50 protein-coding genes (2 of these 50 only partly in view) are annotated in these 57671 nt (G+C 48.6%); 31 read left to right on the top strand and 19 right to left on the bottom strand.

The annotated features are described in order from the left end of the window. The 3 genes from FH974_RS21065 to FH974_RS21055 all read right to left on the bottom strand — a co-directional run. On the bottom strand, nt 1-321 hold the beginning of the coding sequence (locus FH974_RS21065; RefSeq protein ID WP_373689512.1) for a carboxyl transferase domain-containing protein. Its footprint begins 1311 nt before the window's first position; 321 of the gene's 1632 nt are visible here — the first part of the coding sequence; the start codon lies at nt 319-321; its stop codon lies beyond the left edge, outside the window. A 72-nt stretch (nt 322-393) separates the two neighbouring features. After that, the gene (locus tag FH974_RS21060; RefSeq protein ID WP_047885798.1) at nt 394-1563 is read right to left on the bottom strand and encodes an isovaleryl-CoA dehydrogenase; all 1170 of its coding nucleotides are present in this window, start codon (nt 1561-1563) and stop codon (nt 394-396) included. Nucleotides 1564-1694: 131 nt separating this feature from the next. Continuing rightward, a complete protein-coding gene (locus tag FH974_RS21055; protein ID WP_047885797.1) occupies nt 1695-2081 on the bottom strand; it encodes a MerR family transcriptional regulator in 387 nt (128 codons plus the stop codon). A gap of 272 nt (nt 2082-2353) precedes the next feature. Here FH974_RS21055 and FH974_RS21050 point away from each other — a divergent pair, with 272 nt between their 5' ends. The 7 genes from FH974_RS21050 (at nt 2354) to FH974_RS21020 (ending at nt 10456) form a co-directional block, all read left to right on the top strand. Then, nucleotides 2354-3562: a thiolase family protein gene (locus FH974_RS21050; RefSeq protein WP_047885796.1), complete on the top strand. Its 1209-nt coding sequence runs from the start codon at nt 2354-2356 to the stop codon at nt 3560-3562. 112 nt (nt 3563-3674) lie between these two features. Continuing rightward, nucleotides 3675-5177, top strand: coding sequence for a CoA-acylating methylmalonate-semialdehyde dehydrogenase (locus FH974_RS21045; protein ID WP_047885795.1), 1503 nt, complete (start codon nt 3675-3677; stop codon nt 5175-5177). 148 nt (nt 5178-5325) lie between these two features. Then, nucleotides 5326-6486, top strand: a complete 1161-nt coding sequence (locus tag FH974_RS21040; protein ID WP_047885794.1) for an acyl-CoA dehydrogenase family protein — start codon at nt 5326-5328, stop codon at nt 6484-6486. Between the two features lie 150 nt (nt 6487-6636). Further along, complete coding sequence (locus FH974_RS21035) at nt 6637-7419, top strand: enoyl-CoA hydratase (protein WP_047885793.1); 783 nt, start codon at nt 6637-6639, stop codon at nt 7417-7419. Nucleotides 7420-7452: 33 nt separating this feature from the next. Next, nucleotides 7453-8751 carry an enoyl-CoA hydratase/isomerase family protein gene (locus FH974_RS21030; protein ID WP_047885792.1) on the top strand — a complete coding sequence of 433 codons (1299 nt, stop codon included), beginning with the start codon at nt 7453-7455 and terminating at the stop codon, nt 8749-8751. Nucleotides 8752-8762: 11 nt separating this feature from the next. Further along, nucleotides 8763-9665, top strand: coding sequence for a 3-hydroxyisobutyrate dehydrogenase (gene mmsB, locus FH974_RS21025; protein WP_047885791.1), 903 nt, complete (start codon nt 8763-8765; stop codon nt 9663-9665). Between the two features lie 32 nt (nt 9666-9697). Continuing rightward, nucleotides 9698-10456, top strand: coding sequence for an SDR family oxidoreductase (locus tag FH974_RS21020; RefSeq protein WP_047885790.1), 759 nt, complete (start codon nt 9698-9700; stop codon nt 10454-10456). A gap of 26 nt (nt 10457-10482) precedes the next feature. Here FH974_RS21020 and FH974_RS21015 read toward each other — a convergent pair whose 3' ends face one another. The 3 genes from FH974_RS21015 to FH974_RS21005 all read right to left on the bottom strand — a co-directional run bounded on the left by FH974_RS21015 (nt 10483) and on the right by FH974_RS21005 (nt 12393). After that, the gene (locus FH974_RS21015; protein WP_047885789.1) at nt 10483-10590 is read right to left on the bottom strand and encodes a hypothetical protein; all 108 of its coding nucleotides are present in this window, start codon (nt 10588-10590) and stop codon (nt 10483-10485) included. A gap of 303 nt (nt 10591-10893) precedes the next feature. Beyond that, nucleotides 10894-11409, bottom strand: coding sequence for an NUDIX hydrolase (locus tag FH974_RS21010; protein WP_047885788.1), 516 nt, complete (start codon nt 11407-11409; stop codon nt 10894-10896). 57 nt (nt 11410-11466) lie between these two features. Next, entirely contained in the window at nt 11467-12393 is a 927-nt protein-coding gene (locus FH974_RS21005; protein WP_047885787.1) for an alpha/beta fold hydrolase, read from the bottom strand. 202 nt (nt 12394-12595) lie between these two features. On the opposite strand from FH974_RS21005, the gene galE reads away from it, so the two are divergent. Next, complete coding sequence (gene galE / locus FH974_RS21000) at nt 12596-13612, top strand: UDP-glucose 4-epimerase GalE (protein ID WP_047885786.1); 1017 nt, start codon at nt 12596-12598, stop codon at nt 13610-13612. A 194-nt stretch (nt 13613-13806) separates the two neighbouring features. Here galE and FH974_RS20995 read toward each other — a convergent pair whose 3' ends face one another. Continuing rightward, complete coding sequence (locus FH974_RS20995) at nt 13807-14418, bottom strand: DUF2238 domain-containing protein (protein WP_242551902.1); 612 nt, start codon at nt 14416-14418, stop codon at nt 13807-13809. Nucleotides 14419-14893: 475 nt separating this feature from the next. Between FH974_RS20995 and FH974_RS20990 the strand changes: the two genes are divergently transcribed. After that, nucleotides 14894-16240 (top strand): DEAD/DEAH box helicase, encoded by a 1347-nt coding sequence (locus FH974_RS20990; protein ID WP_047885785.1) that lies wholly within the window; start codon nt 14894-14896, stop codon nt 16238-16240. 82 nt (nt 16241-16322) lie between these two features. Here the strand turns inward: FH974_RS20990 and FH974_RS20985 are convergent, their stop codons facing one another. Genes FH974_RS20985 through pdhA form a run of 3 tightly spaced genes read right to left on the bottom strand, consistent with a single transcriptional unit; the run spans nt 16323 to nt 19556 of the window. Then, complete coding sequence (locus tag FH974_RS20985) at nt 16323-17495, bottom strand: dihydrolipoamide acetyltransferase family protein (RefSeq protein WP_047885784.1); 1173 nt, start codon at nt 17493-17495, stop codon at nt 16323-16325. Continuing rightward, complete coding sequence (locus FH974_RS20980; protein WP_047885783.1) at nt 17492-18475, bottom strand: alpha-ketoacid dehydrogenase subunit beta; 984 nt, start codon at nt 18473-18475, stop codon at nt 17492-17494. Before FH974_RS20980 ends, FH974_RS20985 begins: the two co-directional genes overlap by 4 nt. After that, nucleotides 18468-19556, bottom strand: coding sequence for a pyruvate dehydrogenase (acetyl-transferring) E1 component subunit alpha (pdhA, locus tag FH974_RS20975; RefSeq protein WP_047885782.1), 1089 nt, complete (start codon nt 19554-19556; stop codon nt 18468-18470). The genes FH974_RS20980 and pdhA overlap by 8 nt, the downstream gene beginning before the upstream one ends. A gap of 397 nt (nt 19557-19953) precedes the next feature. Between pdhA and FH974_RS20970 the strand changes: the two genes are divergently transcribed. From FH974_RS20970 to FH974_RS20960, 3 genes are all read left to right on the top strand, one after another. Beyond that, nucleotides 19954-20412, top strand: a complete 459-nt coding sequence (locus tag FH974_RS20970; RefSeq protein WP_047885781.1) for a hypothetical protein — start codon at nt 19954-19956, stop codon at nt 20410-20412. 372 nt (nt 20413-20784) lie between these two features. Further along, nucleotides 20785-21219: a thioredoxin TrxC gene (gene trxC, locus FH974_RS20965; protein WP_047885780.1), complete on the top strand. Its 435-nt coding sequence runs from the start codon at nt 20785-20787 to the stop codon at nt 21217-21219. 71 nt (nt 21220-21290) lie between these two features. After that, entirely contained in the window at nt 21291-22268 is a 978-nt protein-coding gene (locus tag FH974_RS20960) for a cation diffusion facilitator family transporter (protein WP_242551900.1), read from the top strand. A gap of 178 nt (nt 22269-22446) precedes the next feature. On the opposite strand, the gene FH974_RS20955 is transcribed toward FH974_RS20960, so the two are convergent. Next, the gene (locus FH974_RS20955; RefSeq protein WP_047885778.1) at nt 22447-22722 is read right to left on the bottom strand and encodes a nitrogenase-stabilizing/protective protein NifW; all 276 of its coding nucleotides are present in this window, start codon (nt 22720-22722) and stop codon (nt 22447-22449) included. Between the two features lie 1152 nt (nt 22723-23874). Here FH974_RS20955 and FH974_RS20950 point away from each other — a divergent pair. Next, nucleotides 23875-25482, top strand: coding sequence for an EAL domain-containing protein (locus FH974_RS20950; RefSeq protein ID WP_242551899.1), 1608 nt, complete (start codon nt 23875-23877; stop codon nt 25480-25482). 186 nt (nt 25483-25668) lie between these two features. On the opposite strand, the gene nagZ is transcribed toward FH974_RS20950, so the two are convergent. Continuing rightward, nucleotides 25669-26673 (bottom strand): beta-N-acetylhexosaminidase, encoded by a 1005-nt coding sequence (gene nagZ / locus FH974_RS20945; RefSeq protein WP_207103732.1) that lies wholly within the window; start codon nt 26671-26673, stop codon nt 25669-25671. Nucleotides 26674-26904: 231 nt separating this feature from the next. Here nagZ and FH974_RS20940 point away from each other — a divergent pair, with 231 nt between their 5' ends. Beyond that, nucleotides 26905-27387 (top strand): DUF1097 domain-containing protein, encoded by a 483-nt coding sequence (locus FH974_RS20940; RefSeq protein ID WP_207103731.1) that lies wholly within the window; start codon nt 26905-26907, stop codon nt 27385-27387. Between the two features lie 128 nt (nt 27388-27515). Here FH974_RS20940 and FH974_RS20935 read toward each other — a convergent pair whose 3' ends face one another. Further along, a complete protein-coding gene (locus FH974_RS20935; RefSeq protein WP_047885775.1) occupies nt 27516-28451 on the bottom strand; it encodes a precorrin-2 dehydrogenase/sirohydrochlorin ferrochelatase family protein in 936 nt (311 codons plus the stop codon). Between the two features lie 298 nt (nt 28452-28749). Here FH974_RS20935 and FH974_RS20930 point away from each other — a divergent pair, with 298 nt between their 5' ends. The 4 genes from FH974_RS20930 to FH974_RS20915 all read left to right on the top strand — a co-directional run bounded on the left by FH974_RS20930 (nt 28750) and on the right by FH974_RS20915 (nt 35800). Further along, nucleotides 28750-29871: an efflux RND transporter periplasmic adaptor subunit gene (locus FH974_RS20930; protein WP_047886310.1), complete on the top strand. Its 1122-nt coding sequence runs from the start codon at nt 28750-28752 to the stop codon at nt 29869-29871. 2 nt (nt 29872-29873) lie between these two features. Further along, nucleotides 29874-33026, top strand: coding sequence for an efflux RND transporter permease subunit (locus FH974_RS20925; protein ID WP_207103730.1), 3153 nt, complete (start codon nt 29874-29876; stop codon nt 33024-33026). Nucleotides 33027-33415: 389 nt separating this feature from the next. Further along, nucleotides 33416-34525: a S1 family peptidase gene (locus FH974_RS20920; protein WP_047885773.1), complete on the top strand. Its 1110-nt coding sequence runs from the start codon at nt 33416-33418 to the stop codon at nt 34523-34525. Nucleotides 34526-34948: 423 nt separating this feature from the next. Beyond that, on the top strand, nt 34949-35800 hold the full coding sequence (locus tag FH974_RS20915) for a sulfurtransferase (RefSeq protein ID WP_047885772.1): 852 nt from the start codon (nt 34949-34951) through the stop codon (nt 35798-35800). Nucleotides 35801-35917: 117 nt separating this feature from the next. Here FH974_RS20915 and FH974_RS20910 read toward each other — a convergent pair whose 3' ends face one another. Together FH974_RS20910 and FH974_RS20905 are read right to left on the bottom strand one after the other, a co-directional pair. Then, entirely contained in the window at nt 35918-36751 is an 834-nt protein-coding gene (locus tag FH974_RS20910) for a phosphate ABC transporter substrate-binding protein (protein ID WP_047885771.1), read from the bottom strand. A gap of 138 nt (nt 36752-36889) precedes the next feature. Beyond that, on the bottom strand, nt 36890-37753 hold the full coding sequence (locus tag FH974_RS20905) for a GGDEF domain-containing protein (RefSeq protein ID WP_047885770.1): 864 nt from the start codon (nt 37751-37753) through the stop codon (nt 36890-36892). A gap of 449 nt (nt 37754-38202) precedes the next feature. Here FH974_RS20905 and FH974_RS20900 point away from each other — a divergent pair, with 449 nt between their 5' ends. Then, nucleotides 38203-39855 (top strand): ATPase RavA domain-containing protein, encoded by a 1653-nt coding sequence (locus FH974_RS20900; RefSeq protein WP_047885769.1) that lies wholly within the window; start codon nt 38203-38205, stop codon nt 39853-39855. Between the two features lie 14 nt (nt 39856-39869). Next, on the top strand, nt 39870-41318 hold the full coding sequence (viaA, locus tag FH974_RS20895; RefSeq protein WP_047885768.1) for an ATPase RavA stimulator ViaA: 1449 nt from the start codon (nt 39870-39872) through the stop codon (nt 41316-41318). Between the two features lie 221 nt (nt 41319-41539). Here the strand turns inward: viaA and FH974_RS20890 are convergent, their stop codons facing one another. Continuing rightward, complete coding sequence (locus FH974_RS20890; protein WP_084712590.1) at nt 41540-42736, bottom strand: transporter substrate-binding domain-containing protein; 1197 nt, start codon at nt 42734-42736, stop codon at nt 41540-41542. 310 nt (nt 42737-43046) lie between these two features. Between FH974_RS20890 and FH974_RS20885 the strand changes: the two genes are divergently transcribed. From FH974_RS20885 to rlmF, 3 genes are all read left to right on the top strand, one after another. Next, nucleotides 43047-44456, top strand: a complete 1410-nt coding sequence (locus tag FH974_RS20885) for an NfeD family protein (RefSeq protein ID WP_047885767.1) — start codon at nt 43047-43049, stop codon at nt 44454-44456. Nucleotides 44457-44462: 6 nt separating this feature from the next. After that, nucleotides 44463-45290 carry a slipin family protein gene (locus tag FH974_RS20880; RefSeq protein WP_047885766.1) on the top strand — a complete coding sequence of 276 codons (828 nt, stop codon included), beginning with the start codon at nt 44463-44465 and terminating at the stop codon, nt 45288-45290. A 705-nt stretch (nt 45291-45995) separates the two neighbouring features. Next, complete coding sequence (gene rlmF / locus FH974_RS20875) at nt 45996-47084, top strand: 23S rRNA (adenine(1618)-N(6))-methyltransferase RlmF (RefSeq protein WP_242551982.1); 1089 nt, start codon at nt 45996-45998, stop codon at nt 47082-47084. Between the two features lie 194 nt (nt 47085-47278). On the opposite strand, the gene FH974_RS20870 is transcribed toward rlmF, so the two are convergent. After that, nucleotides 47279-48937: an electron transfer flavoprotein-ubiquinone oxidoreductase gene (locus FH974_RS20870; RefSeq protein ID WP_107193874.1), complete on the bottom strand. Its 1659-nt coding sequence runs from the start codon at nt 48935-48937 to the stop codon at nt 47279-47281. A 241-nt stretch (nt 48938-49178) separates the two neighbouring features. Between FH974_RS20870 and FH974_RS20865 the strand changes: the two genes are divergently transcribed. Next, nucleotides 49179-49928 carry an electron transfer flavoprotein subunit beta/FixA family protein gene (locus FH974_RS20865; protein WP_047885765.1) on the top strand — a complete coding sequence of 250 codons (750 nt, stop codon included), beginning with the start codon at nt 49179-49181 and terminating at the stop codon, nt 49926-49928. Then, the gene (locus FH974_RS20860) at nt 49928-50860 is read left to right on the top strand and encodes an electron transfer flavoprotein subunit alpha/FixB family protein (RefSeq protein ID WP_047885764.1); all 933 of its coding nucleotides are present in this window, start codon (nt 49928-49930) and stop codon (nt 50858-50860) included. Before FH974_RS20865 ends, FH974_RS20860 begins: the two co-directional genes overlap by 1 nt. 43 nt (nt 50861-50903) lie before the next feature. Here FH974_RS20860 and FH974_RS20855 read toward each other — a convergent pair whose 3' ends face one another. Next, a complete protein-coding gene (locus FH974_RS20855; RefSeq protein WP_207103729.1) occupies nt 50904-51881 on the bottom strand; it encodes a LysR family transcriptional regulator in 978 nt (325 codons plus the stop codon). A 175-nt stretch (nt 51882-52056) separates the two neighbouring features. On the opposite strand from FH974_RS20855, the gene FH974_RS20850 reads away from it, so the two are divergent. From FH974_RS20850 to FH974_RS20840, 3 genes are all read left to right on the top strand, one after another. Next, entirely contained in the window at nt 52057-53508 is a 1452-nt protein-coding gene (locus FH974_RS20850; RefSeq protein WP_084712588.1) for an MATE family efflux transporter, read from the top strand. 131 nt (nt 53509-53639) lie between these two features. After that, nucleotides 53640-53909, top strand: coding sequence for a type II toxin-antitoxin system TacA family antitoxin (locus tag FH974_RS20845; protein WP_047885762.1), 270 nt, complete (start codon nt 53640-53642; stop codon nt 53907-53909). Then, a complete protein-coding gene (locus FH974_RS20840; RefSeq protein ID WP_047885761.1) occupies nt 53906-54436 on the top strand; it encodes a GNAT family N-acetyltransferase in 531 nt (176 codons plus the stop codon). Before FH974_RS20845 ends, FH974_RS20840 begins: the two co-directional genes overlap by 4 nt. A 94-nt stretch (nt 54437-54530) precedes the next feature. On the opposite strand, the gene FH974_RS20835 is transcribed toward FH974_RS20840, so the two are convergent. Beyond that, complete coding sequence (locus FH974_RS20835; RefSeq protein WP_047885760.1) at nt 54531-54941, bottom strand: SPOR domain-containing protein; 411 nt, start codon at nt 54939-54941, stop codon at nt 54531-54533. A 286-nt stretch (nt 54942-55227) separates the two neighbouring features. On the opposite strand from FH974_RS20835, the gene FH974_RS20830 reads away from it, so the two are divergent. From FH974_RS20830 to FH974_RS20820, 3 genes are all read left to right on the top strand, one after another. After that, nucleotides 55228-55611, top strand: coding sequence for a LexA family protein (locus tag FH974_RS20830; protein WP_047886305.1), 384 nt, complete (start codon nt 55228-55230; stop codon nt 55609-55611). Nucleotides 55612-55616: 5 nt separating this feature from the next. After that, nucleotides 55617-56918: a Y-family DNA polymerase gene (locus FH974_RS20825; protein WP_207103728.1), complete on the top strand. Its 1302-nt coding sequence runs from the start codon at nt 55617-55619 to the stop codon at nt 56916-56918. Nucleotides 56919-57048: 130 nt separating this feature from the next. Further along, nucleotides 57049-57671 carry the 5' portion of an alpha/beta hydrolase gene (locus FH974_RS20820; RefSeq protein ID WP_207103727.1) on the top strand. 271 nt of this gene lie beyond the right edge of the window, so only the first 623 of its 894 coding nucleotides appear in the window; it begins with the start codon at nt 57049-57051; its stop codon lies off the right edge, out of view.

The raw sequence follows: 57671 nt of genomic DNA, 5'->3' as shown, positions 1-57671 counted from the left end.
CGCTCTAAGGTGTTTCTTCACCGTCAGGGGGTAATAGGTTCCGCCTTTTACCGACGGGTCGTTGGCGACGATCATGCAATCTATGCCATGTACGCGTCCGATACCGGCAACCACACCGGCACAGGGAATGTTGTCATCGTACACTTTCCAGGCCGCAAACTGGCCGATCTCGAGGAAACGAGAATCCTGGTCGATCAGCATCTCGATACGGGTTCGGACCGGGAGCTTTCCTTTCTTACGTTGTTTCTCAATCAGTGCAGGGCCACCGCCTTGTTTAATAGTGGCAATATGGGTGTCCAGCTGATCGATCAACGCCGCCATATCCCGATAGTTATCGGTAAAGTATTTGTCATCGCGATTGATGGCAGTTTGAATAGTCGCCATGGTCTGTCCTTACTTAGATTCTTCAAACAACTCACGGCCAATCAGCATCCGTCTGATTTCCGATGTTCCTGCACCAATTTCATACAGCTTGGCATCACGCAATAAGCGGCCGGCAGGGAATTCATTGATGTAGCCGTTACCGCCCAGCAATTGGATGGCATCGAGTGCCAGTTGGGTAGCGAGTTCAGCCGCATACAGAATGACCCCAGCCGCATCTTTACGGGTGGTTTCACCGCGATCACAGGCTGCCGCTACCGCATACACGTACGCACGTGCCGCATTGGTACGGGTGTACATGTCGGCCACTTTGGCCTGTACCAGCTGGAATTCACCGATGGATTTCCCAAATTGATGGCGATCGTGAATATACGGCAGAACCAAATCCATACAGGCACGCATGATGCCCAAAGGCCCACCGGCCAGCACGACGCGTTCATAGTCCAGGCCACTCATCAGCACCTTGACGCCTTCATTCAGCGGGCCAAGCACGTTTTCAACCGGTACTTCGCAGTGCTCGAACACCAGCTCACAGGTGTTTGACCCACGCATGCCAAGCTTGTCGAGTTTCTGGGCGGTGCTGAACCCCTTAAAGCCTTTCTCTATGATGAACGCGGTGATTCCGCGGGAACCGGCGCTGGGCTCCGTCTTGGCGTACACCACCAGAGTGTCGGCATCAGGCCCGTTGGTGATCCACATTTTGTTGCCGTTCAGAATGTAGTGATCACCGCGTCGTTCTGCTCGTAGCTGCATGCTGACGACATCGGATCCTGCATTGGGCTCACTCATGGCCAACGCACCAATATGCTCGCCGCTGACCAGTTTTGGCAGATAGCGTGCTTTCTGGGCATCTGTACCATGACGGTGAATCTGATTAACACACAGATTGGAATGCGCACCGTAACTCAGGGCAACCGACGCGGAGGCACGGCTGATCTCTTCCATGGCAATCACATGGGCCAGATAACCCATATCGGCACCACCGTATTCTTCGCTGACGGTGACACCAAGCAGACCCATTTCACCCAGTATTGGCCACAGGTGATTCGGAAACTGATTGTCGCGGTCAATTTGTTCAGCCAGTGGGGCAATCGTCTGTTCGGCAAAGCCGTTTATTTGCTCCCGCAGCATGTCAATTGTTTCGCCTAAGCCAAAATTCAGCGGTGTAAACCTGTCTTTCATAGCCACTCCCGATTAGGTATTGCGGCAACAACAAACTTCTGCCGATAGATAACTGTTTGGTTAATTACACGATGCGTTTCAAGGTGTTGGTCTTAATTCTTTGCTTTGTTGAATCTCTTGTAATGAACCCACTACAGCGCCTTGCGCTCACGGTGCTCGTTTAAGGCCTGAACACAGCGCTCACGTGCGGTTTGCAGTTCATTCATAACGACACTGATGTCTTCAAGCTGGCGTTTCAGAACGGCTTCCTTGTCATCAATGATACTCAGCATCTTGTTCAGCTGGGTCTGACTCTGTTTGGTGTCATACAACTCAAACAACTCTTTGATTTCGGCCAGGGAAAAACCCAGGCGTTTTCCCCGAAGAATCAGCTTGAGGCGAGTTTTGTCTCTTCGTTGGTAAACCCGAATACTGCCTTGCCGCTGTGGTTGAAGCAGCCCGACATCCTCATAGAACCGAATGCTGCGGGTCGTGATATCAAACTCTTTGGCAAGTTCACTTATTTTGAACGTCTCCACTGGCTTACCTCCCTGCGTCAGATTTCGACGAACAGCCTGAATATCAAAGCCTTAGAGTTGCTATGGCGAGCCGTGACATCGTGCTGATTCGATAGTTGGAACATCAAAGTCAGAGGAAAGAAATCAGTACAGCTTTGACAAAACCCAATGCATGTATCTAATTTGTTTCTTAACGTTTACGTAAATGTTAGTGCTATGCTTACGTAAACGTCAAGAAAACAGCTGCTGATTCAGTAGCAAACCAACCGCTATAGGATTTGAGGGCAAAACTGATGGATAGAGAAGTCTGGGTGATTGCTGCAACTCGAACACCCATAGGCAGTTTTCAGGGTGTACTGTCGGGAAAAACAGCAACTCAACTAGGTAGCGATGCCATTGCCGGCGCGCTGAACAAGGCCGAAATGACGGCTGATGGTGTCAATGAAGTGATCATGGGAAATGTGCTGACGGCAGGGTGTGGTCAGGCGCCGGCAAGGCAGGCCTCACTGGGCGCCGGTATTCCTCAGTCCGTAGGTTGTACCACGATTAACAAAGTCTGCGGTTCGGGCATGAAGGCCGTCATGCTGGGGGCAGACTCTATCTTGTTGGGCCGTAATCAGACGGTCGTCGCAGGTGGCATGGAGAGCATGTCGAATGCACCTTATCTTCAGACTAAGGCCCGCACCGGACTTCGCCTTGGTCATGCGACGTTACACGACCACATGTTTCTGGATGGTTTGCAGGATGCTTATGAAGGCAAGCTGATGGGTGTCTATGCCCAGCGTGTTGCCGACGAACTGCATTACAGTCGCGCCAGTATGGATAAGTGGGCGCTGAAATCGGTGGAGCGCGCGTTGGTCGCGCAGGAAATGGGCTGGTTCGACGAAGAAATTGTGCCGGTAACCATTGAGACGCGTCAGGGCAGTCATCAGGTCAGTACGGACGAGCACCCTAATGAAATCAATGTCGAAAAAATTTCTCAGCTTAAGCCGGCGTTTGATCCGCAAGGTACAGTGACGGCGGCTAATTCCAGCTCTATTTCTGACGGCGCTGCAGCACTGATTCTGATGGACAGCGAAGCTGCTAAGCAACAGGGTTTCCGACCGCTGGCGGTTATTAAAGGTCACAGTACCTCGGCGCGTTCACCTGCGGAATTTACCATTGCGCCAGTTGATGCGGTGAAGCAGCTTCTGACTGATTTGAAATGGTCTGCTGGTGAAGTCGACAGCTGGGAAATCAATGAAGCGTTTGCGGTCGTCACTCAGATTGCCGTGAATGAACTGTCACTGGCACCGGAGCGGGTTAATCCGGATGGCGGCGCCTGTGCGCTGGGGCACCCGATTGGTGCCAGTGGTGCACGTATTCTGGTTACTCTGATCCATCGTCTTCTGCGGCAGAGCAAAAACGATGGCAGAACGGTAAAAGGGATTGCCACCTGTTGTATCGGCGGCGGTGAAGCGACAGCCATTGCTGTGGAAGTGTCACCTCAGCCCGCTGACTGAGTGAAGCGCACAGAACATATACATGAAATCGGGCGGCACGGACCGTGATAGGTAGTTTGGATGTGCACGGAAAAGCCGCAACAAATCAGGGTAGGATCCCAGGGAGCAAGCAATGATTGATTCAATGCCACACGTACCACTGTATATCGACGGTGAATGGACAAAATCGACGTCTGAACAGTGGATTGATGTTACGAATCCGGCTACCAACCAGCCAATCGCCCGCGTGCCAATGGCGACAGATGATGAAATGGCCGCGGCAATTGCCAGTGCCGCCGACACTTTCCAGCGCTGGAAAGAGGTAGCGGTGCCGGAGCGTGCGCGTCTGATGCTGGAATACCAGCACCTGCTAAAAGCGCATCACGATGAACTGGCAGAGTTGCTGTCGAGTGAAACCGGTAAAAACTTTGCGGATGCCAAAGGCGACGTCTGGCGCGGTATCGAAGTGGTTGAGCAGGCTGCCAACATTTCCAGCATGATGATGGGCGAAATTGTTGAGAACGTCGCCACGGACATTGACTGTTACTCCATGACGCAACCGCTCGGCGTGTGTTGCGGTATCACGCCATTTAACTTCCCGGCCATGATTCCACTGTGGATGTTCCCGATGGCGATTGCGGCGGGTAACACGTTTGTGCTTAAGCCTTCTGAGCAAGTGCCGTTGACAGCGATCCGCTTGGTGGAACTGTTTGAGCAGGCTGGTGCGCCCAAAGGCGTGCTGCAAATAGTGCATGGCGGTAAGCCACAGGTTGATTTCCTGTTGCATCATCCGGAAATCCGCGCGATTTCGTTTGTCGGCTCTGTGCCGGTTGCCCGCTACATCTACCAGACCGGGACCCACAACCTGAAACGTGTTCAGGCGTTTGCCGGCGCGAAAAACCACATGGTGGTGATGCCTGACGCCAATAAAGATCAGGTCGTCAATAATCTGGTCGGGGCATCAGTGGGGGCTGCCGGTCAGCGTTGTATGGCTATTTCGGTGGCGGTGCTGGTGGGCTCAGCGAAAGAGATCCTGCCTGAACTGAAAGAAGCCATGAGCAAAGTGAAGCCGGGCATCTGGAATGACAGCAATGCAGGCTATGGCCCATTGATCAGCCCGCAGGCCAAAGCCCGTGTTCTTTCGCTAATTCAGGAAGGGAAAGACGAAGGTGCCCGCTGTGAACTGGATGGTTCCGAGTGCACCGTTGACGGATATCCGGAAGGGAACTGGGTCGGTCCGACGCTGTTTAGCGGCGTAACGACTGAGATGTCGATTTATCAGCAGGAAATTTTTGGTCCGGTATTGATCTGTCTGGAAGTAGATACACTGGATGAAGCGATCGAACTGATCAATAACAACCCGTACGGTAACGGTACGTCTATTTTCACGGCCTGCGGTGCGGCGGCTCGCAAATTCCAGCATCACATTCAGGTGGGTCAGGTAGGTATTAACGTACCGATTCCTGTGCCTCTGCCATTCTTCTCTTTCACCGGCTGGCGTGGCAGCTTCTATGGCGATCTGCATGCTTACGGGAAACAAGCCATTCGTTTCTATACCGAAACGAAGACAGTCACTTCGCGTTGGTTCTACGACGATATCCCTGATGGCCCGAACATGACTATTCACCTGCGCTAAAACGTAGTTGAAATAGAACGTGGTAAGTGGGCAATAACGAAAGACGAAAGACGAAAGACGAAAGACGAAAGACGAAAGCGGTCTGCGAGTCATGGTTACGCAGGCGGCTTTCGTCATCAGGGATGCGGAACAATTGAAGGAGTAATGAATGGATTTTTCACTGAATGAAGATCAGCGGGCGTTTGCAGATGCCGCTCGCCAGTTTGCTGAAGAGCGTCTGGCACCCAATGCCGCCGAATGGGATGAAAAACATATTTTCCCGAAAGACGTGCTGAAAGAAGCCGGAGAAATGGGGTTTCTCAGCTTGTATGTACCGGAAGAGCAGGGTGGCCTGGGTTTACCACGTCTGGATGCGTCAATTGTGTTCGAGCAGCTGTCAATGGGATGTACCTCAACCACAGCCTTTATGACGATTCACAATATGGTGAGCTGGATGATTGCCTCATTCGGTACAGATGACGTGAAGCAGGCTTTTTGTCCGTCATTGGTGACGGGTGAGATGCTGGGGTCTTACTGCCTGACAGAGCCCAATGCGGGGTCTGATGCGGCATCATTGACGACGTCGGCTGTGCTTCAGGGCGAACACTATGTCATCAATGGGGCGAAAGCCTTTATTTCCGGTGCCGGTGATACAGATGTGCTGGTGGTGATGGCCCGAACATCTGCCACGGCCAATAAAGCACAGGGCGTGAGTGCTTTCGTGGTACCGGCCAATGCGCCCGGCGTCAGTTATGGTCGCCGCGAACCAAAAATGGGCTGGAACAGCCAGCCGACCCGTTCCGTCACCTTTGATGATGTCAGGGTTCCGGTCAGTTACCGGCTGGGTGAGGAAGGTGAAGGATTCAAATTCGCCATGAAAGGGCTTGATGGCGGACGTCTGAATATTGCGTCCTGTTCACTGGGAACGGCCCAGCAGGCGATCAACAATGCCAAACAATATGTCGCCGAGCGTCGTCAGTTCGGACAATCACTGTCTCAGTTCCAGTCCGTGCAGTTTAAGTTGGCAGATATGGTGACTGAGCTGGTGGCAGCGCGTCAGTTAGTGCGTTATGCCGCGTTTAAACTGGATAACGGCGATACGGATGCAACGGCGTATTGTGCCATGGCTAAACGCTTTGCGACCGATGTGGGCTTCAAAGTGTGTGATGAAGCACTGCAGTTGTATGGCGGCTACGGCTACATCAAAGAATACCCCATGGAACGCCATTTCCGTGACGTACGCGTGCACCAGATCCTGGAAGGCACTAACGAGATCATGCGTCTGATCATCTCTCGCCGCGTTCTGGCTGAAGGGGCTGAATTGCTGTGATCACCTCTGTGATCTCTGCAGCATCAACATCACTACAGCCAAGCAGTAAGGCTGGACTAATCAAACAACGAAGCAATCACTAAACACAAGGCTTCGAAAAACGCTGTCGGAATGTGAGTGAAACTCACCGGCAGCATAGGGAGAGATTCCATGTCGAATGAAAGTGCGATTTTGCTCACGATTGAAGGTCATATTGCCGTACTGACCATGAATAACCCGCCAGCCAACACCTGGACAGCGGAAAGTCTTCACCAGTTGAAAGAAACGGTGGAAGCGCTGAACAAAAATCCTTCTATCTATGCGTTGGTGCTGACCGGACAGGGTGAGAAATTTTTCTCAGCCGGCGCGGATCTTAATCTGTTTGCCAGCGGTGACAAAGGCGTGGCGGTCAGCATGGCACAGGCATTTGGCGAAGCGTTCGAAACTTTATCTGCCTTTCGTGGGGTGTCGATTGCGGCAATTAATGGGTACGCCATGGGTGGCGGCCTTGAAGTTGCACTGGCATGTGATATTCGAATTGCTGAAGCGCATGCCGAACTGGCACTGCCCGAAGCAAAAGTGGGCCTACTGCCTTGTGCGGGGGGTACCCAGAACCTGACCTGGTTGGTGGGTGAAGGCTGGGCGAAGCGGATGATCCTGTGCGGTGAGCGCGTGACCGCGTCACGTGCATTGGAAATTGGATTGGTTGAAGAGGTGGTGGCGACCGGACAAAGCCTGGAAGCGGCAATGTCAATGGCGCAGTCCGTGGCTAACCAATCTCCGTCATCAGTAGCAGCGTGCAAGATCCTGATTCAAAACTGCCGTTCAGAGCCGCACAACCATGGTTTGATGCGTGAGCGTGAGCTGTTTGTCAAACTGTTCGATACCGCTGATCAGACGGAAGGGGTCACGGCGTTTCTTGAGAAACGACGTCCGGAATGGAAAAACCAGTAAGCCGCGCAGCAAGCAGAATAAGGAGCGAACCGCATGGCGGGACAAGTAAATATTCAAGAGTTGCCTTGTAAGAACGGCCGTAAAATTGGCATCGCGGAGCTGGATAATCCATCGTCACTGAATGCGCTGAGCTATGACATGCTGGTTCAGCTGCATGAGGCACTGCTGCATTGGCAGGATGATGACGATGTGGTTTGCGTATTTCTTCATGGCGTGGGTGAAAAAGCGTTTTGCGCTGGTGGCGATGTCCGATCCATGTATCAGGTGATGGATGAAGCTCGACATCAGAGTGACGGTGTCACAGATGGCGGCAAAGCAAAATCTGGCCAGAATGGTGCGAGCAGCCAATTCTTAGGTGATGTTGCAACTTGTCACTCTATGCACAGCGACAAACCGCATCCAGGCTGTCGAACCACAGGTTTTTTAACCGATTACTTCGCACTGGAATACACCACGGATTACATGATTCATACCTATCCCAAGCCAGTGGTTGTGTGGGGGCAAGGGATTGTAATGGGAGGCGGTATCGGCCTCTACATTGGTGCCAGCCATCGTATTTCGACACCATCAACCCGTCTTGCAATGCCGGAAATCACCATCGGCCTGTATCCGGATGTCGGAGGGACCTGGTTCCTCAATCGGTTGCCGCAAGGCGTGGGATTGTTCCTTGGGCTGACGGGCGCACAGGTGAATGCAACCGATGCTTTGGCACTGTCAATGACTGAGCATGTGTTGCTGCCAGAGCAGAAGTCTCAGCTACTGAGCGGTTTGCAACACTATGACTGGGATGAGTCGGAAGTCTATGCCGGCGTGACAGAAGTACTGGATACTTTGGGGAGTGCGGCCACATCCTCCCACCCGGACAGTCAGCTGATACCTCACTTACCTGCGATTCAGGCAGCTTGTCAGTATGGCTCTCTAAGTGAAATCTGCCGCAATATTCAGGCAATGCCTGAGATTGTCAGCAATCATGCCGAACCGGATAAATGGTTGCAGCAGGCGAAATCCTCGCTCGCTGCCGGGAGTCCGATTACGGCGCACATTTGTTATCGCCAGATCACGCAGTTCCATGAGGAGTCTCTGGCGGACTGTTTCCGTATGGAGCTGACCCTTTCGGTACGTTGCGGGTTGCTTGGCGAGTTTTATGAAGGGGTGAAAGCGCGCCTGATTGAGAAAACCGGACAACCAAACTGGCGATTTAAAGACGTTGACAGTGTTGATATTGCAGTCATCGAGCAATTGTTCACCCCGCTTTGGGCGGATAACGAGCATCCTTTGCAGCAACTGGGACTCATCAGCAAGGGGCAACCAGCCTCAGCCCATTACAACTAAAGGAGAAAGTCATGAAAATTGCATTTATCGGTTTAGGAAATATGGGCTCACCCATGGCTGCCAATTTGCTGAAAGCAGGCTGTGAAGTCACGGTGTTTGATATCGACCCGACACATACCAAAGCGCTGGAATCGCAGGGGGCGACCGCGGCACGTTCGTTAGAAGAAGCGGTTTCCGGTGTGGATACCGTTGTGACTATGTTGCCGGCCGGTCAGCATGTTCGCGCTGTGTATCTGGGGGATCATCAGGGAGGCAGTGGTTTGCTAAAAATGATTGCGCCGGGCACCTTCCTGATTGATTCATCCACAATTGATCCTGATTCTGCACGAATCGTGGCGGCAGAAGCAGAAAAACTAGGATTCGAATTTGTGGATGCGCCGGTATCGGGTGGGGTTGCCGGTGCGCAGGCCGGTACACTGACATTCATTGTCGGCGGTTCAGACAGCGCATTCGAGAAAGCCCGGAGTGTGCTTCAGCACATGGGGAAAAATATTTTCCATGCAGGTAAAGCCGGTGATGGCCAGATGGCTAAAATCTGTAACAACCTGATGCTGGGGATTTTAATGTCTGGTACTTGTGAGGCTCTGAGCCTCGGCATCGATAATGGCCTGGATCCGAAAGTACTGTCAGACATCATGATGCAGAGTTCCGGTCGCAACTGGGCTTTGGAATTGTATAACCCATGCCCGGGTATCATGGCGTCTGTGCCGTCATCCAATGACTACAAACCTGGCTTCATGACTAAGCTGATGCTCAAAGACCTCGGATTGGGGCTGGAAGCGGCAACCCGGAGCCAGTCTGCGATACCTATGGGGATGCTCGCCCGTAACCTTTACGCTTTCCATAACGCTGCTGGTCATGACCAACAGGACTTTTCAAGCTTGTTCCAGTTCTACCGCAAAAAGAACCAGTAATTCGTTATGACTCAGTGCAAAGGAGATAACAAATGGATTTAACAAACGCGACAATTGCGATTACCGGTGCCGGGCAAGGTCTGGGTCAGATGATGGCAGTCACTTTGGCCAAAGCCGGTGCAGAGTTAGCCTTGATTGACCTGAATGTGGATGCTCTTAAAGAGACCCAGCGCCAGTGCCATATGCTCAGTGCAAAAGCACAAATTTATGCGGCTGATGTGACCAATGAAGCTCAGGTTGAAGAGACGTTCTCAGCCATTGTGGCTGATTTTGGAAAACTGAATGGGCTGGTGAACAATGCCGGAATTATCCGTGACGGGCTGTTGGTCAAGCCGGGCTCGGAAGGGATGAGCAAAATGTCACTGGAACAATTTAGCTCTGTCATGACGGTAAATACGACCGGCACGTTCTTGTGTGGCCGAGAGGCCGCCGCGAGCATGATTCAAACCGGAAGCAAAGGCGTCATCATCAATATTTCCAGCGTTGCACGAGCCGGGAATATGGGGCAAACCAACTATGCGGCCTCGAAGGCAGCGGTTGCGACCATGGCGGTATGCTGGGCAAAAGAACTGTCACGTTACGGTATTCGGGCTGCGGCTGTGGCACCTGGCGTGGTGGAAACGGCTATGGCCAGCCAAATTAAGCCGGAAGCCATTGAGCGGCTGAAAACTATGATTCCGGTTGGCCGTATTGCAGAACCTGCAGAAATTGCCCACGCGGTAAAATACATTTTTGAAAATGAGTACTTTACCGGTCGTGTACTGGAAGTGGACGGGGGGATGCGAATGTAACCCGGCGATGGCCGATAACCTGAGGGTTATTGGCCATATACCATGGCATACAGAGCCAATCCGCCACCGATAACAAACATCAGCATGGCAACGAAAGCGGCAATTTTATTGAGAATGGTAAACAAGGTATCCATAGTTAATATCTGAGTTACTCTTGGTATCAATGATAATGAGAGCCTGAAAGGGCTGCAAAGACAGCATCTTGCCCGTATTAACGGTGATGTTATTTCGGGGCACGATGTTCACATCGCCATTTCAGTCATCGAGCGGAACGATGCCACAGTTTTAGTCAAAAGGCGAACCCGATGCCCGCCTATTTCACGTTTACTTACAACTCTGGTTTCATTTGCTCAAGAAACTCTCTGCGCTAACCGGTTGTCGCAGACTTAGAGACGTGAGGAGCATACATAACTTGATGAGCAGTACGCAAAACAAAGTTACAAGAGATCTTTCGCCTGAATTTTCAGAAATGAAGCCAGTGTTTTGGCATCTTTAATTTCGTCGTTGGCAACTTTTGCCAGGAATTCGGATTGTGTCATAGTTACAACATCAATGATTTCATCGTCATCCTGCTCCCCGGAACAAGACGTTAGGTCTTTTGCCAAAAACAGATGCTGGATCTCATCGCAAAAACCCGGCACCGGAAACAATTCACCTAAGCTCTGCCAATGGTCGGCGGACAACTGTACCTCCTCCGCCAATTCGCGCTTTGCGCATTCCAGAATGTTTTCCTTATCTTCAAGTGTTCCGGCAGGAAACTCAAAGATCCAGTCTCCAATGGCAGGGCGATACTGGCGGATCATGACGAGCTCTCCGTGCTGATTAACCGGAACAATAATAACAGCGCCAGGGTGGCGCACTGTGGTGAATTCGATTTTACGCCCATCCGGTAATGTATGCGGAGACTGTTCAACTGAGAAGCACTTCCATTGGCAGAGTGTTTTGGTGTTCATAAGTGGTTCACCCGTTGTGCGTTAAGTGATTTTACATTTGCCCGTGATCAGAGCCGGTTATCCAAGAAAACTCTTGAGTAAGCGAACGACAGTCTGTGGTTGCTCATTCGTGACACCGTGACCGGTATCAGGAAGAACAACCAGGGTCGTCGACAGGTAGTGGCTGAGGGCAATCCCATTACGTAGCGGGAAGATCTGATCGCTGTCGCCCCATATTAACAGGCTTGGTGGTAGGTTATCCGTCGGCAAATTTGCAATACGCGTCCTGTCATGAACCAGCGAGCGAATCAAGTCCGCTTTTTCCTGTCGATATGGCGAAAAATAGCTGTTGTAAATGTCTGTAGCAACGAAATCCGGCATGGATTTCGGCTCAAAGAAAACATGATCAAACAAGCGTCTGACCTCATTCCCGTTTTGCGGAACAAACAGTTGCTCGGGATGTTCCACTCCTGCGCGCAGGCAAAGCGCCTGAAGATCTGCATCACTGAACAGGGGACCGGGACTGGCGATGATAATGCTTTTATCAATGCGTTCGGGGTTAAGCATCATGTTGTAAGTAATAAAACCACCGTAGGAAATACCGGCAACAGCGACTTTCTCAATATTCATGGCGTCCAGAATTTGCCAGACAGCGTTTGTCTGCGTGGTGAGGTTTGGAGTGCCTTCACTGAACGAATCACCAAACCACGCTAAGTCCGGAGCAATGACCTGATAATCCTGATTCAGTGCCAGCATTTCACGTTTCCATGTGGAGATGGCGGTGCCCCCGAAACCGTGCAGCAGCAGAAGCGGCTTACCTTTACCGCCAACCCAGTATTTGATTCGTCCGCCTTCCTGCAGTGTCAGGTAATGTTCTTCAAAACCGGCATCCGTTAAAGTGTCGTGATCCTGACGTGCTTTCCAGTCAACCAGCTCGCAACCGGTAAGACTCAACAACAGAAAAATAGCGATAAGGACAAAGTGAAAAGGTCGCGTGGTAGTCATAATAGCTCCTCCGATGAGTTAACTATTATACGGCGTTCGATTTTTTCCTGCAGCTATTTATAACTAATGAGATATTGTGGCTTGAAATTATACGAATGTTCATATTAGGCCTGTATTTTGCCTTGTCATATGATAGTTTTACGTTTTCTCAAACCCACTTATACAATTGTTTGAGTAATGAAAAGATGACAGGGAGAGATACATGCATGTTTTGGTAACGGGTGGTATGGGTTACATTGGTAGCCACACTTGCGTACAAATGATTGAAGCGGGCCTGACCCCAATTATTGTTGATAATCTCTACAACAGTAAGAAGTCGGTACTGGCTCGTATCGAAAAGCTGACAGGCGTATCACCGGCCTTTTTTGAAGGCGATATCCGGGACCGTGCTTTTCTTGATAGCGTCTTTGCTGAAAACCAAATTGAAGCGGTTATTCATTTTGCCGGTCTGAAAGCGGTTGGCGAATCGGTGGAAAAACCACTGGAATATTACGACAACAACGTTCACGGTACACTGGTACTGGTTGAAGCAATGCGAGCGGCAGGCGTGAACAGTCTGATCTTCAGTTCTTCTGCCACGGTTTACGGTGATCCGGCGTCCGTACCTATCATGGAAAACTTTCCGACCAGCGCAACCAATCCTTACGGCCGCAGTAAGCTCATGGTGGAAGAGTGCCTGACTGATATTCAGAAAGCCCACCCGGAAATGAGCATTACGCTGCTGCGTTATTTCAACCCGGTGGGTTCTCATCAGTCGGGTGAAATGGGCGAAGATCCGCAGGGTATTCCTAATAATCTGATGCCATTTATTTCGCAGGTTGCTGTTGGTCGTCGTGAGTTTCTGTCTGTCTTCGGTGATGATTACCCAACGGTGGACGGTACAGGTGTGCGTGATTACATTCATGTACTGGATCTGGCCGATGGCCACTTAGCCGCACTGAAATACAAAGGCCGTGAGCCTGGGCTACATGTGTATAACCTGGGAACCGGTAACGGTTACAGTGTGTTGCAGATGGTCGAAGCTTTCTCGAAAGCATCTGGCGTTGATGTCGCCTATAAAATTGCACCACGTCGCCCGGGCGACATTGCAGAATGCTGGGCTGACCCAACCAAAGCCAAAGCAGAGCTGCACTGGGAAGCGACCCGTACGATTGATGATATGACAGCGGATACCTGGCGCTGGCAGTCAGCGAACCCGACCGGCTATCCGGATTTGTAACCCCGTTTCTTCTGCTCTGAAATGGGTTGATACAGCTAAATGTATCAGTGTTTATATTGAAAAAGCCCGCGCAGTTTTGCGCGGGCTTTTTTGCTTTATTTTGCTCTCAGATTTTATAAACCAGCGTGGCCTGAATTAATGCATCTTTATAAAGATGCTCTTCTTTCCGATAAGCGAAAGGAGAGGCACTGAGCTCACTTCTGGTAAGGCTTGATAAGTGCAAAAGCGATCAGGCTGGTAAGGGCGCCTAATGTATCAGCCAGCATATCTTGCTGAGCATCCCAGATATCGCCCTGACTGCCAAGAAATTCAATCCCTGCGTCACCACCGGCCAGAATGGCGTACCACCATTCGATGATTTCATATCCTGCAGCAACAGCCATAATGGCAGTCAGGCCAAACAAACCGGCCAGCCAGGGTTTGCAATGTTCTTTACGGGTCAGAAATTCAGCAATAGGAAATGCATAAAAACCAATAGAAAAGTGGGCTATACGGTCGAAGTGATTGCGCTCGGAACCAACCAGGTTGTTAAACCAGTCGAATGGCACGTTAGCAAACGTGTAGTGGGCTCCAATGGTATGCATAATGAGCCAGATCGACATAAAACAATACGCAGTATGCGAAAAAGAAAAACGGCGGTAGGTCAGTACCAGTGGAATAAAAATGAGTAAGACCGGAATAATTTCCGCGATCCATACTTGCGGAAAGACGGGATTGATACCAGACCAAATAATGGTTGAGGTAATCAGCAATGCCAGAAGCAAAGGGAATCCGATACTTTCAGAGGTCATTGTTTTTGTTGTCATATAAGACATCCTGTTCTTCGTAAGATGAATAAATAATACAGTGTTTTATTCGTTGTTCAACCCTCAATCTGATTTTACTATAAGCGCTTTCAGGGTTTTTAAATGAATCGCAATATGAGGTTGAGTGCATATACGCTGGCATTGCTTTGTCAGAAAATGATGGTCAGAAACTGATTCCTAATAAAAAATTTGCCAGAATCGGATGCAGAGAGCAGGGCTGGTCAAGGAAATCAGACCCAATCAAAACGAAAGTGGAGATCTCCGGACAGCCCTCTGTTACTGACTCTGGGTATAAAATAGCCCTTGTCAGGTTATGTTCATGAAATCCCGCTAGATATGGACGTTTTTCGTGTCTCACATCAGAATTATGGTATAATTCCCTGCTTAATAAATTTACTCTGGCGTGATTGTTATCACGTCTTGCATCACTGTATTGTTTTTGTTCATCTGAGAGCATCTTAACCGGAGCACCATTTTGCAATTTAACGATCTTGGATTAGACCAGCGCCTGATTTCAAAACTGAACCACCTGGCGTTCTATAAACCAACTGAAATTCAACAAGCTGCGATTCCTGTCGGTATCCTCGGCAAGGACGTGCTGGCTTCGTCTAAAACGGGCTCCGGTAAAACCCTGGCATTCTTGTTGCCAGCTATGCAGCGTATGTACCGCTGTAAGCCATTCACTCGTCGTGATCCTCGAGTGCTGGTTCTGACGCCAACCCGTGAACTGGCGAAGCAGGTTTTTGCTCAGCTGAAAACGCTAAACGCTGGTACACCGTATGACGGTGCTTTGATTGTTGGGGGTGAAAACTTCAATGATCAGGTTAAAGCTCTGCGTAAAGACCCGATGTTTGTTATTGCCACCCCGGGTCGTCTGGCTGACCACCTTGAGCACCGCAGCACACATCTGGATGGCCTGGAAATGCTGATTCTGGATGAAGCGGACCGTATGCTTGATCTGGGTTTTGAAGCGCAGTTGCGTCGTATTCACGAAGCTGCAAATCACCGTCGCCGTCAGACACTGATGTTCTCCGCGACACTGGATCATGCCGATGTGGTCAGCATCGCGAGTGATATGCTGAATGCACCAAAACGCATTTCTGTCGGCCACTCTGCCGAAGCGCATACCGACATTGCTCAGCGTTTCATGCTGTGTGATCACCTTGATCACAAGCAAGCGCTGTTAGATAAGTTGCTGGAAACAGAAGATTACGATCAGATGATCATCTTCACGGCGACACGAGCAGATACTGATCGTCTGACAACACTGCTGAACGAGCGCAAACTTAAAGCGGTAGCGTTGAGTGGTGAGATGAACCAGACTCAGCGTAACAACATCATGAGCCAGTTTGAGCGTGACTGTCATAAAATTCTGGTGACGACGGATGTTGCATCACGTGGCTTGGACATCAGCAAGGTTTCACACGTTATCAACTTTGACATGCCTAAACATGCTGAAGAGTATGTTCACCGAATTGGTCGTACGGGCCGCGCCGGTAACAAAGGTGATGCGATTTCTCTGGTTGGTCCGAAAGACTGGAAGAGCTTTAAAAATGTAGAAGCTTTCCTGCAGCAATCGATTGAATTCACAACACTGGAAGGTCTGGAAGGCAAGTTCAAAGGCTTGAAACCGGCACCGAAGAAGAAGTTTGTGAAGAAGAAGCCGGGACCAAAAGTTCAGGCACCTAAGAGCGACAAACCAGCTGCTGACAAACCGAAGAAGAAGATGGATAAGCGCTTCTACGACAACATGGCTGTGGGTGATAACGTGTTTGTGCCTAAAAAGCGCAAGCCTGAAACACCGTCTGCTGACGAAGAGTAATACAGCGTCAATCAAAGACCACTCAATGAAAAATGCCAGTCAAGTGACTGGCATTTTTTTGTGTTTTGCTTGAGTGTCTCGGTTAAGCGTATGGTTGCTCAAGGTGTTTAGCCAGCGCCCTCATAAAGCGCGCTGCTTCACCGCCGGTACAGGCTCGGTGATCGAAGGTCATCGACAGCGGCAAGACTTTCACCATGACCGGTTTGCCGTTTTTCAATGCGACGCGTTCAATAATGCGTCCGGCACCAACAATGGCGACCTGAGGTGGCGTCACAACCGGTGTGGCATAAATACCGGCGATAGCGCCAAAATTCGACAGGGTGATTGTCGCATGTTGAAGTTGATCACGGCCAATCTTGCGCTCACGAATACCTTTGACGGTTTCGTCCACCCACTGACGAATAGCGTTAGCCTTGTACTCATCCGCATTTCTCAGCACGGGTACATATAAGCCGTGTTTGCTGTCAACGGCTACACCAATGTTGACGGTCTGATGTACACAACGGGTCATGGTTTCAGCATCGAACCAGGCATTGAGTGCCGGCTCTTGCTGACAGGCATCAACAATGGCTAATACCAGACGAGCTGTAATATCTTCTCCCGGCTTCCATTGTTCCAGCGTGGCATCTTCAGTAATGGTTACCGCTGCAATCTGCTTGTGCGATTCCGCCATGGCGCCCACCATTGTGCGACGGGCACCTTTGAGGACTTCAGTACCAGGCAATTGTTTGTCGCAGGCGTTATACACGTCAGCATCAATAATCACACCCGAAGGGCCTGTTCCTTTAATGGCATTCAGATCCACGCCCAGCTTTTGTGCCAGTAAACGTGCAGAAGGCATAGCTGTAAGCTGGTGAACAGCAGCCGATTCACGCTCATTACCAACCCAGAACTCATCGACATTCACCGCGTGTGCATGACTGGCGACACTGCCGACAACGGTAGCGGCATCCGCTTTTTTCGCAGTTGCGTGTGTAGCAGCCTGGCTGGCTTTCTGTTTCACAGTTGCGGAAGCTGCTGTTGCATCATCAATTTCCAGCAACAGACTGCCGATATTGATCACATCACCTTCTTCCCCGTGACGGTTGACAATTTTGCCGCTGTATGGGGCAGGGACATCAACGGTGGCTTTAGCGGTTTCAACGGTTAGCACGATTTGATCAACTTCGACGATGTCACCGACTTTGACGTGCCATTCAACAATTTCAGACTCTGCCAGACCTTCCCCTAAGTCAGGGAGCATAAATGTTTTCATTTCCAACCCTCCACCAGCTCGCGCGCCGCTGCAACAATATCTTCTTCCTGAATCATGAAATAATCTTCGTTTCGGTAATAAGGCATGATGGTATCCGGCCCGGTCACCCGCTTAGGTGGGGCTTTCAGCAGGCACATGTCATGTTCTGCAATACGGGCGAGGATCTCAGCGCCGACACCACATGTCTGGCAGGCCTCATGCACAACCAGTAAGCGTCCAGTCCGCGCCAGTGACGCCGTAATGGTTGCCATATCGAGAGGTTTAATTGTGGCTACATCAATCACTTCAGCTTCAATGCCTACATTGGACAAGGCACTGGCAGCTTTCAGTGATTCCACTACGCAGGCCCCCCAGGTCACCAGTGTCAAATCGCGGCCTTTACGCAGCGTAAAACAGGTATTGAGTGGTAAAGCCTGACCGTTATCGATCACTTCGGATTTCACCGTGCGATAGATACGTTTTGGCTCAAAGAACATGATTGGATCGTTACTGCGAATTGCCGCCAGCAATAACCCGTAAGCACGCTGAGGTGAAGAGGGGATAACCACACTCATGCCGGGAGTATGAGCAAATATAGTTTCCACGCTCTCAGAGTGATGCTCCGGTGCATGAATGCCCCCACCATAAGGGGCACGAAAAACTGCCGGGCAAGTCAGACGACCACGGGTACGGTTACGCATTCGCGCCGCATGGCAAATCAGATGTTCCATTGCCGGAAAAACAAAACCCTGGAACTGAAACTCAGCGACCGGGCGTAGCCCTTGTGTGGCCATACCGACAGCTACGCCGCCAATCAGGGCTTCGGCTAACGGTGTATCAATGACGCGTTTCACGCCAAACTTATCTTTCAGGCCAACGGTAGCTCGGAATACCCCACCGTTATCGCCCACGTCTTCCCCAAGCACAACAACATTCGGGTCGTGTGTCATTTCATGATGGAGCGCGAGGTTGACCGCTTCCAGTAGAGTAATTTCAGCCATGCTGGCCTCCCTGCATGCGCATTGCTTTATTAATGATGAGATCCCGTTGTTTGAGAAGTTCTGAGTCTAACGATTCGTAAAGGAAATCAAAGGCAGACTCAGGCGGCTGAGGGATAATCGCCAGGTATTTTTCGACAACATTTTCGATGACATCCTTGCAATGCTGTTGCCATTGTTTGTCTTCTTCATCTGACCACGCTGATTGCGAAACCAGGTACTTTCTCAGACGGGAGATAGGTTCGTACTGCCAGGCTTGCTGGAGTTCATCTTCACTGCGATAGCGGGTGGCATCATCAGCCGTGGTGTGATCACTGAGGCGGTAACTGACCGCTTCAACCAGAGTGGCTCCTTTTCCTTTCCGAGCTTTGTCCAGTTTTTTCAGCAACACGTCATACATGGCAACAATGTCGTTACCATCGACGGTGATCCCTTCAATACCTGCACCTTTGGCTTTATCAGACAGGAATTCAGCACCGCACTGAATAGTACGGGGAACGGAAATGGCCCATTGGTTGTTGTTGATGACAAATACCAGAGGGATGTTCCATGCGCCCGCACAGTTTAAAGATTCCAGAAAATCCCCTTTGGACGTTGCGCCGTCACCACAGGTAACAAGTGCAGCATGATGTTGACCCTGAATTTTCAGGGCAGCGGCAACGCCGACAGCATGTGTACATTGGGTTGCAATTGGAACGCAGTATGGCAGATCCCGGCAATGTTGATCGTTGGGAGAGAAGTCGCTGCCGCGTTCATCGCCGCCCCAATATTGAAGGTTTTTTTCCATACCAATGCCGCGTGCCCACATAGCAGGCAAGTCACGATAGTAAGGAATGAAAACGTCGGTGGATTTCAGTGCGCGACCTACCGCAATACCGATCGCCTCCGCACCCAGACCTGATGGGTAAGTACCCAATTTCCCGGTGCGTTGCAAAGCAACAGCTTTGTTGTCATAGGTGCGCGCCAGCACCATATCACAATAGAATCCTTTCAATGTGGCAATATCAGCCCACGCTGGCAGGGGATTTACCAGTTGACCCTCATGGTCAATAAAGCGATGCATAGGCATAGCCTGGACATTCATTGTTAGCTCCTTCTGTAGCTGCCTCAAAGAGGCGGACAGCAATGCAAAGAGCGCGCCGGGGTAGACAATAATTAGTTTGGGCACTGCATGGCGCACTCGATAGTAGTAATTGTAATCAAAATGTTAACGCCTGCTTTCAGTTGTTAAATTAAAATGAGTAAATAATTCTGTACACTTTGCTTTTTGGCAGCAGAATTGAATAAGCCATGCGACAGTTGTCTGACTCTTGAGACTTAGCGTTGTTACCCGGCGGTATCCGTCCGGATGGCGCATAATTACTGGCAGTCTAGGTAAAATGTGGGCACATTTCGGACAGGGTAAGACAGGATGTTGAAAGTCGATAAAAAAGGGTGACAGGTGTGCCTTGATTACCTGAAATCAGTCGTTTAGGTGTGCTATGAAAGGGTTCAGTTGTTTTGGGTTGTTATTCCTGGTTGCAGCCTGTACTTCTCAGGATAATATAGGTGATGTTGCAAATCAGAAAGCACAATATGTTAACGGAGAGTGTTACCATACCGGTGCGATGCAATCATTAACCGCATCCTTTGATCAGTATATGGATGAGCGAAATAGTGAGCTGAAATCGCTTCAGCCTGAATTAAGCGCAGAAAATTATGAACAGCTGGATTATGCGCTGAAACACTTTGTTAACTATTGGCATCAGTTGGAGCAGGAGCGTAATCAGGCTTGCGAGCTGCATGCCACCTGTCAGTTTGTCTGGCTAAAAAGTCCGGATTTACAGCGTGACAATGATTTTTGTGACGGGACAGATTTTGAATACAGTGTCAGCAGAGCGAAGCTGATTAATTTCTTTAATGACATCGAAAGGCTGCAACTTGAAAAAGCCGTGCCGTAAATTACCGTTATCTGGTCACGCTCTCGGGTAAATCGGTCTCTGGATTTGGCTGTAACGACGTGCATTCCGGGTCAGATTGGTCCCGGCAAAGCCGGGTTACAGCAAAGCCGGGCTACAGACTGCAGGCTTACTGAATGCACTATACAGAATTACGGCATTCAGAAAACTTCTTACAGAAGAAGCGTAACAAAGCGTTGGGATGACGTTAGACGGGCGCAAAAACGCAAATTAAGCGAAAATTGTGGGTGTTCAGTCAGGGCTTAGGACAGGCCGTCGAGACGGTGAAGGCAAAACACAGCCAACAACCTTGGGCAGTGTTGCTTTATTGGTATTTCTGGTACAATCAGGCGTCTTTGGTCAGTTTCATCTTTTATGTCTTCATTCTCGGTAACCTGTCCGCATTGCGGGCGCTCTGCGGCATTAATGCCGAACTCTTTGTCAAACACACCTGATTGTCAGGGCTGTCAGAAACCACTTCTTGATGGTAAACCCGTTGAGGCTGATGCAAACCAGTTAACGCGTTTAATCCAATCGCCCAAACCGGTTGTGGTTGTTTTCTGGGGGAATCAATGCACCCCGTGTCAGACATTTAAACCCATTGTTGATCAGGTCGCGGCTCAACATCGTAATCATTACCGCTTTGTTCGTGTTAATTTAAATAAAAACAAAGTGTTGGCACAAAAGTACCGAATTCGTGGTGTACCGACTATTCTGATATTTAAGAAAGGTAAACAGCAGGCCGCATTACACACCGCGTTGCGAAAAAATGAATTTATTCGCTGGCTGAAGGATGCGATCCCTGCTTGATGGCATGTAAGCCATTGTGCTAATAGTATTAATGTAACAATCCTTTCGGATACTTACATCAAAGAAATTCAATGAATTATTCATCATTAACCCAGGGCTTATCCGGCCCAATCAAGATAAATGAGGAGGAGATTATGGCTACTAGCCGTAAATTTAGTAAGGAGCGTCTGGCGCTTAAAATGTCCCTGGCTGGTACTGTTGTTTTAGCCAGTCTCGGGGTGGGGTATGGATTGTATGTCGGATCCAATGCCATTCTTCTCGACGGCATGTTTTCACTTATGAGTATGGGGATGACAGGCCTTAGCCTGTATACCGCCTATCTCGTTGCAAAGCCTGACGATCATCACTTTCAGTTTGGTTATGCTCATATTGAACCGCTTATTAACGTCGTCAATGGCTTGCTCATCTTAGTGACCTGTTTGTTCGCGTTTATTAATGGTGTGCAAACCATTGTCAGCGGAGGACATGATATTGTCCTCGAACATGCGTTGATTTATGCGGTTATGTCGACTTTCTGTTGTTTTGGTATCTACTTTGCTGAAACGCATATTGCCAAAAAAGTGCAATCTGAGTTGGTGCGAGTAGACTCACAGGAATGGCTGATTGACGGTATACTCAGTGCGGCAATTTTAGTCGGCTTCTTACTTGTAATGGCCCTGGATTCGTTGGGATATTCTCAATGGAACCGCTATGTGGACCCCATTCTGGTATCTGCGCTGTCTCTGGCGGCTGCAGTACTGCCAATTACTGTTTTACGTCGTAACCTGAAAGAAGTGCTTCTGGTTGCCCCGCAAGACGGTGTCCAGAAGAAAGTTGACCGTGTGATCGAAAAACTGGCGGAAGACTACCATTTCGAAGATTACACGCATCACTTTGCCAAGACAGGTCGTCAGTACGATCTGGAAGTGAATATCTTGGTTAAAGATGAAAAATATTGGACAACCACAAGACAGGATCAGGTTCGTCAAGTGCTTTGGGATGCTCTGCATGATCAACTCGGAGACACCTGGTTATCTGTGACCTTTACGGGACAGGCTCGTTGGCTCTAAAACTAACTTGTCTCATATAGTCAGTGATTGGTAGTGATAAAAAGGGCGGAAACGCCCTTTTTTAATGCGCTTGCATTATGTGCGTTATGTCGATTTAACGGTACGTGTTAAGTGGACAACACATATTACTGAAGCAAACATCTGCTAATGAAGGGGATGGGCGAAACCCAATGCTTAATCAGCGTCGTTGGCAAGATGTACATCCCCGACATGCCTGCCGTGTATGTTTGTCCAACCGAGATCGCTGAATTTTGCAGTAGGCATTTTTCAGGGCACGACGCGCAGCAAACCAGTCTTTAGGTTTTTCCAGTATCAGATAGCCATTAAATGACTTCACCAATTGGATTCGGTACTCATTGATAAACTTGCTATCGTAGCCAATGTCAAAGTAATCGAGGGCTTGCTCGATAGACGTAAAATTAGCAACGACGCTTTGAATGTCAGTTTTACTCATATTTGGCGCATAGAGTCAGTTCAGGCAGAGAAACTATCATAGGGGGAATGAATCGGCTTTGATTTAGTTCCTATTATTGTGTATTTTCTTGGGTATGTATTCAGCTGCTAAAGCGTCTCTCGAACACGGTGAGAGGATTTCCTCTTGATTGCTTACTGTCCGTTGCTGTTGCCGGGCGGAAACGGTGGTTGAAATGACGGCAATTTTCGTAAAATTAGATTATCTAATTTGAGACACTAAGAATAATCACTCATTCTTATCTGGTTATTTTTTCTCAATCAGAACAGAATATATAGGTAAGTTATCTGCCTGACAGTTACCCATTTTTACATGCTGTTTTGTGCCTTGTGACACGTTATTTTGGTACGCATACCAAGTGCTTTTATCGCTATTCTGGAAATTGTGCAATAACGTAAAATTATTGTTCATTGTGTCACAGTGCGATAACAATTCAGTAGATCTTTTGTTCGGTTCAGGTATCTTATTTCACGTCTAAAAATTGGCTTTGATGTGTGGGAGAGGCAATTTTTAGACCTTTGGTTTGATGTGTTGGCAGCTCTATTAAGAGCATAATCTCAAAGGTTTAAGGTATTCTCATGGAAACCCTGTTAGTTGTAGCATTCATCGTCGGTGCAGTATTCATCATTTTGAAAGAAAAACGTTGCACCAAAGATTTGGATTACTCTCGGGACTCCCTGTAATCGAACACGCTCGACATTGCAGTTAACCGTTAAAGCGCCTGAGGGCGCTTTTTGTTTTTATATTGCTTTGTAACGAGCATGTGTGGTTTACGTCTTTGCCGTACATAGCTGAAAGCTGTTAGACACGATAGATGATTTTGTATTAGCCATTGTGGTGAAGCAGGCAAAATCATCTGGCGTTAAAAAATCTGGGCAGCAAGAAAAGTTTTAAGTTTACACCTTTTCTATCAATCGGTTATCACTCACGGTTGTGACCTATATCTCGACAAATTGTTAAATGCACTCTTGTTAATATGCTCTTTAATGAATATTGTTATTTGCCTGCTTCGTAAATGTCACCGGGTTGTTCAATCCTGATGTAATCCGATGAAAAAACAGATACCGAGCGAATCGATTAGTTGATGATTCTGACCCTGTCGTCAGGATTGTTTGGTTTGAGTTTGCGGTAAATATGCAATTGAAAGATTTCTGCCATCTTGATGACGGTATCAGTCGTCGATTTGGAACGTGGATGACGCAATACCATTACGTTTCCCTTATTTTTGTTCTGAGTATCGCGTTTGCCTGTTCCTTGTTTAATGGTTATGCCTCAAGGCAATATGTTCGATATTTAGTTGCTTCTGATGTGGAACAGACCTTAAGTTATTATTCCAGCCAGATTACTCACTATCCTGAAAAGCTCAGTCAATTAGCCTCCGTCTTTGAATTTAATTGCCTTGAGCAGGATCGTCGCCAACTTCAGCAATTAACCTATCACGATTATTTGATTCGCCGGATGCGTTTACAGTTGCCGGATGGCCGTCATTGCAACAGCATGGAAAGTATTGAACCGGAAAGACAACTACTTCCTTTGGTGTCTCCGCTCAGAGAGGGCGTTGGGTTGTGGGTGGCGAACGAAGCCCACAGTAACGAACAGTTGCTGGTCGTAGAGAAGCACGTTGAGAAAGGCAAGTTGTTGGTATATCTCGAACCGCTGATCTCAGATTCACTCCGAGATAAGTACTGTACCAGTTGTTTGCTGGTGGCGGTGTCCGCTGAATTGAATCCGACTGTGGTGCTGATGCGGGGCGATATCAGCCTGTTACAGACCCCGCCACTGATGAGTTTCCCGTTGATCGATAGACTGACTGTAAAAGTCTATGTTCAGTCCGCTTTAATGGATAGCTATCGCCAGGCTTTCTGGTTGCCGCTGTTTTTAATGGGTGTTTTTCTGGGGGGAGCGATTCTTGCTGGTCACCGACTCATTCAAAGTCGTAAGCTCTCGCTACATGCACTGGTGGATGAAGGTCTGGCGAAGCAGGAATTTATTCCTTTTTACCAGCCTATTGTCGATGTGGCATCAAACACCCTGTACGGCTGTGAAATGTTGGCGCGTTGGCAGCGCCCTGATAATGAAATGATTTCTCCGATGGAATTTATCCCTTACGTCGAGAAAAGTGGTCAGATATTCCCTATTACCGATCAGCTCATCACCAAAGCGGTGAACGAAATCAGTAAACTGAACTGGCAGCAAACACAACAGGTACTCAGCATTAATGTGATTCCAGACCATCTGGAAAGCCATGAAATCATGGAAAAGTCACTGGCGCTTTTGTACCGTTCTCAGATATCACCACGGCAAATCGCATTTGAAGTCACAGAGCGAAAGCAGTTTACGGATTTGGCAATGGCGTCAGATGTGATTGATTTGCTCAGAAGTAAAGGGGTAGACGTCAAGCTGGATGACGTGGGGACAGGGTATGGAGGGTTTAGTTACATTCAGCAACTGAACATCCGGAGTCTGAAAATCGACAAGATGTTCGTTGAGACCATTGGGACCAGTGATATCAAACTGTCACTCCTTGATTCCATCATTGCTTTTGGCCGGGAGGCTGGAATGGAAATGATTGCAGAAGGCGTTGAAACGCTGGAGCAGTCAATGTATCTGGCTCAGCGGGGAGTTAATTTACAACAAGGTTTCTACTTTGGTAAGCCAATGAATTTTCAGGATTTCGCGTATTTCTGTAAGTCGATGGCGGCAAACCGGCGGACAGGGGATGATCCGGTGGAAATGGGTTAAGCCAATAGGCTAATAACAGTCGTCTACATTAAAAATTTTGATTAAAGATTTTGATTATAGTTTTTGTTAGTGAATGGCCGCATCATGCGGCCATTCAAATGGTTGAAGCGCTCGGTGTCTTGTAATAAAACACTGCTAAGCCCTTCGAAATGATCAGCACCCAGAGCGCCGCTCATCACAGATTGATCAGGCGTTTTTTTCGCGCCATTCTTCTGTTAAGCGAGAAATACGTTGTTGCGTTTCCTGCCACATGCGCGATGCGGTGAGTTCGCTGTATTCTCCGGTCGATTTTTTACACAGTGTCTCTAGGCTCGGTACCTGCGTTTGCGGCAGCCCATCCAGAGCCTGGATGGCGCCTTCGCGGTTATTGCAAAGCATGACCATATCGCAGCCTGCTTGCTGTGCCGCGATAGCCCGGTCACCATAACTACCCAGTACGTCTGCACCCTTCATGTTCAGGTCATCAGAAAAAATGACACCATTGAACTTCAGGTCATGACGCAGTACTTGTTTAAGCCAGTATTCAGAACCGCTGGCTGGCGCGCTATCGAAGTGGTCGAAAACGACATGTGCTGGCATCATTGCATCCAGCAGATTTTGTTCAATCAGCGCTTTAAAAACCGTCATATCGTGAGATTTGATTGAATCGCGAGAATCAACAGGCGTTTCCAGATGAGAATCGGCGATCACACCGCCATGGCCCGGGAAGTGTTTGCCGGTGGCTGCCATGCCTGCCTGTTTCATTCCTTTGATAAATTGGCTGGCATAGCGAATCACTTGCTGAGGCTGATCCGAGAATGCGCGATCACCAATTGCTTTACAGTCAAAACCAAGATCCAGTACCGGAGCCAGACTCAGATCAATATCCATAGCCAGTAGTTCGGCTGCCATCAGCCAGCCACCGTCCTGTGCCAATTCCAACCCCTGTGCGTGAGACGCAAATGCTTTGGCAGGAGGAAGCAAGGTAAATTCATCACGGAAGCGTTGTACTCGGCCACCTTCCTGATCGACAGCAATCAGAAAAGGTCGATTTGCTGTTTTGCGGATCTCTTTGGTCAGCGCTCTGAGTTGCTGACGGTCGTGGTAGTTGCGTGCAAAGAAAATGATCCCGCCGACAGTCGGGTGCTGGATAATTTCACGATCTTCTGCATCAAGTTCATAGCCTGAAACATCAAGCATTAAAGGACCCATAAGGTCTCCTCAGGTAAGGCCATTAATGGTTCCCATTATGCCTTAAATGGAACGTGGTAAACATAGTGGCGATGATAAAGGCGATGGCTGCTTTGATTAACTTTAAGTGATGCCGGTCACTTTTAAATGAAAACTAATGATAACAATTAAGTAAAAATGTGATCTGTATTGATGTTGAGGGCGGGTGAATTCATTACACTGCACCCTTAGCAAACATTGAGAGAGTGGGATATGTCTGTACTAGTGGCGATTGCAATTACAACCGGAATCTTATCTGGTGTGTGGGGCTGGGTTGCTGTTTCTTTAGGGCTTCTGAGCTGGGCGGGCTTTTTGGGCTGCACAACGTATTTCGCGTCCCCTAAAGACGGAATCAAAGGGCTTGGCCTGAGCATTGCTACCAATATGAGCGGCGTATTCTGGGCTATGATGATCATCTATCTGTCACAGCTGGCAAGCCTTGAAATTATTGGTTACGTTGTCACTGCTTTTGTCGCGTTTTTGATGTGTGTGCAGGCAAAGAAATCGTGGTTGAGCTTTATTCCGGGGACGTTTATTGGTTCTTGCGCCACATTTGCCGCCTCTGGTGACTGGAAGCTGGTAGTACCTTCACTGATCTTGGGGGCCGTATTCGGCTATACCATGAAAACCTCTGGTCTATGGTTGCAGCAGCGGTTGGCACCCAAAACGAACCTGGCTACGGCAGAGCAAAACTGACTCTCACAAAGAAATAAAAAATATAGAAATAAAGAAATAGAGTTAAAACGATTTAATAATGCCGCCCCGAAATGGGCGGCATTTTTATTTCAGGATAATCACTATCAGGATAAGTGTTTGCCGGAATGTCAGAGGCAAGGAATATGCTGTGCGACAGTGAGTGTCTTAAGCGGCCTGAATACTTTTTCAGCGTCCACCTTATTTGCCAGAACACAAACCCTGAACCCGTCGCTGAGATGTTTTTCAACTTGATTAAACAGGCTTTGTTCGTCATAAGGGGCGCGGTCGGCATCACGGCGACATAAATCAACAAAGATATCTTCTGCTTCTCCGGGAAATAGGACAAATTCCGATTGCTGCATCAGACGTAGGGCCTTGAGAGTCAGGAGTTCGGGATCGTCGCCGGTTTCAATAAGATACAAAGCGCCGCCAGAAGGGGCGGTTGCACATAGCAGGGTTGTAAATACCTCGTCGAGTTCATGTTCACAGTTGGCCAGCTCAACTTGGGGGTGACGAAAAAAGCTCTCCCAGAATTTCCGCCGTTCATCTACCGTCTTGAAGTGTTCCTTGATTCTGTCACGCTGTTTACCCGCATAGTCAGCCAATAGACTGAGATTCTGTGGCAGTTGTGTTTCCAGCTTTTCCCTCAAAAACCGAACCAGAACCGGGGATGCACCGCCGCTGGATACCGCAACTTGGATCGGGCTTCGGTCAATGATCGATGGGGTAATAAAATGGCAGTACTGGCGGTCATCAACCACATTGGCCCAGATCCCCCGGGCTTCCGCATCGGAATAAATGGATTGGTTGAGAGCACGGTTGTTGGTGGTTACCCAAACCTGATCGGCGTGGTCGAGTACTGAAGGTTGGTATACGTCATTATTCCAGTGAATTTTTCCAGCTTGTTCCAGTCGTTCCAGATGCGGGTGCAGTTCGGGGGACGTCACTGTGATATCGGCGTCAGCCTTGAGCAATAAGTCGACTTTCCGGCATGCCACTTCGCCACCACCAATAACACTGATTTTTCTGCCTTTAAGTGAGAGAAAAATGGGAAAGTAGTCCATTAAGTTGATTCCTCATTGAATGGTGGATGTTATTAATTTGCTGATTATTAAGGAGGCTTTTTCTGTTAGCCAGTATAAATTGGTGAAAATATGGCTTACGGAAACATTTGGAAACAAATTAAAATTTAAACCTGTCTCTGAGCTGAAGACATTCAGCTTCTATTAAACCCTCAATTGTTAGTGTTTCCGCACGATTTTTATTCTCCCCTGAATATGGGCATTTTCGCCTGAGTAGTGCAAAGCCTCGGTCACTTCTCTGGATTTATGTTTATTTTATCAATTATATATGGTCGGCAATATGAATAAAAAATTAGTGATTGCAACACTAATCAGCTCAGCCTTGCTTGTTGGTTGTGGTGAGCAATCTACAGGTCAAGCACCAGCAGCTAGCCCACTGGTTGTGGCGCAGCCGGTGACGGTGATTGACTATCAACAGGGTAAACAGTTTGTGGGCAGAACGGAAGCCATTGAAGATGTGGCCATCTCTGCGCAGGTATCCGGCTATTTGAAGTCACGCTCTTTTAAAGAAGGGGAGATCGTACACAAAGGTCAGGTACTGTTTGAAATTGAACCGGCAGCCTATGAAGCTAAACTGGCCAGTGCCAAGGCAGCCATCGCTCAGGCGGAAGCCTCATTGAAACGCGCAAATCTCGATTGGCAGCGAGCAGAGAACTTGTTGCCCAAAGGAAGTATCAGCAAAGCGGAGTATGATCGTCTGACGGCAGAAAAGCTGCATGCAGAAGCGCAATTGAAAGCGGCCAATGCACAGGTAAAAGCGGCGGAGGTGGACTTGTCTTATACCCGAATTTCTGCGCCTTTTACCGGCCGAATCAGTGACAGCAAAGTGAGTATCGGCGATCTGGTTTCACCGGGCTCCGGTATTTTAACTACGTTGGTCAGCCTGGATCCGATACAGGCATCATTTAATGTCAGTGAGCGTCAGCGTCTGGAGTTGGGGATTGACAGCCTTGATGGGGCGGGTCGGGGACAGAACGATGTGGAAGTGGTACTGACTCTGACAAATGGCGAAACATACAGTGAACTGGGTGTGGTGGACTTTATCGGAAACCGTATTGACCTTAAAACAGGCACCATTGCAATGCGCGCCAATTTTGCCAACCCGGATCAGGAATTGTTACCCGGTCAGCATGTTCAGGTATTTTTGCGTGAAAAAGAGCCGGTTAAGCGCATGGTCATCCCTCGCCGAGCGGTGCAAAGCGATCTGGAAGGGGATTTCGTCATGGTACTGGCAGAAGGGAATATCGCTGAACGCCGGAATGTTGTGCTGGGACCTCAAACTGAACATGGTGTGATCATTACCGACGGCCTTGCGGACAGTGATGTGGTTCTGACTAAAGGTTTGCAGCGTGTCAGAAACGGCATGACAGTTCGACTGGAAAACGATGAGGCGCAGGAATAATCATGCTAAGTCGATTTTTTATTCAACGACCTAAGTTTGCGTTGGTCATCTCCATCATTCTGACTCTGGCCGGCCTGATTTCACTGCTGAATCTGCCAGTGGCGGAATACCCGAAAATCAGCCCGCCATCGGTGTCTGTTACGGCGTACTATTCTGGTGCCAGTGCAGAGGTTGTTGAAGAAGCGATTGCCGACCCGATTGAAGCGTCTGTGAACGGCGTAGAGAACATGATCTACATGTCCTCAAAAAGTGCCAATGATGGCTCGTACAACCTGAACGTGACATTTGATATCGGTACCGATCCCGATATGGCGCAGGTGAACGTGCAAAACCGGGTTTCTCAGATTGAATCCAAGCTTCCGGCTGAAGTGCGAATGGTCGGGGTTACCGTAAAAAAACGGTCACCGGATTTGTTGATGGTGCTGAACTTTTATTCGCCTGATGGAAAATACGATGACCAGTTCCTGATTAACTACATCAACCTGAATGTGAAAGATCAGCTGGCTCGTGTTAAAGGTATCAGTGAAGTTAACGTCATCGGTGGTGGCGAATACTCAATGCGGGTCTGGCTGAATCCGGAAAAAATGGCCAACCTGGGCATCACGACTGCGGATGTGAATGCTGCGCTGGCCGAGCAGAACGTACAGGTTGCTGCCGGTAAAGTGGGCGCGCCGCCATACAACAATACCCAGGAAGTGCAGTTCAACCTGGTGACGAAAGGACGACTGGAAAGCGTTGCTGAATTTGAGGACGTCGTTCTGCGCGCCAACAATGATGGTTCAATGGTGTATCTCAAAGATATCGCACGTATTGAACTGGGTAAGAAGTTCTACGACGGCAATGGTAAATTCCGTAATCAACCGGCGTCTATTGTTGCGCTGAATCTGCAATCCGATGCCAACGCACTGGACAGTGGCAAAGCGGTGATGGAACTGTTGGATCGGATGAGCGCAGATTTTCCGGAAGGAATGGATTATGAGACCAGCTACGATACCACTTTGTTTGTATCTGAATCGATCAAAGGGGTTGTCAAAACCCTGATTGAAGCGATTCTGCTGGTTATTGCGGTTACCTACCTGTTTCTGGGGAGCATGCGTTCAACGCTGATTCCTGTCGTGGCCATTCCGGTTTCGCTTATTGGTACTTTTGCCATCATGCTGGCGACAGGCTTTACCATCAATACTGTCACGTTGTTTGGTCTGATTCTGGCGATTGGTATCGTTGTGGATGATGCCATTCTGGTGATCGAGAACGTCGATACCAATATGAAGCATGATCCAAGCCTGACGCCCCGCAAAGCAACGTTGATTGCGATGAAAGAAGTGACCGGGCCGATCATTACGTCCACGTTGGTGTTGTTAGCCGTGTTCCTGCCGGTCGCAATGTTACCGGGGATCACCGGTATCATGTATCGCCAGTTTGCGCTGACAATCTGTATTTCGGTTGTTATTTCCTCCATCAATGCCCTGACTCTGTCACCGGCTTTGTGTGCGCTGGTCCTTAAGCAAGGGGGAGAAAATAACGCTCGCTGGTTTACGGTGTTTAACCGTGGGCTGGATCGTATCACACATAAATACGGTGTTATTGCCGGATTCCTTGTCAGGAAAACGGCGGTATTGGTGGCGTTCTTTGTGTTGGCGGTTGGCGCAGTGACTTACTTGTCCAACACCACCTCAACAGCGTTTGTACCAACGGAAGATAAAGGCATTCTGCTGGTCAACGTACAGCTGCCGGATGCCGCTTCGCTATCGCGTACCGAAGAGGTGACCGAAAAGCTTCAGGCTATTTTGGATCAGGAACCGGGTATTGAAGGGATCACCGTGGCCAATGGCTATGCGTTCCTCACCGGTGCTGCCGCATCAAATGGCGCTTCACTGTTTATTAAACTGAAAAGCTGGGAAGAGCGCTTGGCAATGAGCGGTGATCACTCATCATTTGCGATTTCAAACCGGATCAACGGCCGCGCAGTATCAGATGTTCCTGAAGCGGTGGTGTTTGCTATGGGAGCGCCAGCGGTGCCGGGAATGGGCGCTGCATCGGGATTCGAGTTTGTCCTGGAAGACACATTGGGTCGCAGTCGTACTGATCTGGCAAAAGTAATGGGAGAGCTGATTCAGCAGGCCAATGCACAACCTGAAATTCAGTACACCTTCAGTACGTTCCGGGCCAATGTACCGCATTTCTACATTGACATAGACCGGGTGAAAGCTAAACAGCTGGGCATCCCATTGACGGATATTTTCCAGACGTTACAAGGTAACCTTGGTTCAATGTATGTGAACGATTTTACCCTGTACGGAAAGAATTTCCGGGTAACGGTACAGGCTGACAGCGATTACCGTGACAGTCTGGATACTTTGGAACGTTTTCATGTCCGTTCATCATCCGGCGAGATGATTCCACTCAGTACCCTTACGTCGGTTGAACAGGTATTTGAGCCTGATGTGGCATGGCGTTATAACATGTACCGCGCAGCGGTCATTCAGGGTAGTCCGGCACCGGGTTACTCAAGCGGCGATGCGATTGCGGCAATGGAACGGGTAGCGGCTGAGGTACTGCCTCAGGGCTATCAGTATGAGTGGACGGGGATGGCCTATCAGGAAGTACAGGCTGGTAATCAGGCGATTTACGCGTTTGCTCTGGCACTGATATTTATTTACCTGTTTATGGTCGCGCAGTATGAAAGCTGGAGTATTCCGCTGGCAATTATTCTGGTTGTGCCTGTGGCAACGTTAGGCTCTTTCCTGGCGTTGGCATTAACCGGCACACCGCTCAATCTGTATGCTCAAATTGGTCTGGTACTGCTGATCGCTCTGGCGGCGAAAAACGCCATCTTGATCGTAGAATTTGCCAAGATTGAGCGGGAAGAGAAAGAACTGGATATTGAGCAAGCATCGGTTCGCGGCGGTAAATTGCGTTTCCGTGCGGTAAACATGACTTCCTGGTCATTTATTCTGGGGATTTTACCGCTGATTTTTGCTTCCGGAGCCGGACATATCAGTCAGAACTCACTGGGGATCTCATTGACTGGCGGGTTGCTGTGTGTGCTGCTGGCGGGTACGTTCCTGATCCCGGGTTTCTTCGCGCTGGTTCAGCGTCGCCGTGAAAAATTCCACGGTGGGTCAACGCGCATTGCTCCGCTGGAGGATGAGTGATTAAACAATCGGTGAAAAAAGCTTGAGACGAAAAGGGTCAGGTAAGGTTTGAGATACACGCCGAATACGGAGGCGATAAATCCTGAGCTATGAATTATAGCCTGACAAGTCCCTGATATTTATCTTGTGAAATATACTGAAAAGGCCAATCAGAATACCTGATTGGCCTTTTGTTTAAGGGGGAAATGTTATCTGGGATGGATGATAAACGGAATAGCGTTGAGCGGTATCTATTAGTGTTGTAAATCATATTTTTATTAATAATCAGCGGGTTGATCTTTGTCGGAAATATCATGCGGGCTTCACAATAAAGCAGTAATTTACTTGGTAATATCTTTTGCCAGTTATTTACCGCAGAAATTAAATACTGTTAAAGAAGATGACCCATTATGGATAATATAAAAACAACACTTCTACCTATTGTGCTTGCTGTTGCCTCAGCAGTCTCTTTTCAAGCCCAAGCTGATACCGCGTCTGTAGAAGCTAAAATTTTGAATGGTCAACCTGCCAGCCAACTGGCTGAAGGATTATTGCTTCCTTGGCAGGCCGCAATGATTACGGTGCCTTTATATTCTGAGGATGGTAGCTCATCGCAGGTATTATCAGGCTGTGGTGCAGTGGTGATCAGTGATCGCTTATTAGTGACTGCAGCTCACTGTATTGATCCTATGATGAGTACAACAGTGGTTGCTGGTACTGAACAACTTCCCAATTCTGTAGGTGCTGCTGATCAGATTGATTCAAAATATAAGTTCACTGTGATTGGTGGTTGGGTTCATCCTTCTTATGACCCAAGTATTAATTACGATCACGACGTGGCGGTATTACAGGTTGATCGTTCAATGGCATCCGTCGCCAAGCCGATAAAAATCGCGACGCCTGCCGAGCAGGCCGTTGCAAATGCGCAATTTGCTAACACCTGGAATGCGACCGGTTGGTCTGAAGCGAACTTGATTGCCTCTGGTTGGGGACGGACAGAACCCGATTACAACCAGCCTGATGAGCTGATGGTTGTGACTTTAGGCGGAATTCCGGCTGAACAGTGTGATACCTCTTATCCGTTTAGCTCGGACTCACACTTTGTCTGTGCCGACAGCAATGATCCTGCGGTGAAAAAAGATGTCTGTGCCGGTGACTCCGGTGGCCCGTTGATCTGGCAAAACCCAGAACGTGCCGGTGACAGTGATTTCGGGTTGCGTGTTATCGGTGTCACCAGTAATGGAGCCTATTGCGATTTGAAAAACTCTGGTCATCCTGATGCCCAATTGAATGGCTTGTACACTGAGTTGGCCTCATATTATGCGGATATTGAAGTCGTGACCGGCGTTGATTTTGATCTGGAGCCGACACCTGAATTTGCCGTGAACCCATTTGAAAAAATCAGTGAAGGGCAATCAAAACTGACACCGAAAAGTTCGGGTTCAAGTGGTGGCAGCATGCCACTTTCAGTGTTGGCTGGTTTAGGTCTGCTGGGCTTTTTACGTCGTCAGCGTCGCTAACTTCTGCGCTTATCACTGAAGTAATATTGTTATACGTAAACGGGTTTATCACTGCCTTTGTGATAGTCCTTAACCATAACGGTCTACAATAGCGCGGTATTCATAGCTATTGTGCCAATGATAATAATCTGCCCCCGAGGTCTTGGTTTCGGGGGCTTTTTTATGCGTGATTGCAGACTCATTAACAGTGGATAACAGTCTATAGTGGGTAACAGTCTGTAGAGGATAAGAGTCCGTCATCCAGACAATGCAAGTACGGATTATACGGGCTAGATTTGTGTCTTTTCTGATCCTCTGATACAACACTTAAAAAGCAGCAGTGAAGTGAAACTGAAAGCTGCTATTCATTTCAAGTAATTATCGATTAAGATTTATTACTCATCTGAGCAATCGCCTCTCATTGATTATCATAAGGAAAATGACATGTCAGCACCTCTTTTGACTTCTCCTGTCGTCCCCGTATCATGGCTGGCAGAACATTTGGACCACCCCGATGTTGTAGTGTTGGACGCCAGCTGGTTTCTGCCGGGTACAGAGCGAAATGCGATGGCTGAATGGCAGCAGAAACGGATTCCGGGGGCACGTTTTTTTGATTTTGATAAACAAATTGCTGATCCGGATTCTCACTTACCGCATATGTTGCCTTCACCTGCATTATTTGCTGAAGAGGTCGGTAAACTGGGTATTACGCCAGACAGCATTGTGGTTGTTTACGATACTCACGGCATTTTTTCCTCGCCAAGAGTGTGGTGGATGTTCCGCGCTATGGGGCATCAGTCAGTGGCGGTGCTTGACGGTGGTTTACCGGTCTGGGAACAGGCTGGGTATGCGTTGCAGACTTGTCCACCGGAGTATGCTGAACCCGCTGAATACCTGGCTGTATTTCAGCCTCAATGGGTGATTGATGCCGACAGTTTGCATGCCCGTTTGAGTGATACCAGCACACAGGTTTTCGATGCCAGACCCGCAGCCCGTTTTTATGCGCTACAGCCTGAACCACGGGCAGGGATCAGAAGTGGCCACATGCCAAATGCTAAAAGTCTTCCGTTTTCGCAGCTCCTTGAAAATGGGCAGTTTTTGCCAAAAGAGCAATTAATGAAGCGGTTTGATGTGCTTTGTGAGCCAGAGCAGCATCTGATTTTCAGCTGTGGCTCAGGGGTGACAGCATGTATTTTGGCGCTTGGAGCGGAGTTGAGTGGCCGGAAAAAGCTGACAGTCTATGACGGCTCCTGGAGCGAATGGGGGAGTAACAATAAGTATCCTGTTGAGGTCTGAAGCGCTTCTTCATCAAAAAAGAAGGCACTCTGTTGAGTGCCTTTATTGTCTCTGTGCCGTTTTTTCAGTGACTATACAGTGACTGCGTTTGGTATGAGAACCAATACGGCAAGGAAATCAGTTCACAGCTGACGTGTGAGTAACCGGCACGTAACCACGTTGTTCAAGAATTGTTTGTCCCGGTGCTGAAACCAGGTAATCAACAAACGCCTTAGCTGACTTTTTCACTTTTGCTGGTTTGTACAGCATAAGAAACGGGCGAGAGATTTTATATTGTCCGTTTTCCAGATTAGCGAGTGTTGGTGGTACACCTTCAAATGAAAGTGCTTTCACTGAGTCGTCAACAGAGCCCAGTGAAACATAACCAATGGCATGTTTGTTTCGTGATACGAGGCTTTTCACGGTACCGTTGGTGTTAACCACCAGCACCTGAGGATTGATATCAGACACGGTTTGACCACCGATCTCCTGAGTCAGCCCCATAAAATCTTCAAAGGAAAAACGAGAACCCGAGGCATTTTCACGGCTGACAACCGCCATTTTCAGGTCGGGACCACCCACATCTTTCCAATTGGTAATTTCACCGTGATAAATTTTTTCGATTTGCGTTTTGGTCAGATTGTTCACCGGATTGTCTTTATTCACTACCAGCGCAATGCCGTCATGGGCAATAGTGACGGTTTCAATATCCGGATTGATTTCTTCTGTTTGCAGGTAACGCGAACTCATCCCCAGATCTGCCGCATTTTTCTTTACTGCGTTGATACCGGCTGACGAGCCGATGCCCTGAACAGCAATCAAGGTATCTGTATGCTCAGAAGAATACGTTTCAGCCAGCACTTCAATGACATGACTGACAGAGGTTGAGCCGGTAACGGTGATAGTCTCTTTGGCTTGTGCGCCAAATGCTAAGGCGGCGAAGAGCGCACAAAGGGTAGTTCTGGTTAACATTTCTGATCTCCACATTTACACCAGAAGAATATGGCCGCCAATGCTATTACGAAAATATGACAATTATGTGAAAAACGTTGATGGTCAGCGAAAAAAGACAAAAAACAAGCCGATTACATAATCGGCTTGTTTTTGATTTCAAAGGTATTTTTTGTGTTCCTTTTCCTGATACATGGCCCTGTCAGCCTTCGCCAGAATGGCGTCAGGATCGGAAAGGTTGCCTGGATAATACGGCGATAAACCAACACTTAATCCAATGTTAAATGTTACGCGTGTTGCCTGAGTGTGGTCATAAAGTTGATTCAGCCAGTCTTGCGGACTGTCCTTAGAATCTTCAGGGAGTAAAACCACAAACTCATCACCACCAATCCGGTAAATTTTGCTGCCGGCGGGAGCAGTTTGTATCAGTGCCCGAGAAATGGTGCACAGCAATTCATCCCCTGGCTTGTGGCCAAGGCGGTCATTGACCTGCTTGAAATTATCAATATCAATATAAGCCAGAACACCGCGTCTGTTTTCAATCGCCATTCTGTCGAAGCAGCGGAACAGGGCACGTCGGTTCATCAGGCCGGTCAGATCATCTTCTAAGGCCAGTTGGCTGAGTTCGCCTTCCAGCTGTCGGGCAATCTGAATTTGCTTATTCAGCTTGATAATCAGTTCCTTCCTCTGATTGATCAGTTTGATGAAGCAGAAACAGATCAGAAACGTCCCAATATGCATAAACACATTGTCAGTGGAGACAATAAACCAGTGACTTTTCAGTTCCGGTATTTCATCCAGCAGATCAGACACCACACCTGTCGCATAGGTACCCAGCGCCAGCATCATCCACGGACGCATTTCACTGCCGAAATCTTCCCGCAGCAGCAAAATAATGAGTACCAGTGTCAAAATGGAAATCACAATTTCCAGCTGTGCATTTGCCAGAATCAGTGCCGAACTCAGTATTCCGACACAGACATACATGGTTAAGCGGGTTGGCAGTTGAGAGAGTGTACTCATGCGTTTAAAACATCTCTTTGATGGACCGGGGTATAGTTACAAAGCCATTCGGAAGATACAAGCCATTCACATACTTATCCTACGAAATCTCAATGCAACTGGATGAATGAGCTTCATTTAATCATTGTTTTGAGTGGTTATTGACCCATTAAACGCTATTTTTGAGGAGAAAATCTCATTTTTCAATACCGTGCATTTTGCGTATTTTTGAGACCTTTAGCAGCTTTTTGGTTGCTAATCACTATTTACTCATTAATTTTTTCACAAATGTGTTATCAAAATCTCATTAATGCAATCATAGATTGTGGTCTGGAGCTGAGAGGATCTCTTTGATATATAAGGCTTGTAACAAAATATTTCAGTTAACAATATTGTAACATCGGGGTGTTTGTGTCTATTCTAACAGTGAGTGTGAAAGCACATGGACAGTCGGATGTAGAGGTCGAAATATGCTGACAATGGCAAGAAGTGCTCAACCAAATAAAGCGCTGGTTTCTGAAAGGATTCAGAAGCTAATCAAGGCGCTGTCTAATGGGGTCTATGAGCGTGAAGAAACGATCAAACTCTGCCTTCTTGCTGCCTTAGCCGGCGAGAGTGTCTTTTTGCTGGGTCCTCCTGGTATTGCGAAAAGCTTGATTGCAAAGCGTCTGATCCAGGCTTTCGATAACAGCAAGTTTTTCGACTATCTGATGACGCGTTTCTCAACGCCGGAAGAAGTATTTGGCCCGTTGTCGATTCAGGAACTGAAAGATAATGGCAAGTATGTTCGCTTGATTGACGGTTACCTGCCTACCGCGCAAGTGGTGTTTCTGGATGAAATCTGGAAAGCCGGTCCGGCCATTCTGAATACATTGCTGACAGTTGTGAATGAGCGGACCTTTAAGAACGGCCAGGATATTCTTCCTGTCCCCATGCGTTTGTTGATTACCGCGTCCAATGAGCTGCCGGAAGAGGACAGCGGTCTGGAAGCGTTATATGACCGAATGCTGGTTCGTGTGTTTGTTAACCGCATTCAGGAAAAGCAAAATTTCAAAGCCATGCTGATGGGAGAAGGTCCGTCGATTCAGGAACTGGAACCAGGTCTGGCTATCACTGATCAGGAATACGAAGACTGGCAGCAGCATATCGACGATATCAAGCTGTCAGATGAAATCTTTGAAAAGATTTACCAGCTGAAATCCATGATTGAACAGCGCTCTGAAGAGAGTGCCGGTGAAGCGGCTGACAGCGAACTGTATATTTCGGATCGTCGCTGGAAAAAATCAGTGCGCTTATTGAAAGCCAGTGCTTTCTTTAATGGTCGTGATGCCATTAATCCGCTTGATTTGCTGCTGTTGCAAGATTGCATGTGGCACAGTCCGGAATCCCGTCATGTGATCCGTGAGGTTATTCGTCACTTTGCGACTCAGAAAGCTTTCAATCAGGAAGCGGCCCAAACCAATGCCACAGAAGCGCAGAATCTGATTAATGACGTCCACAATGAGATTGCGCGTGAGCTGTGTGTCACGTTCAGTCGTGAAACCATGATGCGTAAAGAGTGGTTTAAATACGATTTTAGCGGTGCTCGCCGGTACAACGTGAATAACAACCCGCGCATGATCAAACTGGTGATGCTGCAACAAAACCCTTCAGTGTCTGAGCAGGAAAACGGTGACAGCCGCTGGGTATATGTTGACGGGGATGAATTTGAGAAAAAGATCAAAACCGGTCAGTGTGACATCTATGGGTTTGTGAACAAAAATACCCATCTTTGCCGCCTGCAGTTTGAGGTAGATGCGCAGCAGCGACTGGTCATCAAAGACATCGCCAACCGCGCAGTGATGGTCGGTATTGCCGGTGAGAAGGGGATTTCTTCGCAGCAACAGCAGTTGTGGCTGAGCAAAGCTGAGCTGGCATCTGCCAAGGCGATTGATGCCGAGCACAGCCTGAAAATTTCCCGGAGCAGTTTCCATGGTGCGCTGCCGCACAGTTTTATTGACCCGCAGCTACCTGCACAGATTGAACAAAGTCTGTCTCAGGCGACAGAATCGGTTCATGAACTCAAACTGGTCATTGAGAAAAGCGCGTTTCGGGTGACACACCTGTCTGAGTATTTCGCGTAAGGTAAGGAGTGCCCATGCCGGTAACCGAAGGATTAAATCTTGCGATGATGCTGACAGAGTCCGGCATCATTGATAATGCAGTTAATGAATTGATGATGCGCCCTCAGCTGATCATGGCTGCGGAATCGAATCCGGGCATCAAAGCTGCCATGAAAAGTCAGATCATGAAGTGGCGGGGGCAGGTGCATCAACGAATCACCAAAGTCAGTGTGGAAGAGCGTTTCCATCAGGAAATCGAGCTGTATCAGACGGCCAGTAAATGGGATGCCGAGTACTTCACTGAACACGTTAAAGACGTAGTAAAGAAGCTTGAAGGACATTCGGCTTTCTATTTCAAAGCGAAAACACTGCTGGAACGTGAGTATCAGAAACACAACCCGATGTTTCAGAGCTATTTCTGTAACCAGTGGTATCAGCATTTGACTCAGGCACTGACAGAGGCGCAATTGGCTGAACTTGAGCAGCACAAAGAGCAGTTGCTGGCGGATCTGTATCAACGCATTGAAACCATGCGTCACATGGAAGAAGTGACGGGTGAAGGTGACGAGAAGAAAGCGGGGCGTTTGTGGGATATGGCTAAAGCCAAACTCACTAAAACGGATGTCTCGACCCTGAAAGCAATGGCTGCGTTTCTGAAAAAGAACAGTGGGCTGCGTGAAATCGCTGAAAAGCTGGGGCGTATGGCAAGTGAAGTGGACGACCCGAACAAAGAGCGGGTACGTTCAGAAGACCTGAAAATGGTCGAAGAGAGAAGTGACAATGTCACTGATGACATTGTCGGTATTCACGAAAGTGATGATCTTTCGAAATTGCTACCCAACGAAGCCATGTTCCTGGCTTATCCGGAACTGGAAGTTGTTTTCTATAAGCATCTGGTCGATAAACGTCTGATGAATTACCGGGTGCAAGGGGCGCAACGTAAGCTTCGTCGGGTGAAGGCTTACAAGCGGCAGACCAAACAAGTTGAGCAGGAAAAAGGGCCTTTCATTGTCTGCATTGATGCGTCCGGCTCGATGAACGGTTTCCCGGAACAGTGCGCAAAAGCGCTGGCGTATGGCCTAATGCAGATTGCACTGGCAGAGGATCGAGACTGTTATGTCATTATGTTTTCGACTCAGCAAATCACTTATGAACTGACCCGTCAGGACGGGCTTAGTGAAGTGCTTAACTTTTTATCTTACTCGTTCCACGGCGGCACAGATTTAGGGCCGGTACTGGATCAGTCAATCGAGCTTATGCTGTCTGAAAAATACCAGAATGCAGACTTGATTGTACTGTCTGACTTTATTGCCCCTTCGCAACCTGAAGCGATGATGAAGCGAATCCAGAAACTGAAAGATAACCGAAACCGATTCCATGCCGTGAATTTTTCGAAATACGGCAACCCGGAATTAATGACGATTTTTGACCATTGCTGGTCTTACCATCCGTCGAAACTTGGGCGCCTTCTGAAGTGGCGATAAGCCAGTTGGGTAAATCAGTACTCAATACAGGCATGTATTAAGGCACCCACATGTAACCATGTTCCACCGTCACCTTCTCAGGATTCATGCCCGATTAGGTGGCATCACTAACACTCTCCTTAGTTGTTTACTAGTTGTCTTGGCTTTGGCGACCATTTGGTCGCCATTTTTTTGCCTGTTATATGGGGTATCCTTGGGTTCTTTTACATCCTCCGGGCGCTTTACTGCTCAGCAAAGTAGGTATTCAACGCCTGTCGCCATTCCTGACTTTTACGAATTTTGAGCAGTGCCCGGTTGAGTTGTTCTCTGTAAGGGCTGTTGTTTTCAATAACCAGTCCGTAGTTTTGCTTTTCAAACTGATAGGGTAAAACGGTCAGCTCTTCGTATTTGCCTTCTTCTTTATGTTTTTTAATCAGATACTTTAAGACGGCGGCATCAGCCACGATGGCATTGACCTCGTTGTTGTTCAGTGCCATCAGCATACTTTCAATATCGGGGTAAGCGCGGTGAACAATGCTTTGGTTGGTCAGGTAAAACGATGAGGTGGATGCCTGTTTGGCTCCGACTTTCAGATTGGCCAAGTCGTTGGGTCCATTGATATCGCTGCTCAGCAATCCGAGGGTAAATGTACTGGCAAGCATGGCGGTAATACTGGCAATAAAGAATGTGGTGAAAATGGCCAGAAAAACAGTCAGGACACGCCCGGGTAAGGTTCTAAACTCGAAATAATTGAACGGGCCTTTTGTAATAAACAATAGGCCAAGGATAAAACCTTCGATGAGTTTAGCCCGTTTGGTATTCATTGAATAAAGCTTGTCGTTGACTCTGTTTTCCAGCAGATAATAGATGCCGCCGACAATGCAGGCGGCGACAAACAAGAAACCCAGAACGATTAACAATTTGGTATTCGTTAACAAGTTTTTCATGGTCGCGGCGTAGCCTTGTTTTTTGACCGCAATGGCGAGGTGGGTTTCATAAAAGGAATGCGAAAAATCGATCAGCTCTTCGCGTTCAGGCGTAATTGAAATGCAGGAAACGCCTACATTCAGTTCACCTCTGGCGACACTTTTTAATATATCGGGCAGGTTATGACGAGTGATTTCATAGTCAATTTTCAGTTCTTCCGCAATCTTCTCCCATAGCAGTATGCTAAGCCCGCTAAACGTCCTGTCTTTATTGATGATCACAAATGGCGGACAGTCATAGCTCCCCACTTTCACTTTTTTCAATACGATCTGACTAAAATCACTAGGTTGCTCTAAAGCTCGTTGATCTAGATTTCCTTGGCCTAAAGTCTCTTGCTCTAAAACACCTTGATTCGATGCAGCCAGAGTGACTGGTGAGCTGCCCAGACACAATAATGTCAATAGTGCATTCAAGATCAGTCGGTTGAGCCATGAGTGTTGGGGCTTATTCATATTCTATCCCTTCTCATTTTTTCACTTTCTTATCTTCTCACTGATGGCGATGTACACCTCACATGCCATCAGTATAAGCATCATTGAAAATTCACTCATTCGTCATCTTTTTGTGAATTGCGGCTTTTTGGTGCGGGGTATCGCAGCTGACACTGAGTGCTGGTTACCAATGGACTATGCTTATAGCCAATTGGTAACTATCTGAAATCTGACTGTGATAAGTACCGGTACCCTGTAACTTGCCTGAGGTTAAGTTCTCTCGCTCCATAAGCGGGACTAGTCTGGGTACGAATCCGGTTTGGGAGGGTGTATGAGAGTCATCGCTTTCTGCGCCGCGTTGTGTCTTTGGCTGATGAGCCATGCAGCAACGGCACAAAATGTCTGGATCATCGAGATCTCAGGCGGTATAGGGCCTGCGACCAGTGATTATGTCACCCGGGAAATTGAGCATGCCCGAGAAGAGCAGGCCGCCTTCATCATTCTGAAGATGGATACTCCCGGCGGGCTGGACACCTCAATGCGCGACATTATCCGCGCCATTACCACTTCTCCGGTTCCTATTGCCACCTGGGTTGGCCCGGCAGGGGCCCGTGCGGCCAGTGCCGGTACATATATTCTGTTAGCAAGCCATATTGCCGCGATGGCACCCGGAACTAACCTTGGGGCGGCGACCCCGGTGTCACTGACTGGCCCCGGTGGCGGTGACGATTCTGATAACAATCCATTCTCGCCGAAAAAAGAAGATAAAAAGCCGGAAGACGGAAAAGATGAATCGGCGGCTGAACCCCAGGAAGACAACAAGGTTTCAGCTAAAACCGCAATGGAGAAGAAAGTGATCAATGATGCCAGAGCCTATATTCGTGGTTTGGCAAAATTGCACGGCAGAAACGAAGAGTGGGCGGAAAAAGCCGTTTCGGAGGCGGCCAGCCTGGATGCTGAAAGCGCTCTGGAGCAAAACGTGATTGACTTTCTTGCCACTGATCTTGATAGCCTGATCAAACAGGCCAATGGGCGTACCGTTACCGTTAACGGATTGCCCGCCAAACTTGAACTCGAAAATGTGGCCTATGTTGAGCGGCATCCGGATTGGCGCTTTGAGCTGCTCTCGGTCATCACCAATCCGAATGTGGCTTACATTCTGATGCTGATTGGTATCTATGGTTTGTTGCTGGAATTCTACAACCCCGGAGTCGGGTTGCCCGGTGTTCTGGGTGGGATCTGCCTGTTGCTCGCGATGTATTCGCTGCAAATGTTGCCGGTCAGCTATGCCGGTCTCGGGCTTCTGTTGCTCGGTATCGCCTTAATGGTGGCTGAAGCGTTCAGCCCCAGTTTCGGTATTTTGGGATTGGGCGGGATTGTCGCGTTTGCGCTCGGCTCTGTGATGCTGATGGATACTGAAACGCCCGGGTACCAGATTGCGGTTCCACTGATTGTCGGGTTGACTGTTGTGTCTGCCTTGATGACCTTTGTGGTCCTGACTCTGTTACTCCGAACCCGACGAAAACCGGTGACAACTGGCGTGGAATGCATGATAGGTGAGCAAGGTGTGGTGGTCAGTGGCTTTCCCGGTGTCGGCAGGGTGCTGGTGGACGGAGAAATCTGGCAGGCAAACTGTGATGAGCGTTTAGAGAAAGGTCAGAAAGTGACAGTAAAACGTATTGATGGGCTGCACCTTGAGGTGACTCGGCTGCCACCGGAACAACATGTTGAGAAGGAATAAACGGCTATGATTACTTACTCGTTTGCAACCGTTATAGTGCTGATTCTGGTTCTGATTATCAGTATGTTCAAAGTCTTGCGGGAATATGAGCGTGCCGTCGTGTTTCTGTTGGGGCGCTTTTATCAGGTGAAGGGACCAGGGCTTATCATCATCATTCCAATCATTCAGCAAATGGTACGTGTTGATTTACGTACGATTGTGCTGGATGTGCCGACACAGGATTTGATTACCCGCGATAACGTGTCAGTTAAAGTGAATGCCGTCGTTTATTTTCGCGTCGTCGAGCCGAAAATGGCGATCAACAATGTTGAAAATTACCTCGAAGCGACCAGCCAGCTGTCGCAGACCACACTGCGTTCTGTGCTGGGGCAGCATGAGCTGGATGAGCTGTTATCTGCACGTGATGAGCTGAACAAGGATCTCCAGTCAATTTTGGATCAGCATACTGACAATTGGGGCATTAAAGTGGCCAATGTGGAAATTAAACATGTGGATCTGGATGAAAGTATGGTCAGAGCATTAGCGCGTCAGGCAGAAGCAGAGCGTTCACGTCGTGCCAAAGTGATTCATGCGACCGGTGAGTTGGAAGCATCTGCCAAGCTGAAAGAAGCTGCAGAAGTGCTTAATCAGGCCCCCAATGCAGTACAGCTTCGCTATATGCAGACGTTAACGGAAATATCCAATGATCGCACCACGACTATTGTTTTCCCTATGCCGATTGATTTACTGGACAAAGCCGCGAGGATGATGAAAAAGTCACCTGAATGCCAGAGTGGTGGTGGGGATACTAAGACCGACTCAGATATCTTAGATAGCAGCAATCAAATGGATTAATGCCCAGAAGGTGACGGTGTCACTGTTTTGAGCGTGATGTCAGAAATGGGTCTACCGGTGTCATGTTCTTTGCGATTATTTTCTTTATGATGTTTGATTGCCCAAACCGATAATGCAATGAGCAAGTTTCCCGCAATGTCTTTTTACTGTTCAGAAATCATGAAATAAAAACGACTAATTTGCACGAGCATGAATACTGGTGGCTGATTTAAGGTAGAATAACTGGTTTTTCGGGGCGCTCTTTTAAGAACGGCCTGATGATAGTGGACAATGTCCTTTGCCTTGGGACAGTTACCGGCATTTAGCCCGAATATTGATAGTAATATGACGAAAAATTTCTACAGTCAGGCGGATAAGCCTGGACAGACAACTCAGCGCAAAACGTTTAAACAACCACGTCGCCCCAAGGCGCATCAGGGCAAACCATCTTCATCGACTGATTCAGAATCACCTGTGGATAAGTTACCACGTCACAATGGGTCGGGATCTCGATCGGCAAATAGCCGTAACAATACTCGCGATGAACGCGATGAACGCCATACATACGATGACGTCGGCTCATCGTCGAAACGTCGAGCATCACGTCACTCTTCGGTTAGCAAACCTAAAACTTCAGCGGTAAAGTCGGGCGACACGCAACTCGGCAAAACGGCAGAGCGACGCAAAAACAGTGTAAAACCGGCTTCAAAAAGTCAGGGTAAACCACTGTCTGGTCATCGTAAGTTCGCCAAGACTGCCTCAGGTTCGTCGCCGGAAAGCAAAGGGAGTAAAGGGAAAAATGGCCACGCAGGGGAAAAAGGTAAGGCTGTCAAAAAAGGTCTTCATCCTCGAAACCCACATCGTGAGCGCTATGATTTTCCGGCGCTGATGCAAGCCTGTCCGGCACTTACTCCCTTCGTATCGGAAAATCCGTTTGGTGATCTCTCGATTGATTTTTCTCATCCGGAAGCCGTAAAGGTGCTGAATAAAGCACTGTTGAAGCACTTTTATCAAGTCGAGCATTGGGATATCCCTCAGGGGTATCTGTGTCCACCCATTCCGGGACGAGCCGATTATCTCCACTACATTGCAGATTTGCTGGCTGCATATAACGATGGAACAATCCCGAAAGGCAAACAGGTTCGTGGTTTGGATATTGGAACCGGTGCGAACTGTGTCTATCCCATGGTCGGGCATCGCGTTTACGGCTGGCATTTCGTGGCCGCTGACATTGACCCACTTTCAGTGAAATCGGCTCGTTTCATCGTGGAATCTAACCGTTCTCTGGCGGGGGGCATTCAGTGTCGTCTGCAAAAGAACCCGGATAATATCTTTACCGGTATGATCAATGAGAAAGACGGGTTTGATTTCACTATGTGTAACCCGCCGTTCCATGCGTCACAGGAAGAAGCGACGGCAGGCAGTGCGCGAAAAGTTAAAAACTTGTCAGCAAATGCCCGTAAAAAAGGGACGCCACCTAAAGCAGCTGCGATGCAGTCTGCGTCCGGTCAGCAACCTGTGCTGAACTTTGGGGGACAGAAGGCAGAGTTGTGGTGTCCGGGGGGAGAAGCAGCATTCATTCGTAGAATGATCACTCAGAGCGTAGATGTTGCATCTCAATGCTTTTGGTTTACCACGCTGGTTTCGAAAAAAGACAATTTACCGAGCATTTATCAGCAGTTGAAAAAAGTCGGGGCCGTTGAAGTGAAAACCATCGACATGTCTCAGGGACAAAAAGTGACTCGTGTGGTGGCATGGACGTTTCTAACGCCTGAGCAGCAAGCCAGTTGGCGTCAGACCCGTTGGTCGAAATAAAGGGGATAGCTCAATTTCGGTGAGATTGAGCAAGCAACTTATTTATGGCGTAAATACTTTTATGATGTAAACACTTTTATGGTGTAAACACTATGAGGCCGGATTTGAATCCGGCCTTTGTCTTTTATTACGGAGCGAGTTGGTGTAAATCCAAGAGGTAAACAGCACCTGTATATGCAGTTTTACAGGCCTGTTTACATGTTCGGGTAACTCGGGCCGCCTCCGCCTTCTGGTGTGGTCCAGGTGATGTTTTGCGACGGATCTTTAATGTCACAAGTTTTGCAGTGCACACAGTTTGCAGCATTAATCTGGAATGCCGGTTTTCCTTCTAATTCAATAACCTCGTAAACACCTGCCGGACAGTATCGCTGGCTGGGTTCACCAAACGTTTCCAGATGAACTTTGATCGGAATGTCACTGTCAGCCAGCTTGAGGTGACATGGCTGATTTTCCTCGTGCTGTGTGCCTGACAAATACACGGAAGAGGGCTTGTCAAAACTCAGAATGCCGTCGGGTTTCGGATAGGGGATCGGGGTGTGTTTAGCCAGAGGTTCCAGGCATTCATGATCGGCTCTTTTATCTTTCAGGGTCCATTTGAACAGTTTTTTCAGCCACTTTTGTTCGATAGTTGCCAGTGCGCCGCCAACCAGCGTACCAAACTTGTGGACTTCAGCGCCAAAGTTGCGTGATTCATGCAGCTCCTGGTAAAGCCAGGAATCCAGAAACAGGCGATCATAGCCTGGTGTTGTGTGGGACAACCCTTGTTTCAGTTCTTCAAATACCGCCTCGGCGGCCAGCATGCCGGATTTCATGGCGGTGTGGCTGCCTTTTATCTTGGCCATGTTCAGCGTTCCGGCATCACAGCCCAGTAACACACCGCCGGGGAATTGCTGACGAGGTAGCGATGAAAGGCCGCCTTTGGCAATTGCACGGGCACCGTAAGCGATCCGGTTTCCGCCCACAAGATACCGGCTGAATACCGGATGATGTTTCATTCGCTGAAACTCATCGTATGGGCTGAGGTAGGGGTTTTTATAATTCAAATCTGTAATCAGACCGACGACAACCTGATTGTTTTCCATGTGATACAGAAAGCTACCGCCATGGGAATGACTTTCACTGAGTGGCCAGCCGACGCCATGAATGACTAGCCCAGGCTGATGATTTTCGGCAGGGATTTCCCATAACTCTTTAATCCCCAAAGCGTAGTGCTGTGGCTGTTTCCCGTGATCAAGATGAAATTGCTTTATCAGCTCTTTTCCCAGATGACCTCGCGCGCCCTCAGCGAACAGCGTGTATTTGGCGTGCAGCTCGATGCCTGGCTCAAACGTGGCTTTGGGCTCACCGTTTTTGTCACGTCCCATGTCCTGAGTGGCCACACCACAAACCATGCCTTGCTCGTTGTATAAGATTTCACTAGCGGGAAAGCCGGGATAAATCTCCACGCCCAGTTGCTCGGCCTGCTGTCCCAGCCAGCGACAGAAATTACCAAGGCTGATCACAAAATTGCCAATATTCTTCATGCTATCCGGCATGAATGATTCGTCCATTGTTAAATGGTTGAATTTATTGGTTAGATAACAGAGTTTATCGTCTGTTACTGCGGTATGTAAGGGGGCATCCATTCGTTCCCAATCCGGAAACAGTTCGTCTAGCGCTTTGTGCTCAAAGACGGCACCGGACAATATATGGGCGCCGACCTCTGCCCCTTTCTCTACGACACAGACGGAAAGATCCTGCTCATTCTCATTCGCCAGTTGCATCAGCCGACAGGCTGCGGCCAGTCCTGCCGGGCCTGCACCAACGATGACAACATCAAATTCCATTTTTTCACGAGTATTCTCTGAACTCATAAACGACATCCTTTGCGTATCCGGTGTATTTGAGTCTTAGTGGTATGAATAAAATATAGTCCAGTTGACGTAAACGTAAACTAAGCTAGTCTCAAAGAGTAATAACTTTTTGGTGTAACTCTGGTGACAGCGGAGTCGGGTCAGCGAAATAGATAGCCGACAACAGGCAACCCGTTTTCTTGTGTAAGTAGTTGTAGAAGAAGCTCCGTATCGTTTTACCACTTTGAAAAAGGAAGAACGTGTGAAAGTACTTGTTGCGATAAAACGCGTGATTGACCCTTACGTAAAGGTAAGGCTGAAATCTGATGGATCAGGGGTTGAAACTGCGAATGTCAAAATGGCGATGAATCCTTTCTGTGAAATTGCCGTTGAGGAAGCGATCAGACTTCGTGAGGCAGGCCATGTGAGCGAGGTGGTAGTGGTATCTGCCGGTGAGGCAGTATGTCAGGAGCAGCTTCGGACTGCATTGGCGCTCGGGGCTGACAGAGCAGTCCATATTGAAGCAACGGCCAATCTGGAACCGCTATGCGTGGCGAAATTACTCAATGCCGTTATCGCAAAAGAGCAACCACAGCTTGTATTGCTAGGTAAACAATCCATTGATACTGATAACAATCAGGTCGCGCAAATGCTATCGGCGCTGACCCATTACCCGCAGGGGACATTCGCTTCAAAAGTTGTTGTTGACGGTGACGCTGTCACGGTTACCCGAGAGGTGGATGGTGGTCTTGAAACGCTCAATCTGTCTCTGCCTGCCATTATCAGCACTGACTTACGTCTTAATGAACCTCGCTACGCCTCTCTGCCTAATATCATGAAAGCGAAGAAGAAGCCGCTTGAAGTCGTGAAACCGGATGAGTTGGGTGTGGCTGTTACACAGCACCATGAAGTGTTGGATGTCTTTGCGCCGCCTCAGCGTTCGGGGGGCGAGAAAGTCCAATCAGTAACAGAACTGGTCGATAAACTGAAAAACAGCGCGAAGGTGATCTAATGGCAGTGTTATTAATTGCAGAGCATGATAATCAAGTCCTGGGGCATGACACACTGAAAGCGATGGGGGCTGCAGGCAGTCTTTCTGGTGGTATTGATGTGCTGGTTGCCGGTGTCCATTGTCAGAAAGTGGCAGAGCAAGCTTCCCGTATTGCGGGGGTGCAGCGTGTGCTAGTGGCGGACAGCACCGTTTATGAACATCAGTTGGCTGAAAACCTGTCGGCGCTGGTGGCTGAAATTGGCGGGAAATACACCCACATCGTGGCAGCTTCTACGACTTTCGGTAAAAATCTGTTGCCACGTGTCGCAGCGTTGCTGGATGTCGGCATGTTGTCAGATGTTATTGCCATTGAATCTGATGATACCGTTGTGCGCCCGATTTATGCCGGTAATGCGCTGGCTCGAGTGAAATCTAACGACGCCGTCAAGATACTTACGGTGCGTGGTTCCGCATTTGATACGGCTTCTGAACGATCTGAAGGCATGGCGGAAATCGCCAGTCTGGATATTGAAATTGCCAATGATGTGTCCCGTTTTGCCGGCCGTGAGTCTGCCAACAGTGCACGTCCGGAATTGTCCGCAGCCCGTATTGTGGTGTCGGGAGGCCGCGGCTTGGGGAATAAAGAGAATTTTGCGTTGATCGAGAAACTGGCGGATAAGCTGGGCGCGGCGATCGGTGCCTCCCGTGCGGCGGTGGATGCCGGTTTTGTATCGAATGATCTTCAGGTTGGACAAACCGGTAAAATTGTTGCGCCGGATCTGTATATTGCAGTTGGGATCTCTGGCGCTATTCAGCATCTGGCCGGGATGAAAGATTCAAAAGTCATTGTGGCCATCAACAGTGATCCTGAAGCGCCAATTTTCGACATTGCTGACTATGGACTGGTCGGCGATTTGTTTGAGATTTTGCCGCAATTGATTGATGCAGTCTGATCCCCAAACGACTGCGGATAACTGAAGCGGACACCTGGGAAGGCTAATCCGTTAAAACTTGCCAACCGTACTGTTCTGCCATAGAAAACAGTACGGTTTTTTCTTTTTCCTGCTCACTCACCAGCCAGTTTATGAAGTTTGTGACCGCGTCACTTTCTGCGCTGGTCTGCATTGCATGGGTCTGGTAGTAATATTCCCAGTCGCTGTTGGCGACAATCACGGCAGACTGCGGAAGCTTCAGAAAGCCTTGCTGCAGTTCGTTGACCACCAGCATTAAATCCGTGATAGCCACACCTTGTCCGGCCAGACATGATGTCAGTGCCATATCAAGGGTGTTGAATGTTATGCCGGCATGGTTCACGGCGTTTTTCAGATGATTTCTTGCCAGCCAAATTTTCCAGTCACTCTGATCGGAGGTCGGGTGGAGGCGGGGATAGCGCAGCATTTCTTTAACGGTTAATGGGGTATCTGAGTGTGTCAGCAGCCCGGAATAAACCGGAGCCAGATACTCTTTGCGGATGAAATGATAAGAATGTTGGCTGTTCGGCGTTTTTTGCACGTTAAAGATAGCGATATCGTAATCATCTTCATCCAGATTCATCTCTTCACTGCTATGTGCCAGGCTGGATGAAAGGACAATATCTAAATCCGGATAGCGTGCTTTAAAGGAATGCAAACGTGGTATCAGCCAACGCACGGCGAAACTCATTGCAACTTTCACCCGAAGTGTGCTGCTTTCCTTCATTTTCAGTTGCTTCAGTACGCGATTCAGTTCGCTGTACTGACGGGTCAGAACCTGAGCGATTTCCTTGCCTTCTTTTGTTAGTTCCAATGCCCGGTGATGACGAATAAAGAGAGAAAAACCAATGTGTTCTTCCAGCTGTCTGATCTGACGGCTGACCGCGCTCTGGGTAACATTCAGCTCTTCTGCTGCCAGCGTAAAACTCAGATGCCGCGCCGCTGATTCAAAAACTTTCAGGCCATTCAGCGAAGGAGGTAACAGTGTGTGTCGGCGCTTCATCGTCAATCTCTTGTTATTGGGTTGCATCTCGGGTGCCAATGTCGGTTTGCATGAGTTTTTAGAATGCTAACGTACTATAAATGTCGTTTGAAACACAATTCATAACACTCTACATTAGCGGTTAATTATCACTTTTGAGGCTTTGTCAGCCTGTTTTCCCCTTTGTAGGTATAGAATGAAGAAATTAATCAGCCTGGCGATACCGCTCATTATCTCGCAGCTGGTAGCGCAATTGCTGGTTTTTACCGATGTCTGGATGATGGCACAGTTGAGCATCATGGCGATTGCCGGTGGTGGCTTGGGTGCTGCGGTGTATTCCATTGTTTTTACTGTGGCGGGCAGTACTGTCGGGTGTGTCGCGAACCTGATTGCCATTGCCTATGGTAAAAAGCTTAAATCGTCGGAGAAAGGCGAAAGAGACATCCGGGTCGCACTGAAAAGCGGAATTTTACTGTCACTGCTTCTGACACTTGCGCTTCAGCCGCTCTTCTTCCTGATGCACGATTTGTTGCTTGCCGCCAAACAGGACCCTGATGCAGTTGTGCTGGCTGTCGATTATCTTGATGCGTTGAAATGGTCAATGTTGCCAACCCTGATGCTGCTGGTACTGCGTAGCCTGGTGAGTGCATTTGGTGATACCCGTTCAGTGATGGTGATGTCGTTGGCGACCGTCATCCTGAATGTGCCAATTAGTTACCTGTTTGCCTTCTCGCTGGATATGGGACTGGCTGGTTTAGGTTACGGCACGGCGCTGGCGGCATTTCTGGTCATGCTGGGTTACGGCTATTGGGTATTTACGCGTAACAAATATCGCCACTACAACCCGTTTACTTTGCTGGAAGAATACAAGCCTGGGATCATGGTGCCGCTGCTAGCAATCGGTATTCCTATTATGATCGCTACCATGCTGGAGCACGCGCTGTTTTCCGGTGCGGCGTTGCTGGCCGGTACACTCGGGGCGGTATCGTTGGCGATTCACCAGATTGCACTACAATGTCTGAACCTGTCGTGGAACATTGCCTTCGGTCTTTCGCAGGCGGCGTCTATTTTGGTCAGTCAGCATGTCGGGCGTCAGGAGCCAGCAATGGTGAAATACTACGCCAAGCAGGGGATGATTCTGGTGACATTGACCAGTGCCGTCATTGGCCTGTTGGTGAGCGTGAAGCCGGAATTTCTGACGCTGATTTTCAGCATCGAAGGGGATTCAATGGCATCTGAACTGGTTGCGGCACTACCGGGAGTGATGATCATGGTTGCCATGTGCTTTGTGGTCGACGCATGGCAACTGGCAGCAATCAGTATCCTGCGTGGAATGGCAGTCGTGAAGGCACCCACCGTCTCATCGGCGATCGGATACTGGTTCATTGGTCTGCCTTCTGCATGGTTACTAATGAATTTCATGGGACTTCGCGGAATTTGGGCCGGTCTTGGGATTGGACTGGCGGCCACTGGCTTGATGCTGATGGTTATTCTGTTACGTGAGCTACGTAAGCTGACTTCAAAGCATTCGGCTTACCTTTCTCATTCAGATGTGGCTCATGTTGAGCTCTCTCTCGTAGAAAATGCGCTGGAGTCGGATTTGCCTGAATCAGCCGAAAAGAAAAAAGCGTCGGTACTGCTGGGCTAAAGGTCTGTTTTTTGACACTGCGTGGCCAAATGGTTGTACGGACATATTCTGTACAGATTGCGATGATGGTTGATCCCCTTTATACTTATTCTGTACGGAGAGCTTCCGTACGCATGATAGCGGAGGTAACCATGGCAACAGCGCGTTTAGACCTGCGGTTAGACGAAGAGATTAAAGCCAAAGCAGAAAAAGCATCCGCTTTGCTGGGGTTGAAGAGTCTGACCGAATATGTTGTCCGGCTGATGGATGAAGATGCAACGCAGGTTATTGCTCAACATGAAAGCATGACGGTACAAAATGATGTATTTGATCGCTTTATGGACGCCTGTGATAAAGCAGAAGCGCCTAATCAGGCTCTGCGCGATGCCGCGGCATTCACGGAAGAGAATGGATTCAAGTGAGCTGGTCAAAAACATTTGTTGAACTGGACAAGCATGTTCACGATCGAGCTTCATTTGACTGCGGTGAAGCTGAGTTAAACACATTCATTCAGACTCAGGCATCAAAACATATGCAGGCAGGTATCAGCCGTACCATGGTGTTACCTGCCAGCCTGCCGTTGCTCAATCAAAAATGGCCAATTTGCGCCTTCTATAGTGTCGCCCCGAGTTCTATTCGGCGTGAGACCTTGCCAGTATCATTGGCTAAAAAGCTACCTAATTATCCCATTCCGGTTTTCCTGCTTGCGCAATTGGCGGTTCACCGGGAATATCACGGCCATGGTTTGGGTAAAGTTAGCCTGATTCGGGCGTTGAAATACCTGTGGGAAGTGAATGCCCATATGCGGGCTTATGCGATAGTGGTGGATTGCCTGACGCCTGCGGCGGAAGCGTTTTACACTAAGTACGGTTTTCAGGTGTTGTGTGATCACAATGGCCGAACCCGAATGTTTATTCCGATGAAAACCGTTGGTCAGCTTTTTAGCTGAGTGCTGATATCAAACATAAAAAAGCCGGTACACGAGGTACCGGCTTTTTTATGGCCATCGGTCTTCTGACTGTGGAATTATTCAGAACGTGCTGTTAACGCAGACGAAACACATCGGTTTGCTTGTCTCTTTGTACATCAGCAAAACTGCGAATGAACGGGCCATGCTGTCGAACTTCTGCCGGTAAACGGGCAATCATCTCTTTTGCTTCTTCTTTCGTGGTAAAGTCACCATAAATCACGGCATACCAGCGGTATCCCTGGCTGTGTTTCCAGTTAACCCAAACCGGCTGCTGACCTGGGATATGGCGGATATATTTTTTCACATCGCCCTGACGTTCTTCTGTTAACGCGAGAACCTGGATCGTAAACCGGTTCGGGTTGAGGTGACCATAGGCTTCCTGAGTGGTCATTGCGCCAATGCACTGGCTCTGCGTATGAGTGGTTTCAAAAGTGGAACAGCCTGACAGCACTAAAACCGCCAAAAGCGCAAAAAACTTTCGCATTACAAACTTCTCCTGAAAAGTCTCTGTGTTGTTATTGTTCTGTCTTCATACCTGAAAGGTGTCATCGTTGATGACATGATCTGACATTATTAGGCGTCAATTTTTACCGGTCTGATAAACCGTGTTGTGATATCTCGTGACTTACCGAACAATTAACCAGCATAAAACACCTTGTTTTGATTAAGGTTTATACGTTGTTCTTGTCATAACGCATTTCACAGGTGACGAGTCTATCCCATTCTGATTATACTGTATATAAATACAGTATCTTTTGAGAGTGTAAATGATGGGTGCAGTGCCTCTGTTTATCGAATCGGTGAAATGCGGCTTTCCTTCTCCGGCGGATGGACACCAGGAGGAGTTGGACTTAGACAGCTATCTGATTCGCCATCCAAATGCGACATTTCTGCTGCGGGCGTCAGGCGATTCCATGATGGGGGCCGGTATTTATGACGGCGATTTGCTGATTGTTGATCGGGCTGAAACTATCGTACCGGGACGGATCGTGGTGGCGCGAATTTATGATGAGTTTACCTGTAAGCGATTGATCAGGCATGACGACGCCTGGTGGCTTGTGGCAGAAAATCCGTCATACCGACCGTTTCCGTTACCAGAAGATGCAGAGATTTTTGGTGTCGTGACGCGCAGTATTCATAACCTGATGGGGTGACGGTGATGGCGGAATTGGACGGCTATCGGGATCAGGTATGGGCGTTGGTTGATGCCAAAAGCTTTTATTGTTCCTGTGAAAAGCTCTTCGACCCCAAGCTGGCAAATAAACCCGTGGTGGTGCTTTCCAATAATGACGGTTGCTGCGTGGCAATCTCTGAGGAAGCCAAAGCCCTAGGGATTCAGCGTGGTGCGCCCTGGTTCAAAATCGAGTGTGAGGCCAGACGCAAAGGCGTTGAAGTGCGAAGTTCGAATTACACACTGTATGCCGATATGAGTCGGCGGTTTATTGAAGAACTACACCGTTTTTCACCCCACGTGGAGCAGTATTCCATCGATGAAGCGTTTGTCCGGCTGGATGGGTTCAGGCTGGACGGATTAACCCGCTACGGTAATGACATCCGGAAAACAATTGAACGGCACATTGGGTTACCTGTCAGAGTCGGTATTGGCTCGACCCCGACTTTAGCCAAACTGGGTAATCAGGCTGTTAAGCGGTATGAGAAGCGGGTAAATGGGGTGATCCAAATTGATACTGATCATCGTCGACGCTGGTTACTGGAGCGCACTGATATTCAGGATATCTGGGGCATAGGAGCCAGAACGGCGGCCCGGCTGCGTACCTCCGGGATTCAGAATGCGCTGGAATTATCGGAAAAAAGTGCTGCCGATATGCGCCGACTCTGGAATGTGGGGCTCGCGAGAACCGTGCTGGAGTTGCAAGGGGTCTCATGCATTGCGCCGGGTGATATTGATGAGAAACGTAAGCAGATCTTGTCGAGTCGTAGCTTTGGTGTCGGTATCAGCGATCTGGAATCGTTGCGTTCTGCGCTGGCTTTCCACTGTCAGCGAGCCGGTGAAAAGTTGCGTCGGCAAGGAAGTCAGGCTGCAATAGTCGGGGTATTCTTACGTACGAATCGCTATAAAGACTTACCCCAGCACAACAGAAGCAGTGCAAGACCGCTGCTTTGTCCGAGTCAGGATAACGGCCAGTTTCTCAGCAGTGCACTTGAGCAACTTGAACAGATATACCGTCCCGGTTACGAATATCAAAAAATTGGCGTGATCCTGGATGAATTAACAGATGCCAACAATGATCAATTTCAGCTGGATATGTTTGATTCCAGTGCTCTGGCGGAAATGAAGCGCCGGGATCTGATGGCACTGACGGATCAGATGAATGCCCGGTTTAAAAATGGCATCAAGCCAGCGTCGGTGATCAGTACCAGTAACTGGCACATGCGACAGGCATTTCGATCAAATCGGTGGACGACAAGGCTTGACGAGCTTCAAGTTGCGAAATGCTGACGTTGCTTTTTCTATCAGAAAGATGTTGTACTCACTCCAGAATATGTCTGAATGCGGGTGAGTTATGCCATAAACTGGCATATGGTTCGCGCCATCTACTCAGGAAACTCATAAGACAGGGAAATAAGTCATGCGCGTGATTGCCACCTGCTTTAAATGGCTGCTGTTGCCGGTGGTCGCATTCACCAGCGGTTGTACCTCTTCTTTAGAGCGCGATGATGTGTTGGCCTACAAGGTCAGCCATCCGCTCAATCTCCAGCAATATTATCAGTCCAACTGGTACCGACCAGATAAGCATGAAATCGAAGAAATTCGGGTTATTCAGCCAGACGGTTATCTCAGCCGCGGTGTTCGTTTGTCCGTAAAAGACAGTGATAATACTGTGTTCTATCTGGGGGGAGCCCCGTATCGCGATCAGCAGGATGATGCTGATATTCTGGGACAGTTGGCGTTTCTTGGCCTGAATGTGGTGACGTTTCGTCAGCGTGGTATCGATGAACATGGTTACTGGCCAACATTGGCTCAGTTAAAAACTGATGCCGATACGTTGTACCAGAGCATTAAACAGAGATATGAGCATGAATATTTGATCCTGCATGGCGCTGCAATGAGCACATTCTGGGTGGCAGAGATTGCCGCACAGCAAAATAGAGAAGCGGGTGTTCAGCAGGCATTGGTGGTGGAAGCGCCGGTGACGACAGTTAATGAGCTGGCGATGGACGGCGACAAATGGGCATGGTTGAGAGAAAAGCA

The sequence above is a fragment of the Photobacterium ganghwense genome (genome assembly GCF_017329545.1).
Classification (GTDB): domain Bacteria; phylum Pseudomonadota; class Gammaproteobacteria; order Enterobacterales; family Vibrionaceae; genus Photobacterium; species Photobacterium ganghwense.
The sequence above is the reverse complement of the archived record's forward strand: the minus strand, read 5'-3'. Positions and strand labels throughout refer to the sequence as shown.

Excerpts from the sequence above, each read along its gene's own strand:
- FH974_RS21060 (WP_047885798.1), bottom strand. The coding sequence starts at position 1,563 with ATGAAAGACAGGTTTACACCGCTGAATTTTGGCTTAGGCGAAACAATT.
- FH974_RS21050 (WP_047885796.1), top strand. The coding sequence starts at position 2,354 with ATGGATAGAGAAGTCTGGGTGATTGCTGCAACTCGAACACCCATAGGC.
- FH974_RS21045 (WP_047885795.1), top strand. The coding sequence starts at position 3,675 with ATGATTGATTCAATGCCACACGTACCACTGTATATCGACGGTGAATGG.
- FH974_RS21040 (WP_047885794.1), top strand. The coding sequence starts at position 5,326 with ATGGATTTTTCACTGAATGAAGATCAGCGGGCGTTTGCAGATGCCGCT.
- FH974_RS21035 (WP_047885793.1), top strand. The coding sequence starts at position 6,637 with ATGTCGAATGAAAGTGCGATTTTGCTCACGATTGAAGGTCATATTGCC.
- FH974_RS21030 (WP_047885792.1), top strand. The coding sequence starts at position 7,453 with ATGGCGGGACAAGTAAATATTCAAGAGTTGCCTTGTAAGAACGGCCGT.
- mmsB (WP_047885791.1), top strand. The coding sequence starts at position 8,763 with ATGAAAATTGCATTTATCGGTTTAGGAAATATGGGCTCACCCATGGCT.
- FH974_RS21020 (WP_047885790.1), top strand. The coding sequence starts at position 9,698 with ATGGATTTAACAAACGCGACAATTGCGATTACCGGTGCCGGGCAAGGT.
- FH974_RS21015 (WP_047885789.1), bottom strand. The coding sequence starts at position 10,590 with ATGGATACCTTGTTTACCATTCTCAATAAAATTGCCGCTTTCGTTGCC.
- FH974_RS21010 (WP_047885788.1), bottom strand. The coding sequence starts at position 11,409 with ATGAACACCAAAACACTCTGCCAATGGAAGTGCTTCTCAGTTGAACAG.
- FH974_RS21005 (WP_047885787.1), bottom strand. The coding sequence starts at position 12,393 with ATGACTACCACGCGACCTTTTCACTTTGTCCTTATCGCTATTTTTCTG.
- galE (WP_047885786.1), top strand. The coding sequence starts at position 12,596 with ATGCATGTTTTGGTAACGGGTGGTATGGGTTACATTGGTAGCCACACT.
- FH974_RS20995 (WP_242551902.1), bottom strand. The coding sequence starts at position 14,418 with ATGACAACAAAAACAATGACCTCTGAAAGTATCGGATTCCCTTTGCTT.
- FH974_RS20985 (WP_047885784.1), bottom strand. The coding sequence starts at position 17,495 with ATGAAAACATTTATGCTCCCTGACTTAGGGGAAGGTCTGGCAGAGTCT.
- FH974_RS20980 (WP_047885783.1), bottom strand. The coding sequence starts at position 18,475 with ATGGCTGAAATTACTCTACTGGAAGCGGTCAACCTCGCGCTCCATCAT.
- pdhA (WP_047885782.1), bottom strand. The coding sequence starts at position 19,556 with ATGAATGTCCAGGCTATGCCTATGCATCGCTTTATTGACCATGAGGGT.
- FH974_RS20970 (WP_047885781.1), top strand. The coding sequence starts at position 19,954 with ATGAAAGGGTTCAGTTGTTTTGGGTTGTTATTCCTGGTTGCAGCCTGT.
- trxC (WP_047885780.1), top strand. The coding sequence starts at position 20,785 with ATGTCTTCATTCTCGGTAACCTGTCCGCATTGCGGGCGCTCTGCGGCA.
- FH974_RS20960 (WP_242551900.1), top strand. The coding sequence starts at position 21,291 with ATGAATTATTCATCATTAACCCAGGGCTTATCCGGCCCAATCAAGATA.
- FH974_RS20955 (WP_047885778.1), bottom strand. The coding sequence starts at position 22,722 with ATGAGTAAAACTGACATTCAAAGCGTCGTTGCTAATTTTACGTCTATC.
- FH974_RS20950 (WP_242551899.1), top strand. The coding sequence starts at position 23,875 with ATGCAATTGAAAGATTTCTGCCATCTTGATGACGGTATCAGTCGTCGA.
- nagZ (WP_207103732.1), bottom strand. The coding sequence starts at position 26,673 with ATGGGTCCTTTAATGCTTGATGTTTCAGGCTATGAACTTGATGCAGAA.
- FH974_RS20940 (WP_207103731.1), top strand. The coding sequence starts at position 26,905 with ATGTCTGTACTAGTGGCGATTGCAATTACAACCGGAATCTTATCTGGT.
- FH974_RS20935 (WP_047885775.1), bottom strand. The coding sequence starts at position 28,451 with ATGGACTACTTTCCCATTTTTCTCTCACTTAAAGGCAGAAAAATCAGT.
- FH974_RS20930 (WP_047886310.1), top strand. The coding sequence starts at position 28,750 with ATGAATAAAAAATTAGTGATTGCAACACTAATCAGCTCAGCCTTGCTT.
- FH974_RS20925 (WP_207103730.1), top strand. The coding sequence starts at position 29,874 with ATGCTAAGTCGATTTTTTATTCAACGACCTAAGTTTGCGTTGGTCATC.
- FH974_RS20920 (WP_047885773.1), top strand. The coding sequence starts at position 33,416 with ATGGATAATATAAAAACAACACTTCTACCTATTGTGCTTGCTGTTGCC.
- FH974_RS20915 (WP_047885772.1), top strand. The coding sequence starts at position 34,949 with ATGTCAGCACCTCTTTTGACTTCTCCTGTCGTCCCCGTATCATGGCTG.
- FH974_RS20910 (WP_047885771.1), bottom strand. The coding sequence starts at position 36,751 with ATGTTAACCAGAACTACCCTTTGTGCGCTCTTCGCCGCCTTAGCATTT.
- FH974_RS20905 (WP_047885770.1), bottom strand. The coding sequence starts at position 37,753 with ATGAGTACACTCTCTCAACTGCCAACCCGCTTAACCATGTATGTCTGT.
- FH974_RS20900 (WP_047885769.1), top strand. The coding sequence starts at position 38,203 with ATGCTGACAATGGCAAGAAGTGCTCAACCAAATAAAGCGCTGGTTTCT.
- viaA (WP_047885768.1), top strand. The coding sequence starts at position 39,870 with ATGCCGGTAACCGAAGGATTAAATCTTGCGATGATGCTGACAGAGTCC.
- FH974_RS20890 (WP_084712590.1), bottom strand. The coding sequence starts at position 42,736 with ATGAATAAGCCCCAACACTCATGGCTCAACCGACTGATCTTGAATGCA.
- FH974_RS20885 (WP_047885767.1), top strand. The coding sequence starts at position 43,047 with ATGAGAGTCATCGCTTTCTGCGCCGCGTTGTGTCTTTGGCTGATGAGC.
- FH974_RS20880 (WP_047885766.1), top strand. The coding sequence starts at position 44,463 with ATGATTACTTACTCGTTTGCAACCGTTATAGTGCTGATTCTGGTTCTG.
- FH974_RS20870 (WP_107193874.1), bottom strand. The coding sequence starts at position 48,937 with ATGAGTTCAGAGAATACTCGTGAAAAAATGGAATTTGATGTTGTCATC.
- FH974_RS20860 (WP_047885764.1), top strand. The coding sequence starts at position 49,928 with ATGGCAGTGTTATTAATTGCAGAGCATGATAATCAAGTCCTGGGGCAT.
- FH974_RS20855 (WP_207103729.1), bottom strand. The coding sequence starts at position 51,881 with ATGAAGCGCCGACACACACTGTTACCTCCTTCGCTGAATGGCCTGAAA.
- FH974_RS20850 (WP_084712588.1), top strand. The coding sequence starts at position 52,057 with ATGAAGAAATTAATCAGCCTGGCGATACCGCTCATTATCTCGCAGCTG.
- FH974_RS20845 (WP_047885762.1), top strand. The coding sequence starts at position 53,640 with ATGGCAACAGCGCGTTTAGACCTGCGGTTAGACGAAGAGATTAAAGCC.
- FH974_RS20835 (WP_047885760.1), bottom strand. The coding sequence starts at position 54,941 with ATGCGAAAGTTTTTTGCGCTTTTGGCGGTTTTAGTGCTGTCAGGCTGT.
- FH974_RS20830 (WP_047886305.1), top strand. The coding sequence starts at position 55,228 with ATGGGTGCAGTGCCTCTGTTTATCGAATCGGTGAAATGCGGCTTTCCT.
- FH974_RS20825 (WP_207103728.1), top strand. The coding sequence starts at position 55,617 with ATGGCGGAATTGGACGGCTATCGGGATCAGGTATGGGCGTTGGTTGAT.